Source organism: Actinacidiphila sp. bgisy167, from assembly GCF_057707665.1.
On record NZ_JBYIQP010000006.1, the window covers coordinates 1 to 55,560 of the forward strand.

At 73.3% G+C, this 55,560-nt stretch carries 56 protein-coding genes (1 of these 56 only partly in view); 41 read left to right on the forward strand and 15 right to left on the reverse strand.

Annotated features, from left to right (window positions below; genetic code table 11):
- Positions 1-9: 9 nt before the first annotated feature.
- Positions 10-462, forward strand: coding sequence for a GNAT family N-acetyltransferase (locus AC3ET4_RS03580; RefSeq protein WP_431946026.1), 453 nt, complete (start codon positions 10-12; stop codon positions 460-462).
- Here the strand turns inward: AC3ET4_RS03580 and AC3ET4_RS03585 are convergent.
- A complete protein-coding gene (locus tag AC3ET4_RS03585) occupies positions 446-1,129 on the reverse strand; it encodes a gamma-glutamyl-gamma-aminobutyrate hydrolase family protein (RefSeq protein ID WP_431945753.1) in 684 nt (227 codons plus the stop codon). The genes AC3ET4_RS03580 and AC3ET4_RS03585 overlap by 17 nt on opposite strands.
- Positions 1,130-1,234: 105 nt before the next feature.
- On the opposite strand from AC3ET4_RS03585, the gene AC3ET4_RS03590 reads away from it, so the two are divergent.
- The 4 genes from AC3ET4_RS03590 to AC3ET4_RS03605 are packed head-to-tail and all read left to right on the forward strand — an operon-like array spanning position 1,235 to position 5,821.
- The gene (locus AC3ET4_RS03590) at positions 1,235-2,623 is read left to right on the forward strand and encodes a glutamine synthetase family protein (RefSeq protein ID WP_431945755.1); all 1,389 of its coding nucleotides are present in this window, start codon (positions 1,235-1,237) and stop codon (positions 2,621-2,623) included.
- Between the two features lie 8 nt (positions 2,624-2,631).
- Positions 2,632-4,020 (forward strand): aldehyde dehydrogenase family protein, encoded by a 1,389-nt coding sequence (locus tag AC3ET4_RS03595; RefSeq protein ID WP_431945757.1) that lies wholly within the window; start codon positions 2,632-2,634, stop codon positions 4,018-4,020.
- An 8-nt stretch (positions 4,021-4,028) separates the two neighbouring features.
- Positions 4,029-4,829 carry a 3-oxoacyl-ACP reductase gene (locus tag AC3ET4_RS03600; protein WP_431945759.1) on the forward strand — a complete coding sequence of 267 codons (801 nt, stop codon included), beginning with the start codon at positions 4,029-4,031 and terminating at the stop codon, positions 4,827-4,829.
- A 41-nt stretch (positions 4,830-4,870) separates the two neighbouring features.
- Entirely contained in the window at positions 4,871-5,821 is a 951-nt protein-coding gene (locus AC3ET4_RS03605; protein WP_431946028.1) for a DUF2510 domain-containing protein, read from the forward strand.
- Positions 5,822-5,878: 57 nt separating this feature from the next.
- On the opposite strand, the gene AC3ET4_RS03610 is transcribed toward AC3ET4_RS03605, so the two are convergent.
- Positions 5,879-7,081, reverse strand: coding sequence for an amino acid deaminase/aldolase (locus AC3ET4_RS03610; RefSeq protein WP_431945761.1), 1,203 nt, complete (start codon positions 7,079-7,081; stop codon positions 5,879-5,881).
- Positions 7,082-7,227: 146 nt separating this feature from the next.
- Here AC3ET4_RS03610 and AC3ET4_RS03615 point away from each other — a divergent pair, with 146 nt between their 5' ends.
- The 3 genes from AC3ET4_RS03615 to AC3ET4_RS03625 all read left to right on the forward strand — a co-directional run bounded on the left by AC3ET4_RS03615 (position 7,228) and on the right by AC3ET4_RS03625 (position 10,675).
- Complete coding sequence (locus tag AC3ET4_RS03615) at positions 7,228-8,418, forward strand: hypothetical protein (protein WP_431945763.1); 1,191 nt, start codon at positions 7,228-7,230, stop codon at positions 8,416-8,418.
- Positions 8,415-9,608 (forward strand): type VII secretion-associated serine protease mycosin, encoded by a 1,194-nt coding sequence (gene mycP / locus AC3ET4_RS03620; RefSeq protein WP_431945765.1) that lies wholly within the window; start codon positions 8,415-8,417, stop codon positions 9,606-9,608. The genes AC3ET4_RS03615 and mycP overlap by 4 nt, the downstream gene beginning before the upstream one ends.
- A 332-nt stretch (positions 9,609-9,940) precedes the next feature.
- Entirely contained in the window at positions 9,941-10,675 is a 735-nt protein-coding gene (locus AC3ET4_RS03625; protein ID WP_431945767.1) for an SseB family protein, read from the forward strand.
- Positions 10,676-10,766: 91 nt separating this feature from the next.
- Here the strand turns inward: AC3ET4_RS03625 and AC3ET4_RS03630 are convergent, their stop codons facing one another.
- Positions 10,767-11,144, reverse strand: a complete 378-nt coding sequence (locus AC3ET4_RS03630) for a DUF1844 domain-containing protein (RefSeq protein WP_431945769.1) — start codon at positions 11,142-11,144, stop codon at positions 10,767-10,769.
- Positions 11,145-11,474: 330 nt separating this feature from the next.
- On the opposite strand from AC3ET4_RS03630, the gene infC reads away from it, so the two are divergent.
- The 9 genes from infC (at position 11,475) to AC3ET4_RS03675 (ending at position 20,620) form a co-directional block, all read left to right on the forward strand.
- Positions 11,475-12,152 (forward strand): translation initiation factor IF-3, encoded by a 678-nt coding sequence (gene infC / locus AC3ET4_RS03635; protein WP_431946030.1) that lies wholly within the window; start codon positions 11,475-11,477, stop codon positions 12,150-12,152.
- 119 nt (positions 12,153-12,271) lie between these two features.
- Positions 12,272-12,466, forward strand: coding sequence for a 50S ribosomal protein L35 (gene rpmI / locus AC3ET4_RS03640; protein WP_018564306.1), 195 nt, complete (start codon positions 12,272-12,274; stop codon positions 12,464-12,466).
- Between the two features lie 100 nt (positions 12,467-12,566).
- Positions 12,567-12,950, forward strand: a complete 384-nt coding sequence (gene rplT, locus AC3ET4_RS03645; protein ID WP_018564305.1) for a 50S ribosomal protein L20 — start codon at positions 12,567-12,569, stop codon at positions 12,948-12,950.
- 109 nt (positions 12,951-13,059) lie between these two features.
- Positions 13,060-13,893: a TrmH family RNA methyltransferase gene (locus AC3ET4_RS03650; protein WP_431946032.1), complete on the forward strand. Its 834-nt coding sequence runs from the start codon at positions 13,060-13,062 to the stop codon at positions 13,891-13,893.
- Between the two features lie 92 nt (positions 13,894-13,985).
- Entirely contained in the window at positions 13,986-15,062 is a 1,077-nt protein-coding gene (locus AC3ET4_RS03655) for a sensor histidine kinase (RefSeq protein WP_431945771.1), read from the forward strand.
- 135 nt (positions 15,063-15,197) lie between these two features.
- Positions 15,198-16,331, forward strand: coding sequence for a phenylalanine--tRNA ligase subunit alpha (gene pheS, locus AC3ET4_RS03660; protein WP_431945773.1), 1,134 nt, complete (start codon positions 15,198-15,200; stop codon positions 16,329-16,331).
- Entirely contained in the window at positions 16,331-18,832 is a 2,502-nt protein-coding gene (pheT, locus tag AC3ET4_RS03665) for a phenylalanine--tRNA ligase subunit beta (RefSeq protein WP_431945775.1), read from the forward strand. The genes pheS and pheT overlap by 1 nt, the downstream gene beginning before the upstream one ends.
- 216 nt (positions 18,833-19,048) lie before the next feature.
- Positions 19,049-20,248 carry a PP2C family protein-serine/threonine phosphatase gene (locus AC3ET4_RS03670; protein ID WP_431945777.1) on the forward strand — a complete coding sequence of 400 codons (1,200 nt, stop codon included), beginning with the start codon at positions 19,049-19,051 and terminating at the stop codon, positions 20,246-20,248.
- Positions 20,249-20,326: 78 nt separating this feature from the next.
- Complete coding sequence (locus tag AC3ET4_RS03675) at positions 20,327-20,620, forward strand: hypothetical protein (RefSeq protein ID WP_431945779.1); 294 nt, start codon at positions 20,327-20,329, stop codon at positions 20,618-20,620.
- 172 nt (positions 20,621-20,792) lie between these two features.
- On the opposite strand, the gene AC3ET4_RS03680 is transcribed toward AC3ET4_RS03675, so the two are convergent.
- Positions 20,793-21,644 (reverse strand): 3-hydroxybutyryl-CoA dehydrogenase, encoded by an 852-nt coding sequence (locus AC3ET4_RS03680; protein WP_431945781.1) that lies wholly within the window; start codon positions 21,642-21,644, stop codon positions 20,793-20,795.
- A gap of 557 nt (positions 21,645-22,201) precedes the next feature.
- Here AC3ET4_RS03680 and AC3ET4_RS03685 point away from each other — a divergent pair.
- The gene (locus AC3ET4_RS03685; RefSeq protein WP_431945783.1) at positions 22,202-23,515 is read left to right on the forward strand and encodes a glycoside hydrolase family 10-like protein; all 1,314 of its coding nucleotides are present in this window, start codon (positions 22,202-22,204) and stop codon (positions 23,513-23,515) included.
- Between the two features lie 66 nt (positions 23,516-23,581).
- On the opposite strand, the gene AC3ET4_RS03690 is transcribed toward AC3ET4_RS03685, so the two are convergent.
- The 3 genes from AC3ET4_RS03690 to AC3ET4_RS03700 all read right to left on the reverse strand — a co-directional run bounded on the left by AC3ET4_RS03690 (position 23,582) and on the right by AC3ET4_RS03700 (position 25,466).
- A complete protein-coding gene (locus tag AC3ET4_RS03690; RefSeq protein WP_431945785.1) occupies positions 23,582-23,788 on the reverse strand; it encodes a DUF1918 domain-containing protein in 207 nt (68 codons plus the stop codon).
- A gap of 93 nt (positions 23,789-23,881) precedes the next feature.
- A complete protein-coding gene (locus tag AC3ET4_RS03695) occupies positions 23,882-24,625 on the reverse strand; it encodes a nucleotidyltransferase domain-containing protein (RefSeq protein WP_431945787.1) in 744 nt (247 codons plus the stop codon).
- 445 nt (positions 24,626-25,070) lie between these two features.
- Entirely contained in the window at positions 25,071-25,466 is a 396-nt protein-coding gene (locus AC3ET4_RS03700) for a DUF5997 family protein (protein WP_431945789.1), read from the reverse strand.
- A 59-nt stretch (positions 25,467-25,525) separates the two neighbouring features.
- Between AC3ET4_RS03700 and AC3ET4_RS03705 the strand changes: the two genes are divergently transcribed.
- Complete coding sequence (locus AC3ET4_RS03705) at positions 25,526-26,290, forward strand: LysR family substrate-binding domain-containing protein (protein ID WP_431945791.1); 765 nt, start codon at positions 25,526-25,528, stop codon at positions 26,288-26,290.
- A 128-nt stretch (positions 26,291-26,418) separates the two neighbouring features.
- On the opposite strand, the gene AC3ET4_RS03710 is transcribed toward AC3ET4_RS03705, so the two are convergent.
- Positions 26,419-27,162 (reverse strand): 3-oxoacyl-ACP reductase family protein, encoded by a 744-nt coding sequence (locus AC3ET4_RS03710; protein ID WP_431945793.1) that lies wholly within the window; start codon positions 27,160-27,162, stop codon positions 26,419-26,421.
- Between the two features lie 364 nt (positions 27,163-27,526).
- Here AC3ET4_RS03710 and argC point away from each other — a divergent pair, with 364 nt between their 5' ends.
- Genes argC through AC3ET4_RS03740 form a run of 6 tightly spaced genes read left to right on the forward strand, consistent with a single transcriptional unit; the run spans position 27,527 to position 32,590 of the window.
- Complete coding sequence (gene argC / locus AC3ET4_RS03715) at positions 27,527-28,555, forward strand: N-acetyl-gamma-glutamyl-phosphate reductase (RefSeq protein WP_431945795.1); 1,029 nt, start codon at positions 27,527-27,529, stop codon at positions 28,553-28,555.
- A complete protein-coding gene (locus AC3ET4_RS03720; protein ID WP_431945796.1) occupies positions 28,552-28,740 on the forward strand; it encodes a hypothetical protein in 189 nt (62 codons plus the stop codon). Before argC ends, AC3ET4_RS03720 begins: the two co-directional genes overlap by 4 nt.
- Complete coding sequence (gene argJ, locus AC3ET4_RS03725) at positions 28,737-29,888, forward strand: bifunctional glutamate N-acetyltransferase/amino-acid acetyltransferase ArgJ (protein WP_431945798.1); 1,152 nt, start codon at positions 28,737-28,739, stop codon at positions 29,886-29,888. The genes AC3ET4_RS03720 and argJ overlap by 4 nt, the downstream gene beginning before the upstream one ends.
- Positions 29,885-30,832 carry an acetylglutamate kinase gene (gene argB, locus AC3ET4_RS03730; RefSeq protein WP_431945800.1) on the forward strand — a complete coding sequence of 316 codons (948 nt, stop codon included), beginning with the start codon at positions 29,885-29,887 and terminating at the stop codon, positions 30,830-30,832. Before argJ ends, argB begins: the two co-directional genes overlap by 4 nt.
- Positions 30,829-32,046 carry an acetylornithine transaminase gene (locus AC3ET4_RS03735; protein WP_431945802.1) on the forward strand — a complete coding sequence of 406 codons (1,218 nt, stop codon included), beginning with the start codon at positions 30,829-30,831 and terminating at the stop codon, positions 32,044-32,046. The genes argB and AC3ET4_RS03735 overlap by 4 nt, the downstream gene beginning before the upstream one ends.
- A gap of 7 nt (positions 32,047-32,053) precedes the next feature.
- A complete protein-coding gene (locus AC3ET4_RS03740) occupies positions 32,054-32,590 on the forward strand; it encodes an arginine repressor (RefSeq protein ID WP_431945804.1) in 537 nt (178 codons plus the stop codon).
- Between the two features lie 166 nt (positions 32,591-32,756).
- On the opposite strand, the gene AC3ET4_RS03745 is transcribed toward AC3ET4_RS03740, so the two are convergent.
- The gene (locus tag AC3ET4_RS03745) at positions 32,757-33,536 is read right to left on the reverse strand and encodes an SDR family oxidoreductase (protein WP_431945806.1); all 780 of its coding nucleotides are present in this window, start codon (positions 33,534-33,536) and stop codon (positions 32,757-32,759) included.
- Between the two features lie 136 nt (positions 33,537-33,672).
- On the opposite strand from AC3ET4_RS03745, the gene AC3ET4_RS03750 reads away from it, so the two are divergent.
- From AC3ET4_RS03750 to AC3ET4_RS03770, 5 genes are all read left to right on the forward strand, one after another.
- On the forward strand, positions 33,673-34,116 hold the full coding sequence (locus AC3ET4_RS03750) for a hypothetical protein (protein ID WP_431945808.1): 444 nt from the start codon (positions 33,673-33,675) through the stop codon (positions 34,114-34,116).
- A gap of 233 nt (positions 34,117-34,349) precedes the next feature.
- Complete coding sequence (locus tag AC3ET4_RS03755) at positions 34,350-35,543, forward strand: argininosuccinate synthase (protein ID WP_431945810.1); 1,194 nt, start codon at positions 34,350-34,352, stop codon at positions 35,541-35,543.
- Between the two features lie 87 nt (positions 35,544-35,630).
- Positions 35,631-37,058 (forward strand): argininosuccinate lyase, encoded by a 1,428-nt coding sequence (gene argH, locus AC3ET4_RS03760; RefSeq protein ID WP_431945812.1) that lies wholly within the window; start codon positions 35,631-35,633, stop codon positions 37,056-37,058.
- A gap of 130 nt (positions 37,059-37,188) precedes the next feature.
- Positions 37,189-37,746: a TetR/AcrR family transcriptional regulator gene (locus tag AC3ET4_RS03765; RefSeq protein ID WP_431945814.1), complete on the forward strand. Its 558-nt coding sequence runs from the start codon at positions 37,189-37,191 to the stop codon at positions 37,744-37,746.
- Positions 37,743-39,191: an MFS transporter gene (locus AC3ET4_RS03770; protein WP_431945816.1), complete on the forward strand. Its 1,449-nt coding sequence runs from the start codon at positions 37,743-37,745 to the stop codon at positions 39,189-39,191. Before AC3ET4_RS03765 ends, AC3ET4_RS03770 begins: the two co-directional genes overlap by 4 nt.
- A gap of 65 nt (positions 39,192-39,256) precedes the next feature.
- Here AC3ET4_RS03770 and AC3ET4_RS03775 read toward each other — a convergent pair whose 3' ends face one another.
- A complete protein-coding gene (locus tag AC3ET4_RS03775) occupies positions 39,257-39,976 on the reverse strand; it encodes a hypothetical protein (protein WP_431945818.1) in 720 nt (239 codons plus the stop codon).
- Between the two features lie 189 nt (positions 39,977-40,165).
- Here AC3ET4_RS03775 and AC3ET4_RS03780 point away from each other — a divergent pair, with 189 nt between their 5' ends.
- The gene (locus tag AC3ET4_RS03780) at positions 40,166-40,816 is read left to right on the forward strand and encodes a hypothetical protein (RefSeq protein ID WP_431945820.1); all 651 of its coding nucleotides are present in this window, start codon (positions 40,166-40,168) and stop codon (positions 40,814-40,816) included.
- 57 nt (positions 40,817-40,873) lie between these two features.
- Here the strand turns inward: AC3ET4_RS03780 and AC3ET4_RS03785 are convergent, their stop codons facing one another.
- On the reverse strand, positions 40,874-41,530 hold the full coding sequence (locus AC3ET4_RS03785; protein WP_431946034.1) for a lysophospholipid acyltransferase family protein: 657 nt from the start codon (positions 41,528-41,530) through the stop codon (positions 40,874-40,876).
- Between the two features lie 301 nt (positions 41,531-41,831).
- Here AC3ET4_RS03785 and AC3ET4_RS03790 point away from each other — a divergent pair, with 301 nt between their 5' ends.
- From AC3ET4_RS03790 to AC3ET4_RS03800, 3 genes are all read left to right on the forward strand, one after another.
- Entirely contained in the window at positions 41,832-43,013 is a 1,182-nt protein-coding gene (locus tag AC3ET4_RS03790; protein ID WP_431945822.1) for a glycerophosphodiester phosphodiesterase, read from the forward strand.
- Positions 43,014-43,146: 133 nt separating this feature from the next.
- Positions 43,147-43,686 carry a sigma-70 RNA polymerase sigma factor region 4 domain-containing protein gene (locus AC3ET4_RS03795; RefSeq protein ID WP_431945824.1) on the forward strand — a complete coding sequence of 180 codons (540 nt, stop codon included), beginning with the start codon at positions 43,147-43,149 and terminating at the stop codon, positions 43,684-43,686.
- Positions 43,687-43,810: 124 nt separating this feature from the next.
- A complete protein-coding gene (locus tag AC3ET4_RS03800) occupies positions 43,811-44,320 on the forward strand; it encodes a GNAT family N-acetyltransferase (protein WP_431945826.1) in 510 nt (169 codons plus the stop codon).
- A 7-nt stretch (positions 44,321-44,327) separates the two neighbouring features.
- On the opposite strand, the gene AC3ET4_RS03805 is transcribed toward AC3ET4_RS03800, so the two are convergent.
- The gene (locus AC3ET4_RS03805) at positions 44,328-44,804 is read right to left on the reverse strand and encodes a hypothetical protein (protein ID WP_431945828.1); all 477 of its coding nucleotides are present in this window, start codon (positions 44,802-44,804) and stop codon (positions 44,328-44,330) included.
- Positions 44,797-45,165 carry a hypothetical protein gene (locus AC3ET4_RS03810; protein WP_431945830.1) on the reverse strand — a complete coding sequence of 123 codons (369 nt, stop codon included), beginning with the start codon at positions 45,163-45,165 and terminating at the stop codon, positions 44,797-44,799. The genes AC3ET4_RS03805 and AC3ET4_RS03810 overlap by 8 nt, the downstream gene beginning before the upstream one ends.
- A 453-nt stretch (positions 45,166-45,618) precedes the next feature.
- Between AC3ET4_RS03810 and AC3ET4_RS03815 the strand changes: the two genes are divergently transcribed.
- The 3 genes from AC3ET4_RS03815 to AC3ET4_RS03825 are packed head-to-tail and all read left to right on the forward strand — an operon-like array spanning position 45,619 to position 48,239.
- Complete coding sequence (locus AC3ET4_RS03815) at positions 45,619-46,656, forward strand: methionine ABC transporter ATP-binding protein (protein WP_431945832.1); 1,038 nt, start codon at positions 45,619-45,621, stop codon at positions 46,654-46,656.
- The gene (locus AC3ET4_RS03820) at positions 46,653-47,372 is read left to right on the forward strand and encodes a methionine ABC transporter permease (protein ID WP_431945834.1); all 720 of its coding nucleotides are present in this window, start codon (positions 46,653-46,655) and stop codon (positions 47,370-47,372) included. Before AC3ET4_RS03815 ends, AC3ET4_RS03820 begins: the two co-directional genes overlap by 4 nt.
- Before the next feature lie 36 nt (positions 47,373-47,408).
- Positions 47,409-48,239 carry a MetQ/NlpA family ABC transporter substrate-binding protein gene (locus AC3ET4_RS03825; protein ID WP_431945836.1) on the forward strand — a complete coding sequence of 277 codons (831 nt, stop codon included), beginning with the start codon at positions 47,409-47,411 and terminating at the stop codon, positions 48,237-48,239.
- 31 nt (positions 48,240-48,270) lie between these two features.
- On the opposite strand, the gene AC3ET4_RS03830 is transcribed toward AC3ET4_RS03825, so the two are convergent.
- Together AC3ET4_RS03830 and AC3ET4_RS03835 are read right to left on the reverse strand one after the other, a co-directional pair.
- A complete protein-coding gene (locus AC3ET4_RS03830; protein ID WP_431945838.1) occupies positions 48,271-48,657 on the reverse strand; it encodes an MmcQ/YjbR family DNA-binding protein in 387 nt (128 codons plus the stop codon).
- Positions 48,658-48,695: 38 nt separating this feature from the next.
- Positions 48,696-49,463, reverse strand: a complete 768-nt coding sequence (locus AC3ET4_RS03835) for a class I SAM-dependent methyltransferase (RefSeq protein ID WP_431945840.1) — start codon at positions 49,461-49,463, stop codon at positions 48,696-48,698.
- 215 nt (positions 49,464-49,678) lie between these two features.
- Between AC3ET4_RS03835 and AC3ET4_RS03840 the strand changes: the two genes are divergently transcribed.
- The 4 genes from AC3ET4_RS03840 to cobA all read left to right on the forward strand — a co-directional run.
- Positions 49,679-50,323, forward strand: a complete 645-nt coding sequence (locus AC3ET4_RS03840) for a GNAT family N-acetyltransferase (RefSeq protein WP_431945842.1) — start codon at positions 49,679-49,681, stop codon at positions 50,321-50,323.
- A gap of 102 nt (positions 50,324-50,425) precedes the next feature.
- Positions 50,426-51,634 (forward strand): precorrin-6y C5,15-methyltransferase (decarboxylating) subunit CbiE, encoded by a 1,209-nt coding sequence (gene cbiE, locus AC3ET4_RS03845; RefSeq protein ID WP_431945844.1) that lies wholly within the window; start codon positions 50,426-50,428, stop codon positions 51,632-51,634.
- Between the two features lie 251 nt (positions 51,635-51,885).
- On the forward strand, positions 51,886-55,053 hold the full coding sequence (cobT, locus tag AC3ET4_RS03850; protein ID WP_431945846.1) for a nicotinate-nucleotide--dimethylbenzimidazole phosphoribosyltransferase: 3,168 nt from the start codon (positions 51,886-51,888) through the stop codon (positions 55,051-55,053).
- Positions 55,054-55,235: 182 nt separating this feature from the next.
- Positions 55,236-55,560, forward strand: partial view of a uroporphyrinogen-III C-methyltransferase gene (gene cobA, locus AC3ET4_RS03855; protein WP_431945848.1) — the beginning only. 923 nt of this gene lie beyond the right edge of the window; 325 of the gene's 1,248 nt are visible here — the first part of the coding sequence; its start codon is at positions 55,236-55,238; its stop codon lies beyond the right edge, outside the window.

Genomic DNA, 55,560 nt, shown 5'->3' on the forward strand with positions numbered 1-55,560 from the left:
GCTGCGGGCATGAGCGACCTTCGATTCCGCCCCGTGACCCGTGACGACATTCCCGCCGTCGTGGCGATGTTCGCCGACGACGGCCTCGGGCGGGGCCGGGAGACCCCGGACGACCTGGAGCCCTACTATGCGGCGTACGAGCGCGTCGCCGCCGACCCCGGGCAGCACGTGGTCGTCGCGGAGCGGGACGGCGCGCTCGTCGGGGTGCTGCAGTTGTCCGTGATACCGGGGCTGTCGCGGCGCGGCGCCACACGGTCGGTCATCGAGGCGGTACGGGTGCACAGGGACGCCCGCGGCGGCGGCCTGGGGACGCGGATGATCGAGTGGGCGGTCGAGGAGTCCCGCCGTCTGGGGTGCACGCTGGTGCAGCTCACCTCGGACCGGGCCCGGGCCGACGCGCACCGCTTCTACGAGCGCCTCGGCTTCACCGCCTCGCACGTGGGCTTCAAGATGCAGCTCTGATCAAAGCCCGCATCACCCGCTCGTCCTCGTCCATCTCCGGGTGCCACTGCACCCCCAGCGCGAAGCGGTCGCCCGGAAGTTCCACGGCCTCGGGCGTGCCGTCCTCCGCGTGGGCGCTCGCCAGCAGACCGCGGCCGAGGACGTCCACCGCCTGGTGGTGGTACGTGGGCACCGTCACGGCCTCCGGCACCGCCTCGGCGTAGCGCGTACCGGGGACCGGCTTGACGGTGTGGCTGCCGAACACGCCCGCGGCCGGGCCGCGGTGGCCCTCGATGTGCTGGGCGAGGGTGCCGCCGAGGGCGACGTTGAGCAGCTGCATCCCCCTGCAGATGCCCAGCAGGGGCACCCCGGCGGCGAGGGCGGCCTCGACGAGGGCGAGCTCCCAGGCGTCGCGCTCCCGAGCGGGCGGGTCGGTGCGCGGGTCGGGCTCGGCGCCGTAGCGCGCGGGCTCGACGTCCGGGCCGCCGGAGACCACCAGCCCGTCCAGCCGGGCCACGGCCTCCGCGGCGTAGGCCGGGTCGTCGGGCGGGAGCAGCGTGGCGAGGCCGCCGGACCGCCGGACGAGCAGGGGGTATCCGGCCGGCAGCAGGGCGGCGGGCAGCTCCCAGCCGCCCCAGCGGGCCGACTCGACCCAGTAGGTGCTGACACCGATCAGCGGACGGGTCACACGAGCCTCCCTGCGACGCGCGGATTTCTCCTCGCACCGTACCCAACCGGGCCCCCGGCCCGTACTTTTGGATCACCTGTCGGCCGGTAGGAGAGGTGATCCTTCGTGGTCCACCGAACAGCCCCGCTCAGCACCGACGACCTTCGACGACATGTCGACTCCGGAGAGATCGACACGGTCGTCGTCGCCTTCACCGACATGCAGGGGCGCCTCCAGGGCAAGCGCTTCGCCGCCCGGCACTTCCTGGACGACGTACTCGAGCACGGCACCGAGGGCTGCAACTACCTGCTCGCCGTCGACGCGGACATGAACACCGTGGACGGCTACGCCCTGTCCTCCTGGGACCGGGGCTACGGCGACTTCGCGATGCACCCCGACCTCGGCACCCTGCGGATCACCCCCTGGGACCCCGCCACCGCGCTGGTCATCGCGGACCTGCGGCTGCCCGGCCACGACCGCGCACCGGTCGCCCCCTCGCCCCGGCAGATCCTGCGCCGCCAGACCGAGCGGCTCGCCGAGCGCGGCTGGACCGCCTACGCGGGCACCGAGCTGGAGTTCATCGTCTTCCGGGACACCTACGAGCAGGCCTGGTCGAACGGCTACCGCGGCCTGACCCCCGCCAATCAGTACAACGTCGACTACTCCCTGCTGGGCACCGGCCGCGTCGAGCCGTTGCTGCGCCGCATCCGCAACGAGATGGGCGCCGCCGGGATGCGTGTGGAGTCCGCCAAGGGCGAGTGCAACCTCGGGCAGCACGAGATCGCCTTCCGCTTCGACGAGGCCCTGGTCACCTGCGACCAGCACAGCGTCTACAAGACCGGCGCCAAGTCGATCGCCGCGCAGGAGGGCTACGCGCTGACGTTCATGGCGAAGTACGACGAGCGCGAGGGCAACTCCTGCCACATCCACCTCTCGCTGCGCGACGAGGACGGGCGACCGGTCTTCGCGGGCGAAGAGGCGGGCGACGAGCCCGGCGGCATGTCGGAGACGATGCGGCACTTCCTGGCCGGGCAGCTCGCCGCGCTGCGCGACTTCGCCCTGCTGTACGCACCCAACATCAACTCGTACAAGCGGTTCCGGCCCGGCTCCTTCGCCCCCACCGCCGTCGCCTGGGGTCCGGACAACCGCACCTGCGCGCTGCGGGTGGTCGGGCACTCGCCGTCGGCGCTGCGCCTGGAGAACCGGGTGCCGGGAGGCGACGTCAACCCCTACCTCGCCGTAGCCGGGATGATCGCCGCCGGGCTGCACGGCGTCGAGCAGAAGCTCACCCTCCCCGAGCCCGTCACCGGCAACGCCTACGTCAGCGCCGGCGTGCCGCGCGTTCCGGCCACGCTGCGCGAGGCCGCGGAACTGTGGGAGGCGAGCCCCCTCGCCCGCGACGCCTTCGGCGACGAGGTCGTCGAGCACTACCTGAACATGGCCCGCGTCGAACAGGACGCCTACGACACCGCCGTGACCGACTGGGAGCGCTTCCGCTCCTTCGAACGCATGTGAGGCAGCGCGTGCCCGACACACCACACGAACCACGCGAAGCACTGGACGTGCTCGACCCGGCCACCGAGGAGGTCATCGCCACCGTCCCCGCGGCGCGCCGGGAGGACGTCGACGCCGCCGTCGCCCGCGCGGCCCGCGCCCAGAGCGCCTGGGCGGCCCTGGCCCCGGCCGACCGGGCGCGGCTGCTGCGCCGCTTCGCGTCCACCGTGGACGCCCACGCCGAGGAACTGGCCGCCCTGGAGGTGCGCGAGGCCGGGCACACCGCGGCCAACGCCCGCTGGGAGGCCGGCAACGTCCGCGACCTGCTCGACTACGCGGCGGGCGGCGTCGAACGGCTCAGCGGCCGGCAGATCCCGGTGCCCGGCGGCATCGACGTCACCTTCCTCGAACCGCTCGGCGTCGTCGGCGTCGTCGCGCCCTGGAACTTCCCCATGCCCATCGCCGCGTGGGGAGCCGCCCCGGCGCTCGCGGCGGGCAACGCGGTGGTCCTCAAGCCCGCCGAGGCCACTCCGCTGACCGCGCTGCGCCTGGCGGACCTGGCGCTGGAGGCGGGTCTGCCCGAGCACCTCTTCCAGGTGCTGCCGGGCGAGGGCCCCGTCGCGGGGGCGGCCCTGGTCGAGCACCCGGGCGTCGCCAAGATCGTCTTCACCGGCTCGACCCGGGTCGGCAAGCAGATCATGGCCGCCTGCGCCCGCACCCTCAAGCGGGTCACCCTCGAACTCGGCGGCAAGTCGCCCAACATCGTTTTCGCCGACGCCGATCTCGAACGCGCCGCGGCCACCGCCCCGATGGCCTTCCTCGACAACGCGGGGCAGGACTGCTGCGCCCGTACCCGCGTCCTGGTGCAGCGCCAGGCGTACGACCGCTTCATGGAACTGCTGGAGCCCGCCGTCCTGGCCGTCGGGGTCGGCGACCCCGCCGACCCCGCGACCGACATGGGCCCGCTGATCTCCGCGGCGCAGCGCGACCGCGTCCGCTCCTACGTGGGCCCCGACGCGCCGGTCGCGATCCGCGGCACGGCCCCGGAGGGCAAGGGCTTCTGGTATCCGCCGACCGTGCTGACCCCGGCGGACCCGGCCGAACGCGTCGCGGTCGAAGAGGTGTTCGGCCCGGTCGCCGTCGTGCTCCCCTTCGAGGACGAGGCCGACGCGCTGCGCCTGGCCAACGCCACCGCGTACGGCCTGTCCGGCTCGATCTGGACCCGGGACGTCGGCCGCGCCCTGCGGCTGGCCCGGGGCACCGCCGCCGGCAACCTGTCGCTCAACTCCCACAGTTCGGTGCGCTACTGGACACCCTTCGGCGGGTTCAAGCAGTCCGGGATCGGCCGCGAACTCGGCCCGGACGCGCTGGCCGCCTTCACCGAGACCAAGAACGTCTTCATCAGCACGGAGGAGTGATCCCGGCAATGACGCAAGCAGAATCAGTGGTGTGCCGCCGCCTGGTGGGCCGCACGGCGGTGGTCACCGGCGCGGGCAGCGGCATCGGGCTCGCCTCGGCGCGCCGGCTCGCCTCCGAGGGCGCGCACGTCGTGTGCGCCGACATCGACCAGGCCGCGGGCAAGGCGGCGGCCGAGGAGACCGGCGGGCTGTTCGTCGAGGCCGACGTGACCGACGCCGATCAGGTGGAGGCGCTGTTCCAGGCGGCGTACGACACCTACGGCTCGGTGGACGTCGCCTTCAACAACGCGGGCATCTCTCCCCCGGACGACGACTCGATCCTCACCACCGGCATCGACGCCTGGCGCCGTGTCCAGGAGGTCAACCTCACGTCGGTCTACCTGTGCTGCAAGGCGGCCTTGCCCTACATGCGCCGCCAGGGCAAGGGCTCGATCATCAACACCGCGAGCTTCGTGGCCGTCATGGGCGCGGCGACCTCGCAGATCTCGTACACCGCGTCCAAGGGCGGCGTGCTGGCGATGTCGCGCGAGCTGGGCGTGCAGTTCGCCAGGGAGGGCATCCGGGTCAACGCGCTGTGCCCCGGGCCGGTCAACACCCCGCTGCTGCGGGAGCTGTTCGCCAAGGACCCGGAGCGCGCCGCGCGCCGCCTGGTGCACATCCCGGTGGGCCGCTTCGCGGAGGCCGAGGAGATCGCCGCGGCCGTGGCCTTCCTCGCCAGTGACGACGCGTCCTTCATCACGGGAGCGGAGTTCCTGGTGGACGGGGGTATCGCGGGGGCGTACGTGACCCCGCTCGGACCGGCCGACTGACGGGATTCTTAAGGTTCGGGCCTTAGGGTGACGCCGTGACCATGACGACCCCGCCCGGCTGGTACCCAGAACCCGGGCAGACAGGCAGCGGGCCCGCTCTCGAGCGCTGGTGGGACGGGACCGAATGGACCGAGTACACCCGCTCCTCCCAGCCCCCCGCCGCGGAAGCGCCCGGCACCCCGGGCGCTTCCCCGTACCCCGCCGACGTCTTGTCCGGCGGGGGCGGCCGTCGGCGCGGGGCGGTGATCGCCGCAGCCGTCGTCGCCGCGCTCGTGGTGGGGGGCGCGGTGATCGGCGGCGTGGTCGCCCTCAACCGCGGCGGCGACGCGCCGGCGGCCGCCCCCGGGCCCTCGGCGTCCGCGCCCCGCCCCGACTCGGGCGGCGGTCCGGAGGACGGTCCCGGCGGCATGCCCGGTATGCCGGACATGCCGGGCGGTCCCTCCCTCGCGCCGGACAGCGAGCCGGGCTATGCCGTGGACCTCCTCGACGGCATCAGCGTCCCCGTGCCGGACGGCTGGAAGGGGCAGACGGACCGCTACGGCCGCGCCGCCCTGACCGTGGGCCCCTACCCGTGCCCCGGCGACACCTCCCGCACCTGCGTGCGCGGCGGCGTCACCACGGAGCCGGCCGTCGGCGCGGGCATCGAGGCGACCACCCCCAAGGCGGCCGCGACCGAGGACATCGCGCGGAACGCCGCGGAGTCCTACGGGGACGACATCTACGGCGGCATCACCTCGCACGAGGTCACCGGCTCCGGCGCGGTCACCGTCGCCGGGCAGAAGGGCTACTACGTCCGCTGGAAGGTCGTGACGAAGAACGGCGACGACGGCCATGTGCAGTCGCTGGTCTTCCCCTCGCCCTGGGAGCCCGACCGGCTCGTGCTGGTCCGCTACGGCTTCGACAGCAACCCCAAGGCGCCGGGCCTCGCCGTGATGGACGAGATCACCAAGGGCATCAAGGCCGCGGGTTCCGGCGGCGGCACCGACGCCTGACCCCGCCCCCGCGCGCGGGCGCCCCGGTCCGGTCCTCCCGGCCGGGGCGTGCGCATGTCAGAGGAACGTCCGGCCCTCGCCGCGGTACGTCGGCACCGTCCGCACCACCCGGTCGCCCTCGACGAGCCGCAGCGCGTCGAAGCGCTCGCACAACTCGCCCGCCTTGGCGTGCCGGAACCACACCTTGTCGCCGATCAGCAGGTCGTCGGCGGCCGTCCCGAGCAGCGGCGTCTGCACCTCGCCCGGCCCCTCCTGCGGGTCGTAGCGCAGCCCTTCCGGAAGATAGGGGACGGGCAGCCGGTCACGGCCCGCCGCCCCCGAGGCCGGGTAGCCGCCGCCGAGGACGGTGACCACGCCCACGCCCGGACGCCGCACCACGGGCTGCGCGAACAGCGCCGCCGGGCGGCCCCGGAAGGAGGTGTAGTCGTCGAACAGCCGCGGCACGTACAGCCCCGACCCGGCGGCGACCTCCGTCACCGCGTCCTCGGCGGCCGTGCTCTGCACACTGCCCGTGCCGCCGCCGTTGACGAACTCCAGCCCGGGCGCCACCTCCCGCACCGCCCGCACGACCTCCGCGCGCCGCGCCGCCAACTCCCGGCGCGCCGCCGCCTGCATCAGCCGCACGGCCCGCGAGCGCAGCGGCCGGCCGGTGACCGCGTCGCCGACACCGGCCACATGGCCCTCGTACGCCATGATCCCCACCAGCCTGAAGCCCGGCCGCCGGGACACCCCGCGGGCCAGCTCCGCCATCTGCTCCGGCTGGTGGAGCGGGGAGCGCAGCGCCCCGACGCGCACGCGGCCGCGCAGCATCCGCAGCGAGGTGTCCATCTCCAGGCAGACCCGGACGATCTCCGAGCCGCCCGACCGCGAGGAGTCGATGAGGTCGAGCTGCGCCGCGTCGTCGACCATGACGGTCACCGCGCCCGCCAGCTTCGGGTCCGCGGCCAGCTCCGCGTAGCCGGAGCGGTCCGCCGACGGGTACGCCAGCAGGACGTCGCGGAAGCCCGAGCGCGCCAGCCACAGCGATTCGGCGAGGGTGAACGACATGACCCCCGCGAAGCCGTCCCGCTCCAGCACCCGCTCCAACAGCGCGCGGCAGCGCACCGACTTGGACGCCACCCGGATCGGCTTGCCGCCCGCCCTGCGGACCAGGTCGTCCGCGTTGGCGTCGAACGCCTCCAGGTCCACGATCGCCAGCGGCGCGTCGAGGTGGGCGGTGGCCCGGTCGTACCGGGCGCGAGCTGCTCCACGATCAGACATGCGCGCAGCTTGCCAGAACGCCCCTACCGCGCGGTAGGGGCATGTCTCCCGCACTGACGCGTCGTGAGGTGGCCGGGCCCAGTAGAGTGACGCCGCAGTCATCGTGTGAACAGGCCGTCCGCCGTGCGGCCGTGAGGGGGCACCGGGTGAGCGCCGGTTTCGAGAGCGGGGGAGCCACCCCCCGGCCGAGCTGGTCCCCTCCGTCCCCTATACCGCCGCCTCAGGACTCCGCACCGCACACCTCCACCTCGGCCCACGTCTCCGCCCCGGCGCACTGGGCCGCCACCGCCGCCACCGGCGAGCCGGAGCGCGGGCTGCCCCGGGAGGTGTACGGCACGGCGCCCCCGCCCCCGTACCAGCGCCCGTCGGGCGAGCGGGGCCCCTCCGGCTCCGCCCAGCCGGCCGGGTCCGTAGCGCCCCCGCCGGCCACGGGCGGGCGCGGCGTGCCCCCCGCGCCCGCGCCCCCTCCGGCCGCGGCCTGGTCCTCGCCCCTACCGCCCGCCGCGCCGCCGCCGTACCCCCCCGGCCCGCCGCAGGGCCCCGGGCACGCCGAGCGGTCGCGGACCCGGACGGCAGCCGCCGCCCTGTGCCTGGTGCTGGGCCTGGGCCTGCTCGGGGGCGCGGGCGCCGGGATGTGGATCGATCGCGAGCCGGTCGCGCCCGAACCCACGGCGGCGGAGGCGAGCCGACGTGACTTCGCCCTCGCCCGCGGCCTGTGGCACAGCACGCCCGTCGACACGCTCTTCCCGCCCACCCTGCACGGCAAGGGCCTCGGCCCGGGCGGCGCCGACCGCACCTGGACGCGGATCGGCGTGGCGCCGGCCGGTGACTGCCAGGAGGCCTTCGACCCGCTGCTGGCGAAGGTGCTGCGCCCCGCGGGCTGCGTGAAGCTGCTGCGCGCCACCTATACCGACGCCACCTCGAGCGCCGTGACCACGGTCGGACTGCTCGTCACCAAGGCCGACGCGCCCACGATGCGTGGGCTGCACGACCGCTGGAGCTCCGAACGGCTCGGCGCGCGAAGGGACCTGATGCCGCGTCCGGTCGCCTTCCCCGGCACCGTCTCGGAGGGCTTCGGCGACCGCCAGCGCGCCAGCTGGACGGTCGCGGTCGCCGCCGATCTGCCTGTCGTCGTGTACGCGGTGAGCGGTTTCGCCGACGGCCGCGAGATCGCCCTTCCGCAGCCCGCCGCCGCGGCCGTCGCCGAGGGCGCCACCGCAGCGCCCGCCCAGGCCGGACTGGGCCACGAGGCCGACGCGCTGGCCGACGCCGTCGACCGCCGGGCCCGCCGTGCCGCGCGCTCGCTGACGGCCACTCCCCCGGGGGGTTCCCGATGAGGCGACTGGCCGCCGCGGCGGCCGCAGCGGCCCTCGCCCTGCTGCCCGCCGTCCCGGCCCACGCCGACGCCGTACGCGACGCGGACTGGGCGCTGGACGCTCTGCACGCGCGGGACGCCTGGAAGCGGACCAGGGGCGCGGGCGTCACCGTCGCCGTCCTCGACACGGGCGTGGACGGCACTCACCCGGACCTGGCCGGGCAGGTCCTCGAGGGCAAGGACATGGTCGGCTTCGGGGCGCGCCGCGGCGACCCCACCTGGGCCAAGCACGGCACCGGCATGGCAGGGATCATCGCCGGGCGCGGCCACGGCCCCGGCCGCTCCGAAGGGGTGCTGGGCATCGCACCCGAGGCCAGGATCCTGCCGGTGCGGGTGATCCTGGAGGAGAAGGACCCGCAGCGCAAGAAGGCCCGCACCCAGCGAGGCAGCGCGCTCGCCGAGGGCATCCGCTGGGCCGCCGACCACGGCGCCGACGTCATCAACCTCTCCCTGGGCGACGACAGCCGCACCGCCCACCCCGAGGCGCAGGAGGACGAAGCGGTCCAGTACGCCCTGCGCAAGGGCGTGGTCGTCGTCGCCTCCGCCGGCAACGGCGGCGAGGAGGGCAACCGGGTCTCCTACCCCGCGGCGTACCCGGGTGTCATCGCGGTGACCGCCGTGGACCGCTACGGCTTCCGCGCCGCCTTCTCCACCCGCCGCTGGTACGCCACCGTCGCCGCGCCCGGCGTCGACGTCGTCGTCGCCGACCCCAACAGGCGCTATTACGAGGGATGGGGCACCAGCACCGCCTCCGCGTACGTATCGGGCGTGGCCGCGCTGGTCCGCTCCGCCTACCCGCGGCTGAGCCCCGCACAGGTGAGGCGACTGCTGGCGGACACCGCCCGGAACACCCCGGCGGGCGGCCGTGACGATGCCGTCGGCCACGGGATGGTGGACCCGGCGGCCGCGCTGAAGGCGGCGGCGAAACTGGAGCCCGAGGCCCCCGTGCCGAGCGCCGCCCCTCACCCGCGCGAGTACTTCGGGGCCGGACCCGACGCCGCGCGGCCGGCCGCGGCCGACGACGGCAAGACGGCGGGCGATGGGATCGCCCTGGTCTGCGCGGCGGCAGGGGCCGTACTGCTCGTGGCGGCGACGCTGCTGCGGATGCGGCCCCGGCGCACTGCCGTCCCCGACGGCCGCCGCTACGGCTGAACGCGGCACCGGTACGCAGTCGTGGGGCGGCTGCCGTCGCACGTCCGTCGGACCGGTGCATCCTGTGCCGTCGCTGTTCCCGCCGCGGCGGCGTCGGCCGCCCCATGCGCGCGGGCCCGGACGCCGCCGTCCCCGACGGCCGCGGGCAGGGCTGGACGCGGCACCGGCGCCCGAGCGGCCGTGGTACGGCTGCGGTCGTGCCGGCTGCCCCTGCCTGCGCTGTACCGCCGTGGGGCGGCTGCCACCGGCTTGTCCGCCGGACCGGGGCATCCTGTGCCGCCGCGGCGGGGGCGTGGGCGGACGGCTTCCGGCGCCCCCGCTACCCTCGGGTGGTGGCTCTGAAGAACATCCCCGACCCCGGCTTCTCCGACGACGACGGCACCGCCGATCCCCGGCTCGCGGCGGCCCTCGCCGCCTACGACGCCGATCCGTCGGCCGAACCCGAGGTGCTGGCGGCGCTCGCGGGCGCCCGTCTCCTCGTGCCGGTGGTGGCGCTGCTCGGCGAGGTCGAGGAGGGCCCGGACGGGCTGCGCCGTGAGAAGACCAGCGACATGGCGGTGCCCACCATCCAGGCGCCCGACGGGCGCAGGGCGCTCCCGGCGTTCACCTCCACGCAGGCCCTCGCGCGCTGGCGGCCCGACGCGCGGCCGGTGGCCGTACCGCTGGGGCAGGCGCTGCAGGCGCTCGCCCACGAGAAGGCGGACACCCTGCTGATCGACATGGCGGGACCGGTGCCGTACGCGCTGACCGGCGCGGCTCTGCGCGCCGTCGCCTCGGGCCGGGCGGGCACGGACCCGCTGGCCGACCCCGCCGTCCACGAGGCCCTGCGGGCCGCGGTGGGGACGGCGCCGGACGTGGCGCGCGCGCACCTCATCCCCTCGTCCTCCGCCGACGGCACGCTCGGGCTGGTCCTGGACCGGGGAGCCGACGTGCGCCAGGTCGCGGAGCGCGTCTCCGCGGCGCTGGCGGCGGACGAGGTGCTGCGCGGCGCGCTGGTGCGCGGCATCGAGCTGGCACTGCTGCCGGCCGACACATCGCTGCCCGGCGAACCCCTCTTCACACGCTGAGGACGCGCCGACGGCGCCGCCCCACCGGGGCGACGCCGTCGCGAGGGAACCGGACCCGGGCCACGCCCGGCCCCTGTCCCCGAGGCAGGTCCTAGCCGTGGACGGGGCCGGTGAACTTCTCGCCGGGGCCCTCGCCGGGAGCGTCGGGGATGACGGACTCCTCGCGGAAGGCGAGCTGCAGCGACTTCAGGCCGTCCCGCAGCGGGGCGGCGTGGTAGGAGCCGATCTCGGTCGCGCCGGCGGTGACCAGGCCGGCCAGCGCGGTGATCAGCTTGCGCGCCTCGTCGAGGTCCTTGTGCTGGTCGCCGTCCTCCGCGAGGCCGAGGTTCACCGCCGCCGCACTCATCAGGTGCACCGCGACCGTGGTGATCACCTCGACGGCCGGGACGTCCGCGATGTCGCGGGTCAGCTCGTCGAAGTCGGGGCGGTCCGCGGAAGGGGACTCGTGCTGGGGGCTGGCGTCACTCATGTCTCACACGATAGGGCCACGCCGCCCGATTACGGTCTGCGCCCGGAGACTGGTATGCTTGACGATCGACCGGCTGGACACCCCGTGGACGTCATGGAAACGGAGCGCTCCAGCCCACAAGTGGAGGCTCCGATCTCCCACCTTGCCGGCCTCGAGGGCGGCGGGTCACCGGTCAGGCGCCGTGTCCCCGGACGAGGACCCAGCGCCCGATGCGCCCCGCGGGAATGCCGCGGCGGTGCTCCCGGTTGTGAGGAGCATCCGCCTGTGACCCGTACGGGGCGTTTTTCACGCCTCCTTACGGGCCGGACCACGTTTTTCAACGTTACGCGCCTGGCAGTCGAGTCAGTCGCGTGGTGCTACCGAGGAGGCCCCATCAGCGCCGAGCCCCGCATCAACGACCGGATTCGCGTCCCCGAGGTGCGACTCGTCGGTCCCAGTGGCGAGCAGGTCGGCATCGTGCCGCTTGCCAAGGCACTGGAGCTTGCGCAGGAGTACGACCTCGACCTGGTCGAGGTGGCGGCGACCGCACGTCCGCCGGTCTGCAAGCTCATGGACTACGGCAAGTTCAAGTACGAGTCGGCCATGAAGGCCCGTGAGGCGCGCAAGAACCAGGCGCACACGGTCATCAAGGAGATGAAGCTCCGGCCGAAGATCGACCCGCACGACTATGACACCAAGAAGGGTCATGTCGTCCGGTTCCTCAAGCAGGGCGACAAGGTCAAGATCACGATCATGTTCCGCGGTCGTGAGCAGTCGCGCCCCGAGCTGGGCTTCCGACTGCTGCAGCGGCTCGCCGACGACGTCCAGGACCTGGGCTTCGTGGAGTCCTCGCCGAAGCAGGACGGCCGCAACATGATCATGGTCCTCGGTCCGCACAAGAAGAAGACCGAGGCGATGGCCGAGGCCCGCGAGGCGCAGGCCGCCCGCAAGGCCGGTCGCCTGCCGAAGGACGACGACGGGCAGGAGCAGGAGCAGGCCGAGCAGGACGCTCCCGCCGACGCCAGCTGACGCCGTCCGACGGCGTCGCCAGGACCCGGAGCCCGCTCCGGGCAATGCAATGAAGGACTGACGCTCTCCGTCCGCCCCCAGGGCGGACGGGAGGGCCAGCGACGAGGAGACTACGGCGCATGCCGAAGAACAAGACCCACAGCGGTGCGAGCAAGCGATTCAAGATCACCGGCTCCGGCAAGGTGATCCGCGAGCGCGCCGGCAAGCGCCACCTGCTTGAGCACAAGCCGTCGACGAAGACCCGTGCCCTGACCGGCACTGTCGTCCTGGCCAAGCCCGACGCCAAGAAGATCAAGAAGCTTCTCGGCAAGTGACGGCACGCCCCCTTCGACCAGGGGGCGCGATGCTGGACCGGGACCCATTCGTTTTCGGGCCGTGTGAGCACCACCACGGTCCCTTAGAAGGAGTTATCTAGTGGCACGCGTCAAGCGGGCAGTCAACGCCCAGAAGAAGCGCCGGGCGATCCTCGAGCAGGCCAGCGGCTACCGCGGCCAGCGTTCCCGCCTGTACCGCAAGGCGAAGGAGCAGGTCACCCACTCCCTCGTCTACAACTACAACGACCGCAAGAAGCGCAAGGGCGACTTCCGTCAGCTGTGGATCCAGCGCATCAACGCCGCTGCCCGCGCCAACGGCATCACCTACAACCGCTTCATCCAGGGTCTGAAGGCCGCCAACGTCGAGGTGGACCGCAAGATCCTCGCCGAGCTGGCCGTGAACGACGCCAACGCGTTCGCCGCGCTGGTCGAGGTGGCCCAGAAGGCCCTGCCGAGCGACGTCAACGCCCCCAAGGCGGCCTGACCCAGGCTCTCCCGGACCCGCAGGCCCTGTGCCTGCGGGTCCGTGCTGTGTTCCCGGAGCGCCGCGCCGCGCCTCCGGGCGGACCCCGACCGAAGTGAGTGCAACCGTCATGCCCGGCCCCGAGCTGACCTCCCTGCGATCCCCCCGCGTCGTCGCCGCGCGTCGCCTGGCCAAGCGCAGCTTCCGCGGCAAGGAGCGGCGCTTCCTCGCCGAGGGACCGCAGGCCGTGCGCGAGGCCATGGCCCACCTGGTCGAGGTCTACGTCACCCCCGAGGCCGCCGCCCGGCACGAGGGGATCCTCGCCGCCGCGCGCGCCGCCCGGGTACCCGTGCTCACCGCGACCGACGAGGTCGTCGCCGAGATGTCGGACACCGTCACCCCGCAGGGCGTCATCGGCCTCTGTCGCTTCCTGGACACCCCGTTCGAGGAGGTGCTGCGCGCCCGGCCGAAACTCGTCGCCGTCCTCGCCCATGTGCGCGACCCCGGCAACGCCGGCACTGTGCTGCGCTGCGCGGACGCGGCCGGTGCGGAGGCGGTCGTCCTCACCGACGCCTCCGTGGACCTGTATAACCCCAAGGCCGTACGCGCCTCCGTGGGCAGCCTCTTCCACCTCCCGGTCAGCGTCGGAGTCCCCATGCGGACCGTGGTCGACGGTCTGCGCGGGGCCGGCGTGCGGCTGCTCGCCGCCGACGGCGCGGGGGAGCGCGACCTGGACGCCGAACTCGACGAGGGCACGATGGGCGGCCCCACCGCCTGGATCTTCGGCAACGAGGCCTGGGGCCTGCCGGAGGAGACCCGCGCACTCGCGGACGAGGTGGTGCGCGTTCCCATCCACGGGCGCGCGGAGAGCCTGAACCTCGCCACGGCGGCCGCCGTGTGCCTCTATGCGTCCGCCCGCGCGCAGCGTGCTCCCGGAGGGTGCCGCTCAGTGACGGTGAGCTAGTAAGGTGACGCCTTCGGGGACCGCCCTGAGAGGGGGTTACGGGGATGGACGTCCAGATGACCGGCGGCAGGCCGTCGCACGCGCCGGAGAGAATGCCGCCTGTCCTGACCGACTGCGGCATCACCCCTGACGAGCTCCCCGACGGCCTCGTCGTCGCCGACGAGCACGGCCTCGTGCGCTGCTTCAACGCCGCCGCCGCCCGGATCACCGCGCTCGACCCCGCGGACGTCCTCGGCCGCCCCATCGAGCAGGCCCTGCCCCTGGAGGACCTGGACGGACGCCGCTGGTGGCAGCTGACCGACCCGTACCAGGGCCTGGCCACCAGGACGGGGCAGCCCGAGCGCAATCTGCTGCTCCCCGGCGGCCGCGAGGTGCTCGTGTGCGCGAGGTACGTCCGCGACCACCCCACCGGCCCGGTGCGCCGGCTGGTGGTCGCGCTGCGCGGCACCGAGGCACGGCGGCGCACCGAGCGCAGCCACGCCGAGCTGATCGCCACCGTCGCGCACGAGCTGCGCTCCCCGCTCATCTCCGTCAAAGGCTTCACCGCCACCCTGCTGGCGAAGTGGGAACGCTTCACCGAGGACCAGAAGAAACTCATGCTGGAGACCGTGCACGCCGACGCGGGCCGCGTCACCCGGCTGATCGCCGAGCTGCTCGACATCTCCCGCATCGACTCCGGCCGCCTGGAGGTGCGCCGCCAGCCGGTCGACATCGCCGCGGCCGTGCGCCGGCACGTGGAAGCGCTCGTGGCCGCCGGACAGCCCGCGGACCGCTTCGCCGTGCGGGTCGCGGGGGCGCTGCCGTCCCTGTGGGCCGACCCCGACAAGGTCGACCAGATCCTGGGGAACCTGCTGGAAAACGCCGTGCGCCACGGCGAGGGAACTGTCACCATTGATGTGGCGCCCTCGTCGTCGCCGCGCGAGCGCGGATGGTCCGGAACAGCGGTGACCGTGAGTGACGAGGGGCCCGGCATCCCGGAGGAGTCCATGAACCGCGTATTCACCCGCTTCTGGCGGGGCAGCAAGCGCGGTGGCACGGGCCTGGGGCTCTATATCGTCAAGGGCATCGTCGAGGCCCACGGCGGCACCATCACGGTGGGCCGCGCGCCCGGCAAGGGCGCCCAGTTCCGATTTATCCTGCCCGTCGGGGCGCCGGCCTTCACGGCCTGAGCATCGCGTGGTGATCCACCGGCCCCGACGGGCGTGACCAGGCTTTCCCCGTGGCCCCGATAGACTCGACCCTTGGCATTCAGCGGTCGGGCAGGCAGGTCGGCCACGCCATCACCCACATCGGAACGGGAAGAAATGTCGGCACCGAACAAGTCGTACGACCCTGTCGAGGTCGAGGCACTGAAACCGGAAGAGATCGAGCGCCGGCGCGACGAGGCGCTCGCCGCGATCGCCGAGGCCGCCGACCTCGACGCGCTGCGCGAGGTCAAGGTGGCCCACACCGGGGACCGCTCGCCGCTCGCCCTCGCCAACCGTGAGATCGGCGCGCTGCCGCCGCACGCGAAGGCGGAGGCCGGCAAGCGGGTCGGCCAGGCCCGCGGCGCGGTCAACCAGGCGCTCAAGGCCCGGCAGGAGGTGCTGGAGAACGAGCGGGACGAGCGGGTGCTGGTCGAGGAGGCGGTGGACGTCACCCTGCCGTACGACCGGACCCCGCGCGGCGCCCGGCACCCGCTGACCACGCTGTCCGAGCGCATCGAGGACATCTTCGTGGCCATGGGCTACGAGGTGGCCGAGGGCCCCGAGGTCGAGGCCGAGTGGTTCAACTTCGACGCCCTCAACATCTGGGCGGACCACCCGGCCCGCACCATGCAGGACACCTTCTTCGTCGAGGGCGACCGGCCCGCCGGCTCCGGCGCGGAGGAGAGCGGCGTCGTGCTGCGCACGCACACCTCCCCGGTGCAGATCCGCTCCCTGCTCGACCGCGAGCCGCCGGTGTACGTGATCTGCCCCGGCCGGGTCTACCGCTCGGACGAGCTGGACGCCACCCACACCCCGGTCTTCAACCAGGTCGAGCTGCTCGCCGTCGACGAGGGCCTGACCATGGCGGACCTCAAGGGCACCCTGGACCACATGGTCCAGTCGCTCTTCGGCGAGGACATCACCACCCGGCTCCGCCCGAACTACTTCCCCTTCACCGAGCCGTCGGCCGAGATGGACATGGTCTGCTACGTCTGCCGCGGCGAGTCCGTCGGCAACCCGGACCGTCCCTGCCGCACCTGCGGCAGCGAGGGCTGGATCGAGCTGGGCGGCTGCGGCATGGTCAACCCCCGGGTGCTGACCGCCTGCGGCGTCGACCCGGAGAAGTACAGCGGTTTCGCCTTCGGCTTCGGCATCGAGCGCATGCTGATGTTCCGTCACAACGTCGAGGACATGCGAGACATCGTCGAGGGTGACGTGCGGTTCACCCTTCCGTTCGGGATGGAGATCTGATGCGGGTCCCGCTTTCTTGGCTGCGGGAGTACGTCGACCTGCCTGCCGGCGAGTCCGGCCGCGACGTCCAGGCCAAGCTCATTTCCGCCGGGCTCGAGGTCGAGACCGTCGAGCAGCTCGGCGCCGGCCTCAAGGGCCCGCTGGTGGTCGGCAAGGTGCTCACCATCGAGGAGCTGACCGGGTTCAAGAAGCCCATCCGCTTCTGCACCGTCGACGTCGGCACCGCCAACGGCACCGGCGAGCCGCAGGAGATCGTCTGCGGCGCGACCAACTTCGCCGTCGGCGACAAGGTCGTCGTCATCCTCCCCGGCGGCGTCCTGCCCGGGAACTTCGAGATCTCGGCGCGCAAGACCTACGGCCGCAACTCGCACGGCATGATCTGCTCCGCCCGCGAGCTCGGCATGGGCGACGACCACGACGGCATCATCGTCCTGCCGCCGGAGCACGAGGCCGGCACCGACGCCATCGAGCTGCTGGAGCTCGTCGACGAGGTGCTCGACATCGCGGTCACCCCCGACCGCGGCTACTGCCTGTCGATGCGCGGTGTCGCCCGCGAGACGGCCATCGCCTACGGTCTGCCACTGCGCGACCCGGCGCTGCTCGACGTCCCCGGCCCGAACTCCTACGGGTACGAGGTGCAGGTCGCCGACCCGGTCGGCTGCGACCGCTTCACCGCGCGCACCGTCACCGGCCTGGACCCGGAGGCGCGCTCCCCGATCTGGCTGCAGCGCAGGCTGCAGAAGGCCGGCATGCGCCCGATCTCGCTCGCCGTGGACGTCACCAACTACGTGATGCTCGAGCTGGGCCAGCCCCTGCACGCCTACGACCGGCACCGCATCGAGGGCGCCATCGGCGTCCGCCGGGCCCAGCCGGGCGAGAAGCTGACCACGCTCGACGGCCAGGTCCGCGTCCTCGACCCGGAGGACCTGGTGATCACCGACAACCACGGCCCGATCGGCCTGGCCGGTGTCATGGGCGGCGCCACCACCGAGATCGACGACACCGGCGCGTCCACGACCGACGTCGTCATCGAGGCCGCGCACTTCGACCCGGTCGCCATCGCCCGCACCGCGCGCCGCCACAAGCTCTCCTCCGAGGCGTCCAAGCGCTTCGAGCGCGGTGTGGACCCGCAGGCCGCCGCAGCCGCCGCGCAGCGCACCGTCGACCTGCTGGTGCTGCTCGCGGGCGGCACCGCCGAGGCCGGTGTCACCGAGGTCATCGCGCCCTCCGCGCCGCACACCATCACCATTCCCGCGGACCACCCGGACAAGGTGGCGGGCATGGCGTACGGCCGTGAGACCGTGGTGCGGCGCCTGCAGCAGGTCGGCTGCGACGTCTACGGCGCCGACGAGCTCATCGTCACCGTGCCGTCCTGGCGGCCCGACCTGCGCGACCCCAACGACCTCGCCGAGGAGGTCATCCGCCTGGAGGGCTACGAGAACCTGCCCTCCACCCTGCCGAAGCCGCCCTCGGGACGCGGTCTGACGGAGTCGCAGAAGCTGCGCCGCCGTGTCGGCCGGGCGCTGGCGGGCGCCGGCTACGTCGAGGTGCAGAACTACCCGTTCCTCGGCGAGGCCGTCTTCGACCAGCTCGGCCTCGACGCGGACGACCCGCGCCGCGTCACCGCCACGCTGGCCAACCCGCTCTCGGACGAGGAGCCCGCACTCCGTACCACGCTGCTCCCCGGCCTGCTCGGCGCTCTGCGCCGCAACATCGGCCGCGGCGCGCACGACCTCGCGCTCTTCGAGACCGGCCTGGTCTTCCGTCCCAGCGGCGAGGAGAGCGCGCCGCCGCGGCTGCCCGTCGACCGGCGCCCGACCGACGCCGAGATCGCCGCGCTCGACGCCGCCCTTCCGCCGCAGCCGCGGCACGTCGCGGTCGTCCTGACCGGCGCCCGTGAGCAGGCGGGCTGGTGGGGCACGGGCCGTCCCGCGCAGTGGGCCGACGCCATCGAGGCCGGGCGGGTCGTCGCCGCCGAGGCCGGGGTTGAGCTGATCGTCCGCCAGGACCAGCAGGCCCCTTTCCACCCCGGCCGCTGCGCCGCGCTGTGTGCGGTCGTCGACGGTGAGGAGGTGCTCGTCGGTGCCGCGGGCGAACTGCACCCGCGGGTGATCAAGGCGATGCACCTGCCGGAGCGCACCTCCGCCCTGGAGCTCGACCTCGGCGGCCTGGAGCGCGCCTCCGGCGGCCCCGTCGTCGCGCCCCGGGTGTCCGCCTTCCCGGTGGCCACCCAGGACGTCGCCCTGGTCGTGGACGACTCCGTCCCGGCCGCCGAGGTGGAGGGTGCCCTGCGCTCCGGTGCCGGAGAACTGCTCGAGTCCCTGCGCCTGTTCGACATCTTCACCGGTGAGCAGATCGGCACGGGCAGGAAGTCGCTGGCCTACAGCCTGCGTTTCCGGGCCCCGGACCGCACGCTCACCGCGGAGGAGGCCTCCGCGGCCCGTGACGCGGCCGTCTCCGCCGCGGCGGAGCGCACGGGAGCCGTGCTGCGCGGCGCCTGACCCCGCGATGTCGCGCTCCCGTGGGGCGCCCCCGGTCCGCCGGGGGCGCCCCACGGGCGTTCCCGCCGGTCACGTAGCCCGATCGGGTGAAATGCCTTCGTTCGATATCCGGTTCCTCGTGCCCAGTCGCCACAATCGATCGGAACCAGGGCCCACTCGACGCGGGGGCTGTGTCGTCGTCAGCCGCGTCAACGGCTGCAGGGGGAGCCCCGAGGCATGATCCGACCCAGGCCGGCGAGCCGCCGGAGCGGCACCAGGGCGCGGGGGCTGGTGATCCTGTCGCTTCCCGGAGTGTGGGTGGCCGCGGTCCTGGGTCTGGTGTACACGGTGCCGGGGGGAGCCCAGTGGGCGCCCGCCGCGGTCGCCGCCCCCGCGCTCGCCTGCGCCGGCACGGGCCGCCGCCGCTGCGTGCTGGTCGGCGGCGGGCTCGCCGTGGCCGCCGTCGCGGTCCCCGACACCGGGCAGCGGCTGGGCACCGAGGTCGCCGTCGTCGCCGTCCTGCTCGTCTGCCTCTGGCTCGCCGACCGCAGAGCGCGCCTCACCGCCGAACTCGACCGCACCCAGGAGATCGCCCTCGCCGCCCAGCAGGCGCTGCTGCCCCCGCTGCCGCACCGTGTGAGCGGCCTCGCGGTGGCCGGCTACCACCTCTCGGCCAGCCGCGGCGCCCGCGTCGGAGGCGACCTCTACGAAGTCCTCGCCACGCCCTACGGGGTGCGCGCGGTCATCGGGGACGTGCGCGGCCACGGCCTCGAGGCCGTCGGCACCGTCGCGGCATTGCTCGGCAGCTTCCGTGAGGCCGCGCACGAGGAGCCGGAACTCGGTGGCGTGCTCCGCCGCCTGGACCGCGCGCTCCACCGGCACCTGCGGGAACGCCCGTACGCGGCCGAGGAGTTCGTGACGCTGATACTGCTCGAACTCGACGACGACTGCGGTGTCCAGGTCGTCAACTGCGGCCACCCGCAGCCGTACCGGCTCTGCCCCGGCCGCGCGGGGCCGCCGAGCGCCCGACCGCTGGACGCCGGTGAACCGCTGCCGCCGCTCGGCCTGTTCGACCCCGCTCGCGGCGCGAAGGCCGTCCCCTGTGGGGAACTCCTGCCCGGCCAGGCGCTCTTCCTGCACACCGACGGCGTGACGGACGCCCGGGACACCGCGGGAGAGTTCTTCGCGCTGTCACCGGTCCTGGAGAGGGCCGCTCAGGAGGCCGGCCACGGAGCCGTGTTGTCCGCGGGGGCCCTGGTCGAGACGGTGCGGGCCGCGTTCCTCCAGCACACCCGCGGGCGACTCACCGACGACATGGCGTTGCTCGTGCTCCACCGGGACGTCCCGCGCGTGCCCACGCAGGCGGGTGCTCACGGGGCGCCCACGCCCGCACCACGACGGAAGTTCCCGGAGTGCCGTGCCCTTGATTCCGGCTGATCCTTGGTAAACCTGGGTCGAAACCGAGCAGAACACCCCGAGCTCGTGTCACCGGCCAGAATGAGGAGAGGGGCAGGCATGGCAACCCCCACCGTCGCCGGAGCCGATCTGTCCACGCCCACGGGAGAACTGATCGCCGTGGTCGGTCCGCCCGGGCCGCAGCGGTCCGCTCTGCAACTCGCCCTCAACAACGCACCCTGGAGCCGGGGTCCTTCCGTCACGACGACCGTGATCAGCCGCGGCGCGTGGAGCGAACTGCGGCGCGTGGCGGCAGCGGGGATCACGGTCGTCGCCGCGTGCGACAGGGTGGTTGCGGCCGATGCGGGGGCGCACCGCGTGGTGCTGATGCCGCACCCCGACGGCGCGGGGTGAGACCGCGCGTCGTGCGCCGTGTGCGGAGGTCGCGGACGATGCGGAGGGTGCGAGTCGTACGGGCCGGGCGCAACTCACCGCCGGTGAGCGTAAGAACGCGCTGACGACGCCGGCCGCCGCGGAGCGCGCTCTGCGGCGGCCGGACGGTGCGGAGGTGCGACTACAGGTAGTCCTAGAAGCCGTGGCCGCTCTTGCGGCCCAGCCGGCCGGCGTCGACCATGCGCTGCAGCAGCGGGGGAGCGGCGTACAGCGGCTCCTTGAACTCCTCGTACATCGACTCCGCGACCGAGGCCACGGTGTCCAGCCCGATCAGGTCGGAGAGCTTGAGCGGGCCCATCGGGTGGGCGCAGCCCATCTCCATGCCGTTGTCGATGTCCTCCCGGCTGGCGATGCCGGCCTCGAACATCCGGATCGACGACAGCAGATACGGGATGAGCAGCGCGTTGACCACGAAGCCCGCACGGTCCTGGGCGCGGATCGGGTGCTTGCCCAGCACGTCGGTGACGAGCTTCTCGGCGCGCACCAGCGTCTGGTCGTCCGTGGTGAGGGCGGGGATGAGCTCGACCAGCTTCTGCACCGGCGCCGGGTTGAAGAAGTGGATGCCGATCACCTGCTCCGGGCGGGAGGTCGCCACCGCCAGCTTCACCAGCGGGATGGAGGAGGTGTTCGAGGCCAGGATCGCGTCGCGGCGGGTCACCACCTGGTCGAGCACATGGAAGATCTCGGTCTTGACCTGCTCGTTCTCGACGACGGCCTCGATGACCAGGTCGCGGTCGGCGAAGTCGCCCAGATCGGTGGTGAAGGTGAGGCGCTCCAGCGCGGCGTCGCGCTCCTCCACGGTGATCTTGCCGCGCTCCGCCGCCTTGCGGAGCGAGTTCGTCAGCCGGGTCCGGCCCAGTTCCAGGGCCTCGCCGGTGGTCTCCGCCACCCGGACGTCCAGTCCGGCCCGGGCGCACACCTCGGCGATACCCGCGCCCATCTGGCCGCAGCCCACCACACCGACACAACGGATGTCGTCGTTCAACGCCCCGCCTCTCCCTGATCGCGAGATGGAGACCCGGACCGTTCGTGGGGCCCGGACCAGCCCGCTCGACATTACACCCGGCCGGCCCACCGGTCCGGGTTCCCGCAAGGGCTGCCCGGCCGGGGAGCGACGCCGCCCCGGCGGCCGGTGTTCGCGCGGTCGCCGGGGCGCCGCACCGGACGCGACGACGGGGCCACGTGCCGTCCGGGAACGGACGGGGCCTGCCCGGACGGCACGACCGCCGCGACGGGACAGCCGCGACCCGACGGAACCATTGCGGGTGTGCGGGATGTGCGGGATGTGCGGGACGTCGGGTCCATGCTGGTCTCCCGGTTCCGGCGGCACAGCCCGATGCCACATCTCGAGTCCGGTCAGGCCGTCGGCGGCCGAGACGACGCGGTAGCCGTAGCGTTCCAGCACCTTGGTGACCGACCGCTGGACGGGACCCAAGGGGTCCCGAGCGCCCCGACCCGTCCGGCTCCGGGCAGGTTGCCGGACGGACCGATCCGCCCCAGTATCAGCGCCATACGGAAGTGACGGGGAATCAGGGGACACTCATGCGCCCACTCTCACGCAGGACCTTCGCCGCGGGCGCCGCCGGGGCCGTCGGCGCCGTTCTCGCCGCGGGCCCGGCAGCGGGCGCGAGGGGCACGGACGGGACGGTCGTGGCCGGCGGCCCCTCGGGAGCGAGGGAACCCTCCGGGACGGCCGGAGCAGTGGGCGCGGCGGCCGGGCAGTTCCGCGGGATGTGGCTGGCGACGGTCGCCAACCGCGACTGGCCCTCCGCCCGAGGGCTCCCGGCGAGCCGGCAGCGCGACGAACTCCTCCGCTACCTCGACCTCGCCGTCGAGCGGCGCCTCAACGCGGTCGTCATGCAGGTCCGGCCGACCGCCGACGCGCTGTGGCCGTCCCCGTACGAGCCCTGGTCGCAGTACCTGACCGGGGTCCAGGGACGCGACCCCGGCTGGGACCCGCTCGGCACAGCCGTTGCGGAGGCGCACGCCCGGGGACTGGAACTGCACGCCTGGTTCAACCCCTTCCGGGTCGCCACCCACACCGACCCGCGGCGGCTGGCCCCGGACCACCCGGCACGCGTCCATCCGGACTGGATCGTCACGTACGGCGGCAAGCTGTACTACAACCCCGGGATTCCGCGGGTGCGCCGCTTCGTGCAGGAGGCCATGCTCGACGCCGTTCGCCGCTACCCCGTCGACGGCGTGCACTGGGACGACTACTTCTACCCCTATCCGGTCGCCGGCCGGTCCTTCGCCGACGAGGATGCCTTCGCCCGCTACGGCGCGGGCTTCGACGACCGCGCCTCCTGGCGGCGCGGCAACATCGACCTGCTCGTCAGCGAGACCGCGGCCCGCGTCAAGGCGCTGCGTCCCACCACCCGCTTCGGCGTGAGCCCCTTCGCGGTCTGGCGCAACCAGCGCACGGACCCGCGCGGCTCCGCCACCCGCGGCGGGGTGCAGACGTACGACGACCTCTACGCCGACACCCGCGGCTGGGTGCGCGAGGGCTGGATCGACTACATCGTGCCGCAGGTGTACTGGAACATCGGCTTCGACGTCGCCGACTACGCCACGCTCGTGGCCTGGTGGGCCGACGTCGTCGACGGCACCGGCGTCCACCTCTACATCGGGGAGGCGCTGTACCGCGCGGGCTCCGCCGGGGAGGCGGCGGCCTGGCAGGACCCGGCCGAACTCTCCCGCCACCTCGAGCTCGCCCGCAGGCACCCCCAGGTGCGCGGCCATGTCTTCTTCTCCGCCAAGGAGGTCGCCGCCGACCCCATCGGCGCGATGTCCCGGGTCGTCGCCGACCACTATCCGACGCGGGTCCGCACGCCCGCCAGGGGATCGTCGGCGTAGCGGCACACCGGAAGCCGCGGCCGTGTCGTACGACGGCCGCGGTCCGCGTGGCCCGGTGGGGGCGGCTCAGCCGGTGGGGGGCGGCTTGCCCCGTCCGCTCTCCACCGTCGAGTCCGGTCCGGGGGACAGGATGCACTCGTGCCCGTCGTCGTACCGGACGCGGTACGGAGGTTCGCCGCCCGGCCCCATCACTTCGACGATCTCGGCCACCTTGTCGTGCTGGCCGACGACCCGCCCGTGCTGCCTGACCCGGTCACCCTTGTTCGCGTGCATCGGTAGACCTCCTGAGAACTCGGCGGTCCGCAGCTTTGCCCCTCCAGTCTAGATTCGGGCGTCCGCTCCGCACCCCCGGGCACGGACCGGGGCTCAGTCCGGTCGCAGGCCGAGTTCCGCCAGCATGCGCGGGTCGGGGGTGCGCCGGTAGCCCGACCACAGGGGGCCGCCGCAGGCGTGCAGCACCGCGTCGACCGCCGCTGCGAAGGGCTCGCGCGAGCCGCCGCGGACGAGGTCGCGGTAGCCGCCGAGGAGCAGCCCGGCGAGTTCCGGTTCGGCCTCGCGCAACCGGCGGGGCAGCCACTTGCCGCCACCGCGCCAATGTCCCCGGGTGCCGAGCAGGAGCTCGGCGGCACGGTCCAGGAGGGTGGCGGCGACGGCGAGGAGCTCGTCCTCGTCCCGTGCGCCGAGCAGGTCGTCGCGCAGGTCGGTGACGTGGTAGCGACGGTGGTCGCGTACCGCGTCCGCGACCGGGGGCGGCCCGGCGGCGAGGATGCGTTCCGCGGAATCGCGCAGCCGGGCGGCGGTTCCGTCGCGGTCGAGCAGGATGGCGCCGCGCGCGCACATGAACGCCAGCGTGCCGCTGCCGCGGTCGCGGTCCCAGCCCATGAAGGCGTGCGCCGACTCGGGGGTGTGCACGAAGAGCTCGACCGGCCAGGAGCCCCAGGTGAGCGATTCCGCGCGGCACGCGGCGGGCGGGCCGAGGACGACGACCACGTCCAGGTCGGAGGTCGCCGTCCCCTCGCCGCGGGCGGTCGACCCGCCGAGGAACCCGGCCAGAGCGTCGGGGAAGCGTTCGGCGAGGAGGGCGCGGGCCGCGCCGAGCGGATCGTCCATGCGGGGACCCTACGCGCTCGGCTGCCGATGGGGGCGGCACATGGCGGAGGACCTCGCGGGCCGCCGAGGCGGCCATGGCGGAGCCGTGCAAGCCGTCGAACGGCGCTCGGCCCGCCGCCCCGGGGTCGGCGCGGCGGGCTGTGCGACGAGTGCCTGAAGGCCGTGCGCGACGACGACGTCCAGGGGCGCCTGGTGACAGGGAACCCCGCGGCCTGGCTGCCAGAGTGCACCATGCGGCGAGGCCGGCGCGCCTGGCCGCCACCTGGAATCCGGCCCCTGTCGCCTGGGGCGAGGGGAGTGGCAAGGCACCCGCCGCGCATGGCCAGGGCCCCCATGGCCCGACCCGCCACGACCCGGCCCGTCATGAGGGCCCTCGGCTGTCGCGAGGTGCAGACCTCAGCCGCAGCTCCTCGGCGCGCGGACAGGCTCCCGGCGCCGGGAGGCGTCAGGCGCCGGCGGCGCGGGAGCGCTCGGCGTCGCGCTCCTTCAGACGGGCGGCCTCCTTGCGGACCTCGGCCTGGGTGGCGCGCTCCTTCTCCAGCCACTCGGGGGCTTCCTGCTTCAGCGCCTCGATCTGCTCCGTCGTGAGCGCCTCGGTGACCCCGCCGCGGGCGAGACCGGAGATGGAGACCCCCAGCTTCGCCGCCACGACCGGGCGCGGGTGCGGGCCGTTGCGGCGCAGGTCCTGCAGCCACTGCGGCGGGTCGGCCTGGAGCGCGTTCAGCTCGTCGCGCGACACGACGCCCTCCCGGAACTCGGCGGGGGTGGCCTCGAGGTACACACCCAGCTTCTTGGCCGCCGTGGCGGGCTTCATGGTCTGGGTGGAGTGGTGCGACGTCATGCCCCCAGGATATCGATCGCGGGCACAGCCCCCGACCAGTGCCGGGGTAGCCTGGCCGGATGACCGGCTCGGAAGCTCCCCCCTCGTTCCGCCTCGCCTACGTACCGGGCGTGATCCCCGCCAAATGGGTGCGGATATGGCAGGAGCGGCTGCCGGACGTCCCCCTGGACCTGGTCATGGTCCCGGCCGCCGAGGCTCCCGGGATGCTGCGCGGCCTCGACGCGGACGCCGGCTTCGTCCGGCTGCCGATCGACCGGACGGACCTCAGCGCCATCCCCCTCTACACGGAGGCGACGGTCGTCGTCGTCCCCAAGGACCACCTGGTGGCCGCCGCCGACGAGGTGTCCCTGGCGGACCTGGCCGACGACGTGGTGTTCCACCCCCTCGACGACACCCTGGACTGGGAGGCGCCGCCCGGGCGGCCCGCGATCGAGCGCCCGGCCACGACCGCGGACGCGATCGAGCTCGTCGCGGCGGGCGTGGGGCTGCTGGTCGTGCCGATGTCGCTGGCGCGGCTGCACCACCGGCGGGACCTCACCTACAGGCCGGTCACCGACGCCCCGCAGTCACGGGTGGCGCTGTCGTGGCGCGAGGACACCACGACCGACCGCGTCGAGGACTTCATCGGCATCGTGCGCGGGCGTACCGTCAACAGCACGCGCGGCCGGACCCAGGGCCAGGCGGAGCCGAACAAGAAGGCCGACCAGGGCGCCGCCCGCCGCAAGCCCGCCACCGGGAAGCCCGCGTCAGGCAGGTCCGCCGGCCGGACGTCCGCGAAGACCCCCCGCTCCGCGAAGCGGGGCAAGCCCCGCCGCCGGTCGTAGACCGAGTCGTCCCGCGAGACGCCAGGGCTCCGGGGATCACGCGGGACGACGCCTCTGTGACGGACGCGGCGTTCGAGGGCCCGCGACGGCTGCCGGGTGACCGGGCCGCGCGCTCGTCAAAGCGGCGGTCAGAGGGCGTGGCCTCCGTCGATCTTCCAGCTCGCGCCGTTGACGAACCAGGCCTCGGGACTGGCGAGGTAGGCCACCGCACTTGCGATGTCCGAGGGCTGGGCGTATTTCCCGACCGGGATCATCGCCGTCACGGTCTCCGCGTAGGGGCCGGACTCCGAGTTGGCGTCGGTGTTCGTCGGGCCGGGCTGGATGTTGTTCACGGTGATGCCCCGCGGCCCGAGTTCGAAGGCAGCCGCTCGCGTGAGGCCCTTCACCGCCGACTTGACCATGGCGAAGGGGACGAGCCCGGTCATCTGGATGCGGTCACCGGTGACGCTGCCGATGTTGATGATCCGTCCGCCTCGGCCGAGGTGGGGGATGGCCGCCTGGATGGCGGTGAAGACAGCGGTGACGTTGACCGCCAGCATCCAGTCGTAGTGCTCCTGCGCGAAGCCGTCCAGGGGCGCCACATGAGCGCCCCCGGCGTTGTTCACCAGGATGTCGAGACCTCCCAATGAGGCGACGGCGGTCTCCACGGACGCGCGGACCGCCGCCCGGTCGGCGCTGTCGGCCTGGAGGGCCAGGGCGCGGCCACCGGAAGCCTCCACCTCCGCGACGAGGGCCTCGGCCTTGTCCTGGGACTTGTGATAGGTGAAGGCCACCCGCGCGCCTTCGCTCGCCAGCCGGCGCACGATGCCGGCTCCGATCCCCCGCGAGGCCCCGGTGACCAGAGCGTTCTTGCCTGACAGTCGCCGCGCCATGCGTGCTCTCCTCTCGGCGGACCACACAGGAACCGCCTGGCATTTTTGTTGCTGCGTCAAACAATAACCGAGGGGTTGTCAGTCCCCGCGAAAGGCGCTGCTGTTGGTGGCGCACCTCACCCACGAGGTGCGCCGGCCCGCCGAGGGCCCCTGTCGGGACATGCTCACCGGTCCGGCGGTGTCGCGTCCTTCTTGATCTTCTGGCGCCACATGCCATCTCCGGACGGGGCCAAGGTCTGCCAGCCGGCAGGCTCCATGGGTCGACTGCATGTCTCCGTCGCAACCGCGGCGGCTGGAAACCGGCGGGCGATTTTGCATAAAAGTTCCGTGCACCGTATAGTCATGCCATCGACGAGGAGGGTCCATGGCATTCCGTGCAGCGGTGGCGGGAGCGAGCGGGTACGCGGGCGGGGAGATCCTGCGCCTGCTGCTGAACCACCCCGAGATCGAGATCGGCGCGCTCACCGGGAACAGCAACGCCGGGCAGCGCCTTGGCGGCCTTCAGCCGCATCTGCTGCCGCTGGCGGACCGCGTGCTGGAGGCGACGAGCGCGCAGGCGCTGTCCGGGCACGACGTCGTCTTCCTCGCCCTGCCGCACGGGCAGTCGGCCGCCGTCGCCGAGCAGCTCGGCGACATGGCGCTCGTCGTGGACTGCGGAGCCGACTTCCGCCTGTCGGACGCCGCGGACTGGGAGCGGTTCTACGGCTCCCCGCACGCCGGAACCTGGCCGTACGGCCTCCCGGAACTGCCGGGTGCCCGCGCCGCGCTGGAGGGGTCCAAGCGCATCGCGGTGCCCGGTTGCTACCCCACCGCGGTCACGCTGGCGCTCTTCCCCGCCTACGCGGCGGGCCTGGTCGAGCCCGAGGCCGTGGTCGTCGCCGCGTCCGGCACCTCCGGTGCCGGCAAGGCGGCCAAACCGCACCTGCTGGGCAGCGAGGTCATGGGCAACATGACCCCCTACGGGGTCGGCGGCACGCACCGGCACACCCCCGAGATGATCCAGAACCTCTCCGCCGTGGCCGGCGAGCGGGTGAGCGTGTCCTTCACCCCGACGCTGGCGCCGATGCCGCGCGGCATCCTCGCCACCTGCAGCGCGAGGGCCAGGCCCGGGACCACCGCCGAGGCCGTCCGGGGCGCCTACGAGAAAGCGCTGGCCGACGAGCCGTTCGCGCACCTGCTCCCGGAGGGCCAGTGGCCCGCCACCGCCGCCGTGTACGGCTCGAACGCCGCGTTGGTCCAGGTGGCGTACGACGAGGCCGCCGACCGGGTCGTGGCCGTCGGCGCCATCGACAACCTCACCAAGGGGACCGCCGGCGGCGCCGTGCAGAGCATGAACATCGCCCTCGGCCTCCCCGAGGGGCTCGGTCTGAGCACCGCGGGGGTCGCGCCATGACCCGCCGCCCCGCCGCCCGCGCCCGCCGCGCCGTCGCCGTACTGCTCACCCGGGCCGCGCCCTGTGACACGGGCGCGGACGCGGGCGGCACGGCCCCGGTGCCCGGGCCGCGCACCGACACCATGGCGACGACCGCGCCCCTGCGGTGCGTCGGCCCATACGCGGACAAGGAGACGACACAGTGAGCGTCACGGCAGCACAAGGATTCACGGCGGCGGGCATCGCCGCCGGGATCAAGGAGAACGGCAACCCGGACCTCGCCCTCGTGGTGAACAACGGCCCGCGGCTCGCCGCGGCCGGCGTCTTCACCTCCAACCGGGTCAAGGCCGCCCCCGTCCTGTGGTCCGAGCAGGTCCTCAAGGGCGGACAGGTCTCCGCTGTCGTCCTCAACTCCGGCGGCGCCAACGCGTGTACGGGCCCGCTCGGCTTCCAGGACACCCACGCCACCGCCGAGGCCGTCGCCGAGGCCCTCGGGCAGAGCGCGGGGGAGGTCGCCGTCTGCTCCACCGGGCTGATCGGCGTACGGCTGCCCATGGACAAGCTGCTGCCGGGCGTCGCCAAGGCGGCGGCCGAGCTCTCCCCGCACGGCGGTGAGAAGGCGGCCATCGCCATCAAGACCACCGACACCGTCCACAAGACCGCCGTGCACGAGGGCCCGGGCTGGACCCTCGGCGGCATGGCCAAGGGCGCGGGGATGCTCGCCCCTGGCCTGGCCACCATGCTGGTCGTCCTCACCACCGACGCCGACGTGGACTCCGCCGCCCTCGACACGGCACTGCGCGCCGCCACCCGCACCACCTTCGACCGGACCGACTCCGACGGCTGCATGTCGACCAACGACACGGTGCTGCTGCTCGCCTCCGGGGCCTCGGGCATCACGCCCGACGCGGAGGCCTTCGCCGCCGCCGTCGAGCAGGTCTGCGCCGACCTGGCCCGTCAGCTGATCCGCGACGCCGAGGGCGCCTCCAAGGACATCAAGATCGAGGTGATCAACGCCGCGACCGAGGACGACGCCGTCGAGGTGGGCCGCTCCATCGCCCGCAACAACCTCCTCAAGTGCGCCATCCACGGCGAGGACCCCAACTGGGGCCGGGTGCTGTCGGCGATCGGCACCACCTCCGCGGCCTTCGAACCCGACCGCCTCAATGTGGCGATCAACGGGGTGTGGGTCTGCAAGTCCGGTTCCGTCGGCGAGGACCGCGAGCTGGTCGACATGCGCTACCGCGAGGTCCGCATCACCGCCGACCTCGCCGCCGGCACCGAGTGCGCGACCATCTGGACCAACGACCTGACCGCCGAGTACGTCCACGAGAACAGCGCCTACAGCTCATGAGCACCCGCAAGCACACCGCCCTGCCGAAGGCGCAGATCTTGATCGAGGCCCTGCCGTGGCTGACCCGGCACCACGGCAGGACCGTCGTCGTCAAGTTCGGCGGCAACGCCATGGTGGACGAGGAACTGAAGGCGGCCTTCGCGCAGGACGTCGTCTTCCTGCGGCACGCCGGCCTCAAGCCGGTCGTGGTGCACGGCGGCGGCCCGCAGATCAGCGCGCAGCTCGACAAGCAGGGCCTGGTGAGCGAGTTCAAGGCCGGCCTGCGGGTCACCACCCCGGAGGCCATGGACGTCGTCCGCATGGTGCTCGCCGGGCAGGTGCAGCGTGAGCTGGTCAATCTGCTCAACCAGCACGGCCCGCTCGCCGTGGGCCTGACGGGTGAGGACGCCCACACCATCAGCGCCACCCGGCACCGCCCGGTGATCGACGGCGAGGCCGTCGACATCGGCCAGGTCGGGCAGATCACCGGGATCGACACCGGCGCCATCCAGGCGCTGCTGGACGACGGCCGCATCCCGGTCGTCTCCTCCATCGCCCGCAGCGCCGACCCCGCCGACGCGACAGGCGTCTACAACGTCAACGCCGACACCGCCGCCGCCGCTCTCGCGGCCGCGCTCGGCGCGGAGACGCTGATGGTCCTCACCGACGTCGAGGGACTCTACGAGGACTGGCCCCACAGTGACGAGGTGATCAGCCGGCTCACCGCCAGCGAGCTGGAGAAGCTGCTGCCCGAGCTGTCCAGCGGCATGGTGCCGAAGATGGAGGGGTGTCTGTACGCCGTGCGCAACGGGGTCCGGACCGCCCGGGTCATCGACGGGAGGGTCCAGCACTCGATCCTGCTGGAGATCTTCACTGACGAGGGAATCGGCACCATGGTGGTGCCTGACGGCGATGGCGCGGCGGGCGACGGGACCACATCGCGGAACGAAGGGGAACGGGCATGACCGGCACCGACGGCCAGGGGAACGAGGCGCTCACCAAGCGCTGGCAGGGCTCCCTGATGGACAACTACGGCACCCCGCGGCTGCCCCTGGTCCGCGGCGAGGGCGCGCGCTACTGGGACGCCGACGGCAACGAGTACCTGGACTTCCTCGGCGGCATCGCCGTCAACGCCCTCGGCACCGCCCACCCCGCGGTCGTCCAGGCCGTATCGGAGCAGATCGCCACCCTCGGCCACGTCTCCAACTTCTTCATCTCCGAGCCCACGGTCGCCCTCGCCGAGCGGCTGCTCGAGCTGTCGGGCCGCCCCGGGCGCGTGCTGTTCTGCAACTCCGGCGCCGAGGCCAACGAAGCCGCCTTCAAGATCGGCCGGCTGACGGGCCGCACCCATATGGTGGCGACCGACGGCGGCTTCCACGGCCGCACCATGGGCGCGCTCGCGCTCACCGGGCAGCCCAAGAAGCAGGAGTCCTTCCGCCCGCTGCCCGGGGACGTCACCCATGTGCCGTACGGTGACGCCGACGCCTTGCGCGCCGCCGTCACCGAGGAGACCGCGCTCGTCGTGATCGAGCCGATCCAGGGCGAGAACGGCGTCATCGTGCCGCCCGCCGGGTACCTCGCCGCCGCGCGGGAGATCACCCGCGCCACCGGCACCCTGCTCGTGATGGACGAGGTGCAGACGGGCATCGGCCGCACCGGCCACTGGTTCGAGCACCAGGCGCAGGGCGTCGAGCCGGACGTCGTGACCCTCGCCAAGGCGCTCGGCGGCGGACTGCCCATCGGCGCCACCCTCGCCTTCGGCCCCGCCGCGGACCTGATGACCCCCGGCCAGCACGGCACCACCTTCGGCGGCAACCCGGTGGCCTGTGCCGCGGCGCTCGCCGTCCTGGACACCATCGCCGGAGACGGCGTGCTGGAGAACGTCAAGCGCCAGGGAGAGAGGCTGCGCCAGGGCGTCGAGGCGCTGGGCCATCCTCTGGTCGATCATGTACGCGGTGCGGGGCTCCTGCTGGGTATCGTGCTCACCGAGCCGCTGTCCGCGCAGGTGCAGAAGGCGGCTCAGGACGCCGGACTCCTGGTGAACGCCGCCGTACCCGACACGGTGCGGCTCGCCCCGCCGCTGATCCTCGGTGACGCCGAGGTGGACGCGTTCCTGGGGGCGCTGCCAGGTGTCCTCGACGCCGCACACGCCGCAAGGGAACCGCGATCCGGAGAATGACACAGCGATGAGCGAGGCGCAGCAGCAGGCCGGCGGGGGAACCGCCGCCGTACCGCAGACCCGGATGGCACGCCACCGGCGGATCGTGGACATCCTGAACCGACAGCCGGTGCGGTCCCAGAGCCAGCTCGCCAAGCTGCTCTCCGACGACGGGCTGAGCGTCACCCAGGCGACGCTCTCCCGCGACCTCGACGAACTGGGCGCGGTGAAGATCCGCACCAACAACGGCGAGCTCATCTACGCCGTGCCCAGCGAGGGAGGTTTCCGCACCCCCATGGCGCCGCTCGGCGAGTCGGTGAAGGAGGAGCGGATGCGCCGCCTCGCCGGTGAGCTATTGATCTCCGCGGAGGCCTCGGCCAACCTCGTGGTCGTCCGCACGCCGCCCGGCGCCGCGCAGTTCTTCGCCTCCGCGATCGACCAGGCCGAGGTGTACGACATCCTCGGCACGATCGCGGGCGACGACACGGTCATGCTGATCAGCCGCGACCCGGCCGGCGGGCAGGCGGTCGCCGACCACCTGCTGCGCCTGGCCGCGGGCAGTTAGGCCTGTCGGCCCCCGGCTGCCGCAGGGAGCGCGCCGCCGCTTCTCCAGCTCGCTCGCGGTGAGCCGGCTGATCACCTCGTCACTGTGCAGCCAGTCCTCGCCCCCGAGATCGAGATCGGCGCGCTCACCGGGGACAGCAACGCCACGAGGCCGGCCGCGGGGCCGGTCAGACGACGGGGCTCAGGCCGCCGTCGAGGTTGATGCCCGCGCCGGTCACATAGGCGGCCCGGTCGGACAGCAGGAAGGCCACCAGGTCCGCGAACTCCTCGGCGCGGCCCACCCGGCCCAGGGGGATGCCCGAGTCGCGGCCCATCGTGGCGTAGAGCTCCTCGACGGCGATCCCGCGCTCGGCGGCCAGCCGGACCCACTGGCCGCTCTCCACCAGGCCCACGAGAACGGCGTTGACCCGGATGTTGTCGGGCCCGAGCTCCTTGGACAGCGCCTTGGTCAGCGCGAGGCCGGCCGCCCGGGAGACCGACGTGGGGATGCTCCCCGCGCCGGGGGCCTTGGCCGACACCGCCAGGGTGTTGACGACGGCGCCGCCGCCCGCCGCGCGCAGACGGGGCAGGGCCAGCCGGGTCAGCCGTACCGCGGCGTGCAGTTTCAGCTGCAGGTCCTCCTCCCACACCGCGTCGTCCTGGCTCTCGAGGAGCCCGGCCGCACTGCGGCCCGCGTTGTTGACCACGGCGTCGATCCGTCCCCATCGCTCGTCGGCGGCGGCGACGAAGCGCTCGAGGTCCTCCGGACGGGTCACGTCGGCGGGCAGGCCCAGTACGTCGGCGCCAAAGGCTCCGGCCTCCTTCACCACGTGCTCGATGCGCTCGGGGTTCCGTCCGCACAGCGCCACCCTGGCGCCCTCGGCGGCCAGCCGCCGGACCAGGGCGGCGCCGAGGCCGTCGGACCCTCCGGTGACCAGCACGACCTTGCCGTTCAGTTGCAGATCCATGCGACGCATTCTCGCCGGTGGGGACAGCCGACCGTCAAGCGCTCAACTTCGCGGGAGGCGCCCCGCCCTGGCGTCCACGGACGCGCGCCCGCCTCGCGTACCGTGCGGGCAACCGCAGGGAAGGCAGGGTGACGACATGGCGGAGCACGACGACATGGCGGAGCAGGGCGCGGCATTCGCCCGGGACGGCCGCCCGGTGTGCGGCGTCTGCCCCTCCCTGCGCCTGCCCGGCGGCGGGTTCGACGTCGTCGCGCGCCCCTCGAGGGACTGCCCCTTCGATCCGGTCACCGGCCACCGGTTCACCGCGGTCGGTGTGCCGGTGTGCGTCCATCCCGAGCGGGTCGGGCTCCCCGTCGCCCCGTACGCCAGCGGCGGGCAGCCGCTGCCGTGGGAGACCCCGCCGCCCGTGGGCGCCGACAGAGTCCCCGCCTGGGTGCGCGCCGTGCTCGAGGCCGCGCCCCCGGAGGCCTGCGACGAGGTGATCGGCCAGGCCGCCCGGATCCTGCGCGCAGCCGACCCCGGCATCGACGTCACCGCGGTGCTGCGCGCGGCCCTGCGCCCCGGGGGAGCGGGGGACTGACACCACGGGCGGCGTCGGGGCCCGGAGAACGGCCCTGCGGCCCTGCCGCGGGCGGCCGGATCGGATGCCGCGGCCCTCACGCGGCACCGCGAGAATCCGTCGACTTGTCGCTGACCTGCGATGACGGGCTTGGATTGACGAAGCATGCAGTGGAGTGCATACTTATACCCATCAGCGTATGCATCCTCACCGCCGCCATACGCATCCGACCTCGCGCACCAAAGGAGAGACCCGTGACCGAGCGCGTCGTACTCGCCTACTCGGGCGGACTGGACACCTCCGTCGCCATCGGCTGGATCGCCGAGGAGACCGGCGCCGAGGTCATCGCGGTGGCCGTGGACGTCGGCCAGGGCGGCGAGGACCTGGACGTCATCCGCAAGCGGGCGCTCGCCTGCGGCGCGGTGGAGGCCGAGGTCGCCGACGCCAAGGAGGAGTTCGCCGACGAGTACTGCCTGCCGGCGATCAAGGCCAACGCCCTCTACATGGACCGCTACCCGCTGGTCTCCGCGCTCTCCCGGCCGACCATCGTCAAGCACCTGGTGGCCGCCGCCAAGAAGCACGGCGCCTCGACCGTCGCCCACGGCTGCACCGGCAAGGGCAACGACCAGGTCCGCTTCGAGGCCGGCATCTCCTCCCTCGCCCCCGAGCTGACCTGCATCGCGCCGGTCCGCGACTACGCGATGACCCGGGACAAGGCGATCGCGTTCTGCGAGGAGAAGAACCTCCCCATCGCCACCACCAAGAAGTCCCCCTACTCGATCGACCAGAACGTCTTCGGCCGCGCCGTCGAGACCGGCTTCCTCGAGGACATCTGGAACGCCCCGATCGAGGACGTCTACGAGTACACCCAGAACCCGGCCGCGCCCCGCGAGGCCGACGAGGTGGTCATCACCTTCAAGCAGGGCGTCCCCGTCGCCCTCGACGGCAAGCCGGTCACCGTGCTGCAGGCCATCCAGCAGCTCAACGAGCGCGCCGGCGCCCAGGGCGTCGGCCGGATCGACATGGTCGAGGACCGCCTGGTCGGCATCAAGTCCCGCGAGGTGTACGAGGCCCCGGGCGCGATCGCCCTGATCACTGCCCACCAGGAGCTGGAGAACGTCACCGTCGAGCGCGAACTCGCCCGCTACAAGCGGCAGGTCGAGCAGCGCTGGGGCGAGCTGGTCTACGACGGCCTGTGGTTCTCCCCGCTCAAGCGGGCCCTGGACGGCTTCATCGAGGAGGCCAACCAGCACGTCACCGGCGACATCCGGATGACCCTGCACGGCGGCCGTGCCGTCGTCACCGGCCGCAAGTCCAGCGAGTCGCTGTACGACTTCAACCTGGCGACCTACGACACCGGCGACACGTTCGACCAGTCCCTCTCGAAGGGATTCATCGAGATCTTCGGCATGTCGTCGAAGATCGCGGCCAAGCGCGACCTGGCCTAGTCAGTAGCCTCGACCACGGCAGCCCGCCTCCCCGCCGCCGGCGGGGAGGCGGCCGCACATCCACCCCCGAGGGAAGCGAGCAGAGCAGTGAGCACCAACAGCGGCGACGTCCGGCTCTGGGGCGGCCGTTTTGCCGACGGTCCCGCGGAGGCGCTGGCCAAACTCTCCGCGTCCGTCCACTTCGACTGGCGGCTCGCGCCGTACGACATCGCGGGCTCCCGCGCCCACGCGCGGGTGCTGCACAAGGCGGGCCTGCTGAGCGACGTCGAGCTGACCCGTATGCTCGCGGGCCTCGACCAGCTGGAGTCCGACGTCGCCGACGGCTCCTTCACCGGCACCATCGCCGACGAGGACGTCCACACCGCCCTGGAGCGCGGCCTCCTGGAGCGGCTCGGCCCCGATCTCGGCGGCAAGCTGCGCGCCGGGCGGTCGCGCAACGACCAGGTCGCCACGCTCTTCCGGATGTACCTGCGCGACCACGCCCGGACCATCGGCGGCCTGATCGCCGAGCTGCAGCACGCCCTGGTCCGGCTCGCCGAGACGCACATCGACGTCGCCATGCCGGGCCGCACCCACCTGCAGCACGCCCAGCCGGTGCTCTTCGCCCACCATGTACTCGCCCACGTCCAGGCGTTGTCGCGGGACGCCGAGCGGCTGCGGCAGTGGGACGCGCGCACCGCCGTCTCGCCGTACGGCTCCGGCGCGCTGGCCGGGTCCTCGCTCGGGCTCGACCCGGAGGCCGTCGCCAAGGACCTCGGTTTTGAGCACGGCTCGGTGGCCAACTCCATCGACGGCACCGCCTCGCGCGACTTCGTCGCCGAGTTCGCCTTCATCACCGCCATGATCGGCATCGACCTCTCGCGGATCGCGGAGGAGGTCATCATCTGGGCCACGAAGGAGTTCTCCTTCGTCACCCTCCACGACGCCTTCTCCACCGGATCGTCGATCATGCCGCAGAAGAAGAACCCGGACATCGCCGAACTCGCCCGGGGCAAGTCCGGACGGCTCATCGGCAACCTGACGGGGCTGCTCGCCACGCTGAAGGCGCTGCCGCTGGCGTACAACCGCGACCTGCAGGAGGACAAGGAGCCGGTCTTCGACTCCTGCGACACCCTCGAGGTCCTCCTGCCCGCCTTCACGGGCATGATGGCCACGCTCACCGTGAACCGGGAGCGTATGCAGGAGCTCGCCCCGGCCGGCTTCTCGCTCGCCACCGACATCGCCGAGTGGCTGGTGAAGCAGGGAGTGCCCTTCCGCGTGGCCCACGAGGTCGCGGGGGAGTGCGTCAAGGTCTGCGAGGCCGAGGGGATCGAACTGGACCAGCTCACCGACGAGCAGTTCGCGAAGATCTCCCCCCACCTCACCCCCGAGGTGCGCGCGGTGCTGGACGTCCCGGGCGCGCTCGCCTCTCGCGACGGCCGCGGCGGCACCGCGCCGTCTGCGGTAATCGTCCAGCTGGCCGAGGTGAAGCGGGACCTCGCCGTGCAGCTGGCGTGGGCCCAGGCCAAGGGCTGATCCGCACAAGGCTGTCGCGCCCGCACAAGGCCCGGCCGGGTCTGTTCACCCGACCGGGCTCGTTCACTCGACCGGGTGTCATCTGGTCTCGTCTGAGACGTCGGCGTCTCATTCGATATACCGTTGTCTCATGAGGTTCGATCGTGAGCAGATCCTGCGGGACGCCGCCGACCTGCTGTCGCGGCGCGCCACCGCCTCCATGGACGAGATCGCCAAGGCCGCCGGCGTCAGCCGGGCCACCCTCCACCGGTACTACCCCGGCCGGGACACCCTCGTCCGGGCCCTCGGTCTGCTCGGCATCGAGCAGACCGAGCAGTGCCTGGACGCCGCGCGCATCGAGGAGGGCGACCCCGTCGAGGCCGTCCGCCGGCTCATCGCCGAGGCGGTTCCGGTCTCCGGCTTCCTCGCCTTCCTCTACGGCGAGAACCAGCTCTACGACATCGCCGAGATCAACGACGGCTGGGCGCGCGTCGACGCCCGGGTCGCCGCCCTCTTCCGGCGCGGCCAGGAAGCCGGCGCCTTCCGCTACGACCTGACGCCCGCCTGGCTCGTCGAGGCGCTCTACGCGCTCATCGCCGCCTCCGCCTGGTCCGTCCAGGACGGTCGCATGGCCCGCCTCGACCCCGCCCGCATGGTCACCGAGCTGCTGCTCGGCGGCATGCTGCGCGAACCTCGGAGCGCCGCATGAGCACCGCCGCGCCCGTGGCCGCCCGGCCGCACGCCGACCGCGGTCACCCCGCCCGCTGGCCGGCCCTGGGCATCCTCACGCTCGCCCTGCTGCTCATCGCCGTCGACGCCACCGTGCTCGGGCTCGCCGTGCCCTTCCTCAGCGCCGACCTGCGGCCCACCTCCACCCAGCTGCTGTGGATCGGCGACGTCTACTCCTTCGTCATCGCCGGACTGCTCGTCTCGATGGGCGGCCTCGGCGACCGCGTCGGCCGCAAGCGGCTGCTGCTGACGGGCACCGCCGCCTTCGGCGCGCTCTCCGTGCTCGCCGCGTATGCCACGAGCCCGGGCATGCTCATCACCGCGCGCGCCCTCATGGGCGTAGCGGGCGCCACCCTCATGCCGTCCACGCTCGCCCTCATCCGCACCCTCTTCCCCGACCCGCGCGAACGGAGCTTCGCCATCGGCGTCTGGGGCGCCGTCTCGACGGCGGGCGCGGCCCTCGGCCCGATCGCCGGCGGCATCCTCCTCGAGCACTTCTGGTGGGGCTCCGTCTTCCTCGTCAACGTGCCCGTGATGGCCGCGCTGCTCGCCGTCGGCGCCCGGCTGCTGCCCGAGTCCCGCGACCCTGCGCCCGGTCCGTGGGACCCGCCCAGCGTGCTGCTCTCGCTGATCGGAATGATCGGCGTCGTCTACGCCGTCAAGCAGCTCGCCGTCCACGGTCCCGGCCCCGGCGCCGCGGCCGTCGGCCTGCTCGGCGCCGCCTGCCTGTACGCCTTCGTCCGCAGGCAGCTCGTGCTGCCCAAACCGCTGCTGGACCTGCGGCTCTTCCGGCACAGGGGCTTCTCCGGCGCGGTGCTGGCGGACCTGCTCACCGTGCTCGGGCTCGCCGGAAGCGTCTTCTTCCTCTCCCAGTTCCTCCAGCTCGTCCAGGGCCGCTCCCCGCTCCAGGCGGGCCTGTGCGAACTCCCTGCGACCTTCGGCGGCGCCGCCACCGGCCTCGCCGCGGGCGCCGCCGCGCGCCGCTGGTCGGTCCGAGCAGCCGTCGCGGGCGGCCTCGGCGCCACCGGAATCGCCCTGCTCGCGCTGCTGGCCCTGAGCCCCGGCACGGGATACCTCTTCCTCGGCGCCGCCCTGCTGGTCGTCGGCGCCGGGGTCGGGCTGTCGTTCACCGTCACGGCCGACGTCATCCTCTCCAGCGTCCCGCCGCAGCAGGCCGGTGCCGCCTCCGGCGTCTCGGAGACCGCGTACGAACTCGGCGCCGCCCTCGGCATCGCACTCCTCGGCTCCGTCGTCACCGGCATCGCCGGCGGGCCCGCCTCAGCCGCCCCCGCCGCCTTCACCGACGGTCTGCGCGCCGCGTCCGGGGCCGGGGGCGCCGTCCTCCTGCTGGCCGCCACCGCCGCCTGGCATCTGCTGCGCGACCAGCGGCTCGCCGGGAACGGGGTCTCGTCGGCGGCTCGCTGACGGGCCGTCGGATCGCGCCGGGGGTTCGCGGTGTCCCGGCGTGCGGCGTCCCGGTTCCCGGCGTCTCATGCGGCGCCGGGCTCGTCGAGGGTGAAGACCGTCAGCCACTGCGCGCCGGCCGGCCGGTAGCCCAGGTCCATCAGCGCCGTGGTCACCGCCCGCATGTGCGCGGCGCCGTAGAGGACCCCGGCCGTGAACGGCTCGTGACGGCCGGCGCGGGCGTGATGCAGACGGGTCACGGCATCGATCAGCAGCCGGTCGCGTCGGTGCAGCACGAGGTCGTCGGTGCCCGCCCAGAACTCCGCGTCCTCCTCGTCGTCACCAGGCAGATCCTCCAACTGCAGGTGCCGGGCGAGGAAGCGCCGCGTGCCGAGCAGCCGCATGCCCGCGACGTAGGCGGGGACCAGCACGGCCAGCGTCGCCCGTTCCCTGAGCGGCACGCGCCGCCACCGCTCGTCGAACTCCGCCCCGGTCATGTCCGGGCACACCACCGGTACGCCCAGCGTGGCGAAGTCGATGTCCTGGACGACCAGTCCGAGGCGCTCGTGGCCGGCGAGGCTGTGGTACGAGCGGGTGAGGGCGCGAGCCGCCGTACTGCCCTCGACGCCCTCAACTATCACCAGGTCGCACGAGGCCCGCAGACGGGCCGTCACCTCCGCGTAGAACGACGGTTCCGCCAGATGGATCATCGGGTACAGCTCGAAGGTGAGCGCCGTCCCGCGGCAGCGGAAGCGTAGGAGCGCCGACCGTACTCCCGCCAGCTCCGTGACCTCTATGTACTGCACGCGTCCCCCCGCCCCCGGCGGATCCGTCGACGGTGAAGACGCTGCACGGGGGCCGAGGGGTTGCACGCCGAACGCCGCCCGGGGCGCAGGCGCGTTCGCGCGGGGCGGCCCCCGGCGCCAACTGCGGCCGCACTGCCGGGCTGTGCGGTCCGTATGCTGCCGTCACCGGCCATGGGGGAAGGAGCGCCGATGAGCACGGACGCGCAGTACGGTCAGGACACCGACACCGACACCGACGTGGGTGGCCGGTACGACGAGGCGCTCGCCGCCGTGACACGTGCCGGGGAGCTCGACCCCTGCGACACCTCCCGGACCGCGATCCGGCTGGCCGAGCGGGAGCCGGAACCGCACTTCGTGGCCGGTGTCGTGGAGCAGCGTCTGGGCACGCAGACCGTCGACGTCCGGCTGAAGCTGCTCCATCGGCGCCGGGCCCGCGGCTTCCTGACCCGGTGCCGCCGCCTCGACCCGGCGCACCAGGAGGCGGAGCGGGCGCTGCGGCTGCTGGAGGAGGACGTCCGGGCCGCCCGGGGGAGCCGGCTGAGCAGTGCGGTCCTGGTGCTGGTGGCGACCGCCGTCCTCGCCGCGGCGTGGGTGGACTTCCTGTGGAAGCACCATGTCACCGCAGTGATGCTCACGACGTTGACGCCGGTACTGGCCGGGCTCGTCGCCGTCGGGTTCCTGCTGCCGGTGCTGACCCGGCTCAAGCTGCCCGGCGGGATGGAGGCCGACCTGACCGCGAGCATCGGCCAGATCTCCCGCGGCCCACGCGGCGAGGTCGTGCCGGCCGCGGCGCGGACACCCGCGGGGAACGGACCGGTGGGCCGGACGCCGAGGCGGTGAAGGCGTGCGCGGCGCGGGCGGGGTGCGGGCGGGGCGGGGTGCGTAACGGGCGGCGCCTCAGGCCGCCGTCGCGTGCTCCGCGGACTTGGACGCCTTCGCCTTGGTGGCGTAGATGTCCACGTACTCCTGGCCGGACAGCCGCATCACATGGCTCATCACCTCGTCGGTGACGGCGCGCAGCACGTAGCGGTCGCGGTCCATCCCCTCGTAGCGGGAGAACTCCAGCGGCTTGCCGAAGCGGACGGTGAAGCGGTGCACCCGGGGGACTCCGGCGCCGCCGGGCTGGATGCGGTCGGTGCCGACCATCGCGAACGGGACGACCGGGGCACCGGTCATCAGGGCCAGCCGTGACACGCCTGTGCGGCCGCGGTAGAGGCGGCCGTCGGGGGAGCGGGTCCCCTCGGGGTAGATGCCGAAGACCTGGCCTTCGTCCAGGACACGACGGCCCGTCATGAGCGCCGCCACGCCGCCGTGGCCCCCGTCGCGGTCCACGGGGATCATGCCGACGGAGGTGAAGAAGGCCGCCATCAGCCGGCCCTTGATCCCGGGGGTGGTGACGTACTCGTCCTTGCCGATGAAGAAGACCTGACGCTTCACGACCAGCGACAGGAACATCGAGTCGATGAAGGTGACGTGGTTGCCGGCGAGGATCACGGGGCCGTCGCCCGGGATGTGCTCCGCGCCCTCGACCCGGGGGCGGAACAGTACGCGCATCAGTACTCCGAGCAGTGCCTTGAGGATGATGCGGAACAACGGGTCCTCCGGTCGCGGTCGGCGGGAGTCCGGCCGGACTCCCGCGGAAGGTGGCTCCACCAGTGTGCGCCTTCCCGGTGACGACGATACTTCCGCCACGTCGCGACACGCACACCGGGTTCACACGACCGGAACGCATTGTTGACGTGCGTTTCCGTCGTGTTCCGCCGTTCGCCGCCCCACGGTGGCGCGGGCGCGCCTACGATGCGCCCGTCGCTTGACAGGTACCGGACGAATGTTCGGCCGACGTGAGGGAGCGCGCATGACGCACGAGCAGCACAGCGACCACGAGCGGGGCAGGGGACCCGGGCGCCGGGCACTGATCGGAGCGGCGGCGCTCGGGGCGGGCGTCACCGTGCTCGGCGGCGCGGGCCCCGCCGCGGCCGGCGAGCACGGCCCCGGCTCCGGACACGTCCCCGTCCACCCCCTGCCCGTCCCGACCGTCGTCGGCCACCGCGGCGCGAGCGGCTACCGCCCCGAGCACACCCTGGGCTCCTACCAGCTCGCCCTGGACCTGGGCGCCGACGTCATCGAGCAGGACGTCGTCCCCACCAGGGACGGGCACCTCGTCTGCCGGCACGAGCCGGAGATCGGCGGTACCACGGACGTCGCCGACCACCCCGAGTTCGCCTCCCGCAGGACTACCAAGACCATCGACGGGGTCGCCACCACCGGCTGGTTCACCGAGGACTTCACCCTCGCCGAGCTCAAGACCCTGCGCGCGGTGGAGCGCCTGCCAGCACAACGCCAGCACAACACCGTCTACAACGGCCACTGGGAGGTGCCCACCTTCGAGGAGGTGCTGCGCTGGGCGGACGAGCAGGGCCGCCGGCGTGGCAAGGCGGTGTGGCTGCACGTCGAGACCAAGCACCCCACCTACTTCCGCGGCATCGGCCTCGGCCTGGAGGAGCGGCTTGCCGTACTGCTGCGCCGTTTCGGTCGCGACAAGCGCGACTCCCCGCTGTTCCTCCAGTCCTTCGAGCCCGGCAGCCTCCAGCGGCTCGGCGCGCTCGGCCTTCGCAACCCCAAGGTCTTCCTGCTGGACGCGGCCGGAACCCGCCCGTACGACCTCGCCGTCGCCGGGGACCCGCGCACCGTCGCCGACCTGGTCACCCCGGCCGGCCTGAGGTGGATCGCCGGTTTCGCGCAGGGCATCGGCCCCACCCTGAACCTGATCATTCCGCGTGACGCGGACGGCAGGCTCGGCGAGCCCACCAGCCTCGTGCGCGACGCCCACAAGGCCGGGCTGATACTGCACCCCTTCACGATGCGCAACGAGAACAGCTTCCTGCCCGCCGACTTCCGGGTCGGCACGGACCCCAACGCCTACGGCGACGCCTTCGGCGCCTTCAGGGTCTACTTCGAGCAGGGCGTCGACGGCATCTTCTCGGACAACTGCGACACCGCGCTGCTGGCCCGCGCGGAGTTCCTCGGCCGGAAGTGATCGTCAACGCCAGGTGATCCCTCCCGCGCACGGGTGGTTCCCCCGCCAGAGGGCAACCGTCCGGCGCGGCAGGGGTGTCCCGGCGGGCATGACCCCGTGCGAACCCCATGAAGAGCCGACCGCGGAAGCGACCGTGCGACCGACCGCGGAACCGACCGCACACCTGCCCGCGCGACTTACCGCGATCCGACCGCTGCTGGCCGCCGAGGCCGCGGCCGAGTCCGTCCCCGCCTGCGTCGAGGCGGCCGACCTCGAGCAGTCCGTGTGGCTGCGCCTGCTGGAGCTCGGCGAGCCGCCCGCCGACCCCGCCCGCTGGCTGCGCCGGGCGGTGCGGGCCGAGGTGCGCCTCGCTGTGCGCCGGGCCCGGCGGGAGACCCCGTACGGTCCCGGCCCCCACCTTCCCACCGAGGTCGTGCCGAGCACCGAGGCGCAGGTGCTCGCCGCCGAGCAGCGGCGCGCCCTGCTGGCGGCAGCGCGCCGGCTGCCCGGGCGCTGCCCGCAACTGGTGTCCGCCCTGATCTCCCGGTCCGACCCCACCTACCGGGAGATCTCACGGGAGTTGGGAATCTCACAGGGCAGCCTCGGCCCGATGCGCTCCCGCTGCCTCAGCTGCCTGCGTACGATCCTCGCAACCGGGGTTGCATCGCCCGTACGACGGGGTAATGCACCGTAGAACAGTCGGCGTACGGACGCTTGTGCACGGCCGCGCCGCCTTCCGGGGACTATTCAGGGCAACGTTCCGCGCCGCACCCTCACCCCCCGCGGCCCGGGCGAACATGAAGGAGAGGCCAGCGCACATGGGCATGAGCGTGACCATCTCTGCGGCTACCGGCGACGACGCCGAGAAGATCCTCAAACTGCAGTACCTCTGCTACCAGGACGAAGCCGCTTTGTACGGGGACTACGGCATAGAACCGCTGACCCAGACCCTCGAGGCGCTGCGCGCCGAACTCGAGGGCGGGATCGTGCTGGTGGCCCGGCTGGGCGAGGAGGTGGTGGGTTCGGTCCGCGGCTGCGTGGACGAGGACGGCACCGCGCGGATCGCCAAGCTGATCGTCCACCCGCGCATGCAGCGGCACGGACTCGGCGGCCGGCTGCTGCGGGCCATCGAGGAGCGGCTGGCAGCGGAGAGCGAGGCCAAGCGGTACCGGCTCTTCACCGGGCACCGCAGCGAGTTCAACCTGCGGCTGTACCGCAAACTCGGCTACGCGCAGATCGGCAACGTCGAACCGGTCACCGGCCGGCTGAGCCTGGTGCACATGGAGAAGCCGGCCGTCCGGCCCGAGACCTACGCCGCGAGCGCCTGAGGTAGCGTCAGGAGACCGGGTCCTGCTGGGGCCGCGCCTGGCGGCGCAGCCACAGCAGGCCGGTCACCGGCACGACGACGGGCAGGAACAGATAGCCCATGCCGTAGTCCGACCACACGGTCTGGTCCGGGAACGCGTCCGGGTCCAGCAGGGTCAGCGTGCCCACCGTCAGCACGCCGACCAGCTCGAGGGTGCAGCTGACCAGCGCCACCTTGCGCGCGCCCTCACCGCCCCGCCACAGGGCCACCGTGATCACCGCGTAGACGATGCCCGCGAGCAGGGAGAGCAGATAGGCCAGCGGCGCCTCGTGGTACTGCATGCTGATCTGCACGATCGCGCGGGAGAGCGCGGCGACGGTGAAGACGCCGTACAGCGACAGGAGCAGCCGGCCCGGTCCACGGCCGATGCCGCGGCCTGCGGCGTCCGGAACGGCGGAGTCCTTGCCCGCGGCACCCGCGGCGGCGTCCTTCGTGGTCTCAGGCACTGACGCCTCCCCAGATGTCGTAGAGCCGCACTTCCAGCACGGCCAGGACCACCCCGCCCGCGGCCACGATCGCCGAGCCCCAGCGGGTGCGCTCGGTCAACGACATGAAGCCCGCCGCGGGGACGGTGCAGGCCGCGCCGAGCAGATACGCCACAAAGATCGTCGTGCCGTCCAGCGGCTTCTCGCCGCCTGCGAGCTTGACCACACCGATCACCAGCTGGACCAGCGCCAGCACCGCCACCAGAGCCATGCCGATGAAGTGCCAGTCCTTGGTCGGCTGGTCGCGGAAGGCCGCCAGGCCGCACCAGGCGGCCAGGAGCAGCGCCGTGGCCGAGACCGCGATCGTGAGGGCGTCGAGCATGGCGCGACTCTATTACGGCCGGGAACGGCCCGGTTCCCGCCCCCTGGGCTGTCCATATAGCGGACAAGTAGTCCGGATTTTGGTACGCCTCAGGGGCGTCTGCTTTACTGGTGCCCATGACCACGACGAACCGCCGCTGCCGCGCGACCGAGGCTATGACGCCCGGTGTTCGTCGCATGTGTCGAATGTGTGCACGCTGAGGGCCCACGCCATCTGAGTCTCGCGCCCCGAAGCGAGACCCGCCCCTCCTGCGACACGGACCGCACACCTCCCCCGCACAGGGAACCCCAGCAGACTCTCCGCCCCTGCCTTCCGGCGCACCGCGCCCGGCGGCCCGGCACCCCCTGCTGAACCCCCTCCACGCCCACGCGGGGCGCAGCCATGCCATGTCGCGGTCCATACACCCCGTGTGCGGCCTTTGTCCGCCGCGCACTCGACAGTGACGGAAAACCAGTGATCACCACAACGGGCCTGACCAAGGTCTACCGTTCCCGTGACCGGGAGACGGTGGCCCTCGACGGCGTCGACCTGCACGTCCGCGAGGGCGAGGTGTACGGCGTCGTCGGGCGCAGCGGCGCGGGCAAGAGCACGCTCATCCGCTGCGTCAACCTGCTGGAACGACCCACCTCGGGCACCGTCGAGGTGGGCGGTCGCGACCTGACCGCGCTCGCCGGCCGCTCCGACCGTGCGGGGTCCGCCCTGCGGACCGCCCGCACCGGCATCGGCATGGTCTTCCAGCACTTCAACCTGCTGTCCTCGCGCACCGTCCGGGACAACGTCGAACTGCCCCTGGAGATCCTCGGGGTCTCCGGCCGGGAGCGCCGCCACAAGGCCCTCGAACTGCTCGACCTGGTGGGCCTGGCCGACAAGGCCCGCGCCTACCCGGCGCAGCTGTCCGGCGGCCAGAAGCAGCGCGTGGGCATCGCCCGCGCCCTGGCCGGCGACCCCAAGGTGCTGCTCTCCGACGAGGCCACCTCGGCGCTCGACCCCGAGACCACCCGCTCGATCCTGCAGCTGCTGCGCGACCTCAACCGGCAGCTCGGCCTGACCATCCTGCTCATCACGCACGAGATGGACGTGGTCAAGGCCATCTGCGACTCCGCCGCGCTGATGAAGGCAGGCCGCATCGTGGAATCTGGCAAGGTCACCGATCTGCTCGCCACACCCGGCTCCGAACTGGCCCACGAACTCTTCCCGGTCGGCGGGGAACCGTCCGGCGAGGGCCGCACCGTGGTCGACCTCACCTTCCACGGCGAGGCCGCCACCGAGCCCGTCATCTCCCAGCTCTCCCGCACCTACAACATCGACATCTCCGTGCTCGGCGCCGCCCTGGAGACCGTCGCCGGCCGCCAGGTCGGCCGGATGCGGATCGAGCTGCCCGGCGCCTTCGAGGACAACGTCGTGCCGATCGGCTTCCTCCGCGAGAAGGGCCTGCAGGTCGACATCGCCCCGGTCGCCGGTGACGCGCTGGTGAAGGAGGGCGCGAAGTGAGCTGGTCGCAGATGCAGCCGCTGCTGTCGCAGGCGTGTGGGGAGACCCTGATCATGGTCGGCTGGTCCACCCTGATCGCGGTGGCCGGGGGACTGCCGCTCGGCGTCCTGCTCGTGCTGACCGACCGCGGCGGACTGCTGCGCAACGCCGCGGTCAACAAAGCCGTCGGGGTGGTCGTGAACCTCGGCCGCTCGCTGCCCTTCCTCATCCTGATGATCTCCGTGCTGCCCTTCACCCGCTGGGTGATCGGCACCACCATCGGCGCCGAGGCCATGGTCGTCCCGCTCTCCATGGGCGCCATCCCGTTCCTCGCGCGCCTGGCGGAGACTGCCGTCCGTGAGGTGGACGGCGGACTCGTGGAGGCCGTCCAGGCCATGGGCGGCAGCACCTGGACCGTCGTCCGCAAGGCCCTGCTGCCCGAGGCGCTGCCCTCCCTGATCGCCGGCCTCACCACCACCGTGATCGCGCTCATCGGCTACTCCGCCATGGCCGGCACCATCGGCGGCGGCGGCCTCGGTGACCTCGCCATCCGCTACGGCTACCAGCGGTTCGAGACCTCGCTGATGCTCGTCACGATCGGCGTGCTGGTCGTCATCGTGACGCTCGTCCAGCTCACCGGCGACCTCGCCGCCCGCGCCGCCTCGCACCGTGGCCGCACCTCCACCGCGCCCCGGATGCGCCTGCTGCGCCCGGCCGCGACCCCCGAAGCCTCCTGACACCGCAAGCAACACCCCTGAAGAAAGGCACTTTTCGTGCGTACCCCTGCAAAGATCACGACCGCTGTCCTCGCCGCCGCCGGCCTCACCCTCGGCCTCGCCGCCTGCGGCGCGGACTCGGGCGACACGAAGGACAGCGCGAGCGACCCGCTCGTCGTCGCCGCGAGCCCTGTCCCGCACGCGGAGATCCTGGACTACGTCAAGGAGCACCTGGCGGCGAAGGCCGGGCTCAAGCTCGAGGTCAAGGAGTTCAGCGACTACGTGACGCCGAACACCGCGACCGAGGACGGCTCCGTCGACGCGAACTACTTCCAGAACCAGCCCTACCTGGACGACTTCAACAAGAAGAAGGGCACCCACATCGTGCCCGTCGTCACCGTGCACCTGGAGCCGCTGGGCCTGTACTCCGACAAGCTGAAGTCCGTCGAAGGGATCAAGAGCGGCGCCACGATAGCCGTCGCCAATGACGCGGTGAACGAGGCCCGCGGCCTGAAACTGCTTGCGTCGGGCGGCCTGATCACCCTCAAGGAGGGCGTCGGCAACGAGGCCACCCCCGCCGACATCACCGGCAACCCCAAGAACCTGAAGATCAAGGAGCTGGAGGCCGCCCAGCTGCCGCGCGCCCTGCAGGATGTCGACGCCGCCGTCATCAACGGCAACTACGCGATCTCCGCGGGCCTCAAGCCCGCCCAGGACGCCCTGGTGCTGGAGTCCGCCGAGAACAACCCCTACGGCAACTTCCTCGCCGTCAAGGAGGGCCACGACAAGGACCCGCGGGTGCTGAAGCTCAAGAAGCTGCTCACCTCGCCCGAGGTGAAGAAGTTCATCGAGGACACATACGCAGGCTCCGTCATCCCCTCCTTCTGACCCACCCCGCGGCGGGGGACGGGCCGCGCGCTCACCGCGCGTCGTCCCCCGCCGACCCCGGCCAGTCCAGCCGCAGCCGCTCCGCCCGCGGCAGCCGGGCCACCACCAGGTCGTAGGAGTCCTCGACCAGTTCGCGCACCATGGCGTCGGGCAGCGAGCCGTCCAGCGTCACCGTGTTCCAGTGCCGCTTGTTCAGGTGCCATCCCGGCACGATCGCCGCGTGCTCGCCCCGCAGCCGCACCGCTAGCTCCGGCTCGCACTTCAGGCTCACCTTCAGCGGCGCGCCCTCCAGCGCGCTGATGGCGGAGATCTTCCCGCCGACCTTGAAGACGGTGACCTCCACGTCGCGCGGGAACGGCCTGTCCTCCACGGCGCCGTTGAAACCGAGGCACAGCTCCCTGAGCCGATCTGCGTCCATCCGCCCATCCAACAGCCTCCGCGGCCGGGCGTGTGACCTCAGCCGCGCCGTACCCAGTACACGTCCGTGGTGTACGGCATCTCCACGGCGTCCCTGCCGCGCGTGGCGTCGTGCCCGGCCAGCACCGCCTCCACCTCGGACCGCACCCGCTCCTGCTCGGCGGGGTCCATCACCGCGATGTGACTCGAGGAGGTCATCCGTTCCACGACGTCCGAGACCGTCGTCGAGTGCGGGTTGGGCCAGTGCCGCTCGTGCACCCGCGACCAGCCCGCGCGGTCGGTGAAGGCCTTGCGCCAGCCGCCGTCCAGCGGGCTCGGCAGATCGCGCGGCGCCAGGCGGAAGACGATGTCCTGGTAGTCCCGCACCCACGGCACGGAGGTGTCGTAGGTGTTCCACACCAGCGCCAGCGAACCGCCCGGCCGCAGCAGGCGCTCGACCTCCGCCAGGGCCTCCTCCTCCCGGAACCAGTGCCAGGACTGCGCCGCCACCACCGCGTCCGCGCACCCGTCCGGCAGGCCCGTGGCCTCGGCCGTCCCCGCCGTCACCCGCACCCCCGGAAGCAACTGCGCGAGCCGCTCCCGCATCTCCGCCACCGGCTCGACGGCGATCACCTCCGCGCCCGTCAGGGCCAGCAGCCGGGTGAACTTGCCGGTGCCGGCGCCCAGGTCGACCACCGTACGGCCCGCCTCGAGGGGCAGCGCGTCCGCCAACTCGGCCAGGGCCGCCATGGGGTACGAGGGCCGCGACCGCTCGTACACACCCGCGGCCCGCTGATATCCGACTCCTGCTGCGTGGTGCACCGTCACGCGGGCAGACGGTAGCAGGACCCTATGGCCACAGGAGGAGCGGACCTGCGGAAAAGCCGGAGAACAGCGCACCAACTGCTCCCGTCGCCGGAAGGGTTGCACGTACCCTGGGGACGACGGCCGCGCAGCCCCTGGCGGCGGACCCGGTCCCGCGGGTGAACCGGTGGATGCTGCATGCTGTGCACTTCACCCATGCCCTGGCTACGGAGCGTCGAATGACCAGCTTCCCGGAGATCTCCATCAGTACGGAGCGGCTGGTGCTGCGCCTGTTCGAGGAGTCCGACATCCCCGCCCTGGCGGAGATGATGAACGACGAGGCCGTGGTCGCGTGGACCTCCGTGCCGCATCCGTACACGGCGGCGGACGCCCGCGCGTTCATCACCGAGCTCGCCCCCTCCGAGCGGGCGGCGGGGCACGGCATCGTGCTCGCCGTCACCGAGTTCCTCACCCAGCGCCTGGTCGGCATCGTCCACCTGCAGCGCACCGACTGGCGCCTGCGCAGCAGCGAGGTCGGGTACACCATCGCCCCCTGGGCGCGCGGCGAGGGCTACGCCGCGGAGGCCGTCCACGCCGTCGCCCAGTGGCTCTTCGACGACCAGAAGTTCGAGCGCCTGGAACTGCGCACCGCGGCGGACAACGCGGCCTCCCAGCAGGTCGCGCAGAAGATCGGCTGCATCAGCGAGGGCGTGCTGCGCAGCGCGGGCCTGGTCCGCACCCGGCCGCACGGGGAGCCCGGCGGCCGCTGGGAGCACGTCCGCACGGACCTGATCGTGTGGAGCCTGCTCCCGGAGGACCTCGACGGCCTCGCCGAGGAGTCCGCCGACGGCTCCGACTACGCGGCCTACGCCGACTGGCGGTGAGCACCCGGCGGCGCGGCAACCCGGCCGGGGTACTGTGCACACCCCGGGAACACCGCACCCCCGGGGAACCACACCGCGACGCGCCTTGGAGGCAGGACGACGATGGCAGACCGTGTCACCGTGATCGGGTGGGACGGATCACCACCGGGCGAGGCAGCGCGTTCCGCGCTGTCGGCCGCCACCCTGGTGGCCGGGACCCGGCACCATCTGGCACTGCCCTTCGTGCCGCAGGAAGCCGAGCGGATCGTGCTGGGCAGCATCGAGTTGGCCGCCCGCCGCATCGCGCGGCACCGCGGCACCGCGGTCGTCCTCGCCGACGGCGACCCCGGCTTCTTCGGTGTCGTCCGCGCCCTGCGTGCCCCCGAGTACGGGCTGGAGGTCGAGGTCGTCCCCGGCGTCTCCTCGGTCGCCCAGGCCTTCGCCCGGGCGGGCATGCCCTGGGACGACGCCCGTGTGGTCGTCGCGCACACCCGCACCCTGCGGCGGGCCGTCAACGTCTGCCGCGCCCACCCGAAGGTCGCCGTGCTGACCGCGCCCGGGGCCGGACCGACAGAACTCGCCCTGCTGCTCGGCGACGAGCACCGCACCTTCGTGATCTGCGAGGCGCTCGGCACCGAGCACGAACAGGTCACCGTGCTCACCTCCGACAAGGTGGCCGACCACACCTGGCGGGACCCCAACGTCGTCCTCGTCGTCGGCGCCGCCCCGGCCGCCGCCCCCGTGCCCGCCCCCGCGCAGTCCGGCTGGCTGGCCGGCGGGGACCCCGCCGCGGCCGACCGGGTACGGGGCTGGGCCCTGCCCACCGAGCGGTACACGCCCGAGGACGGCCCGGCGCAACTGCGTGCCCTGCAACTGGCCCGGCTCGGGCCGCGGGCGGGCGACCTGCTGTGGGACATCGGCGCCGGCGGCGGCGCCGTCGCCGTGGAGGCGGCGCGGTTCGGCGCGGCCGTCATCGCGGTGGAGGCCGACGCCGCGGCGTGCGACCGGATCGAGGGAACCGCACGGGACTTCGGGGTGCGGGTGCGGGTCGTCCGGGGCCGTGCGCCGCACGTGCTGGAAGACCTTCCGGAACCGGACATCGTGCGCATCGGAGGCGGCGGACCGGAGGTCGTCGCGGCCTGCGCCGCGCGCCGGCCGGAGCGAATCGCCGCGAGCGCCGCGAACCGGGACGAGGCAGAAGCCGTCAGCCGCGCCCTCGACGAGGGCGGATACACGGTGGAGCGTGCGTTGTTGCAGGCAGTCGAGCTGAATGACGAGTGGCGCGAGCGGGAGCGGGCCGTGGTGTTCGCGCTCCTCGGACACCGCAGGTGAGCCGGTGGGTTGCGCCCGTATTGGCACCGGTTTGAGGTGAACCCCCCTGCGCACGCGCGGGCACACGCGCGGTAGGCTGACGGACCGCTGCGCCGTCGTCGCGCATTGACGTCGCGTGAGGGCTGATCAGGATTGGTCAGGCCCGGTCGATCGCAGTCGTCGTGCCGGTTGCCGCCCGCGCTCGTTCTCTGAGTGGGCAGTGTGCTCGGCGCAGCGATGGAAGGAGCGAAACCGATGGGCGAGGGGCACGCATGACTGACACCGGCCAGGTCCCGGGTGAGGGACTGCCGGAGAACGCAGGCGAAGAAGCGGTTCTGCAGCCGCACGCCGACCTGCCCGGCAGCGGCGCGCAGCAGCAGTCCGTCCCTTTGTGGGACGTCGATCCGCTCACCGCGCCGGTTCCTCCCGGGTACCACTACCTCGACCAGCCGTCCGGCCCCGCGCCGGTCGAGGAGGACGAGGAGATCCTGCTGATGCCCGGTCTGCAGGGGTCCTGGGCCGATCCGCAGCCCGTGCCCCCGCAGCCCGTTCCGGCGCCCGCCGTTCCGCCGCAGCCCGTTCCGGCGCCCGCTCCCGTGACGCCGCCCGCGCCGTTCCCCGCGCAGGCAACCGCCCCCGCCCTGCCGGTCGAGCACTTCCCGCACGGCGTCCCCGGCGCACCCGAGGGCATCGAGCGCGGCGCCCACGAGAGCGGCGGCCGTGACTCGGTCTCCCTCGACTACTCCGCGGTCCGCACCGACACTCCGGTCGCCCCGGGGATGCCGGTCCCGGAGCAGCCCGCGCCCGCCGAGGACGCGGTGCAGGGTCAGGAGCCCGAGCCCGAGCCGCGACCCCATGTGCCGGCCCAGGCCCAGGTGCAGGAGGCCGCCCAGAGCGCCCCCGTACCGCCGCGGCGGCCGCTCCACATGGGCCCCCCGATCCCGGACCCCTCCAACGGCGGCGGCATCGTGCGCTCCCTGGCCGACCGCGGTCCGGCCACCCCGGCGCCCGCCCCGGCGCCCATGCGGCAGTCAGGGCCGCCCACCACGGGACCGGAGTACCTGGACGTCCTCCGCGACGAGGCCCCGGCCGGGGCTGCGACGCCGGCGCCCGAGGCCGTCGTGGCCGCTCCTGAGCCGGCGGCCGCGTCCGAGCCCGGGAACGAGCCGGTGGCCGTGCCCGTGCCGTCGCTGGAGACCCCGGACGAGCCGCTGCCGTTCGGCATGGAGCCGGCTGCCGGGGTGCCCGTGGCGCCGGTCGTCCAGGAGACGCCGGAGTTCGTGGTGGTGCCGGAGCCGGCCGCGGTGCCGGAGCCGGCCGCGGTGGAGGGACCGGCGGCCGCCGAGGCCGTGGCGGAGCCCGCGCCGGTCGTGGAGCCGAAGCCCGCGCCCGAGTCCGCGGCGCCCGTCGCCGAGCCCGTGTCCGCCCCCGCCGCGGCCGCGCCGGAGGAGACCCCGGTCGCCGCCGTCGAGACGCAGCCGGAAGCCGAGACGCACCCGGCGCCCGAGGCGCCCGCGGAGCCCGAGGCATCCGCGGAGCCCGAGGCATCCGCGGAGCCCGAAGCGCCCGCGGAGCCCGAAGCGCCCGCGGAGCCCGAAGCGCCCGCGGCGTCCGAGAATTCCGAGGTGCCCGTGGACCCGGAGGCATCCGTGGACCCGGAGGCGCCGTCGGCTAAGGACGAGGCGGAGCAGCAACTGCCGCCGGCGCCCGCCGCCGAGGGGTACGACCCGGCCGTGCGGGACGCGGTGCACCGCGTCATCCGCGAGCGCCGGGACATCCGCAACGGCTTCCGCAAGGACCCGATCCCGCACGAGGTGCTGATCCGCGTGCTGGAGGCGGCGCACACCGCGCCGAGCGTCGGCCACTCGCAGCCGTGGGACTTCGTCGTCATCCGCTCCGCCAAGACCCGCGAGCGCATGCACGAACTCGCCATGCGGCAGCGCGAGGCGTACGCCAAGTCGCTGCCCAAGGGCCGCGCCAAGCAGTTCCGCGAGCTGAAGATCGAGGCGATCCTCGACACCCCGGTCAACATCGTCGTCACCGCCGACCCCACCCGCGGCGGCCGCCACACGCTGGGCCGCTACACCCAGCCGCAGATGGCCCCGTACTCGTCGGCGCTCGCCGTGGAGAACCTCTGGCTCGCCGCACGCGCCGAAGGCCTCGGCGTCGGCTGGGTCAGCTTCTTCGACGAGCGCGAGATGGTCCGCGAACTCGGGCTGCCCGAGCACCTCGAGGTCGTCGCGTACCTCTGCGTCGGCTACGTCGACGAGTTCCCCGAGGACCCCGAACTGGTGCAGTCCGGCTGGTCCAAGCGGCGCCCCCTGTCCTGGGTCGTCCACGAGGAGGAGTACGGCAACCGGGCGCTGCCCGGCGAGGAGCCGCACAACCTCCTGGAGGAGACCCTGCGCGGCATCCGTCCGCTGGACGCCAAGGCACTCGGCGAGGCCTGGGAGCGGCAGAAGCGGATGACCAAGCCGGCCGGCGCGCTCGGCATGCTGGAGATCATCTCGGCGCAGCTCAGCGGGCTGTCCCGGCAGTGCCCGCCGCCGATCCCGGAGCCCGCGGCCGTCGCGATCTTCGCCGGGGACCACGGGGTGCACGCCCAGGGCGTCACCGCCTGGCCCCAGGAGGTCACCGGCCAGATGGTCGCCAACTTCCTCGGCGGCGGGGCGGTGTGCAACGCCTTCGCCAACCAGGTGGGCGCCGAGGTGTGCGTGGTGGACGTCGGCGTGGCCTCCGAGCTGCCCAGCACTCCGGGTCTGCTGCCCCGCAAGGTCCGTCCGGGCACCGCCGACATGACCGCCGGGCCCGCCATGTCGCGCGAGGAGGCCCTGCGCGCGATCGAGGTCGGCATCGAGACCGCACGCGACCTCGTGGCCGCGGGCAACAAGGCGCTGCTGACAGGGGAGATGGGGGTCGCCAACACCACTGTCTCGGCGGCCCTGATCTCCGTCTACACCGGCGTCGACCCGGCGGAGGTCACCGGGCGCGGCACCGGCATCAACGACGAGATGCACGCCCGCAAGATCGACGTCGTGCGGCGCGCCCTGGAACTCCACCAGCCCGACCCGTCCGACCCGATCGAGGTCCTCGCGGCGATCGGCGGCCTCGAGCACGCGGCCATGGTGGGCCTGCTGCTCGGCGCGGCCTCTCTGCGGACGCCGGTGATCCTCGACGGCGTCAGCGCGGGCGCGGCCGCGCTGGTGGCCCGCGCCATCGCCCCCGAGGTCCTCGCGGCCTGCATCGCCGGCCACCGCAGCGCGGAGCCCGGCCACCGCGCGGCGCTGACCAAGCTGGGGCTGCGGCCGCTGGTCGAACTCGACCTGCGGCTGGGCGAGGGCACCGGCGCGCTGCTGGCGCTGCCGCTGGTGCAGAGCGCCGCGCGGGCGATGCGCGAGGTGGCGACCTTCGACTCCGCGGGGGTCACGGAGAAGTCCTGACGCGGGCGGTCCTCGAGGTGGGGCGGGGTGACGCCCCGCACCCGGCGGCCCACCGCGGGCGCGCCGCAGGTGTGATCTTGGGCGCTGCGGCGCGGTCGCCCCGCACCGTAGGGTTGGGGCGGGGCAGGGTCGCCCCCGCAACCCCGTCACGCCGCGAGGCACACCCGAGGAGCCGCATCGCCATGACCGCCGCCGAGGACCGCAACGACCCGCCCGCCTACCCCGTCGGACTGCGCCTCGCGGGCCGGCGCGTAGTGGTCGTCGGCGGCGGCCAGGTCGCGCAGCGCCGGTTGCCGCCGCTGGTGGCGGCCGGGGCCGACGTCGTCCTCGTCTCCCCGTCCGCGACGCCGTCGGTCGACGCGATGGCCGCCGCGGGCGAGATCCGCTGGGAGCGCCGTCGCTACCGGCCCGGCGACCTCGACGGCGCCTGGTACGCGCTGATCGCCACCACCGACCCCGAGGCGAACGCAGCGGCCTCCGCGGAGGCGGAGGATCGCCGGGTGTGGT

Bases quoted from the DNA above. Each gene is read 5' to 3' on its own strand.
- AC3ET4_RS03720 (WP_431945796.1), top strand. From the start codon at position 28,552: ATGACCCGCCGCCCCGCCGCCCGCGCCCGCCGCGCCGTCGCCGTACTG.
- AC3ET4_RS03710 (WP_431945793.1), bottom strand. From the start codon at position 27,162: ATGGCGCGGCGACTGTCAGGCAAGAACGCTCTGGTCACCGGGGCCTCG.
- AC3ET4_RS03785 (WP_431946034.1), bottom strand. From the start codon at position 41,530: ATGCGCGTACTGTTCCGCCCCCGGGTCGAGGGCGCGGAGCACATCCCG.
- AC3ET4_RS03790 (WP_431945822.1), top strand. From the start codon at position 41,832: ATGACGCACGAGCAGCACAGCGACCACGAGCGGGGCAGGGGACCCGGG.
- argC (WP_431945795.1), top strand. From the start codon at position 27,527: ATGGCATTCCGTGCAGCGGTGGCGGGAGCGAGCGGGTACGCGGGCGGG.
- AC3ET4_RS03740 (WP_431945804.1), top strand. From the start codon at position 32,054: ATGAGCGAGGCGCAGCAGCAGGCCGGCGGGGGAACCGCCGCCGTACCG.
- mycP (WP_431945765.1), top strand. From the start codon at position 8,415: ATGAGGCGACTGGCCGCCGCGGCGGCCGCAGCGGCCCTCGCCCTGCTG.
- AC3ET4_RS03745 (WP_431945806.1), bottom strand. From the start codon at position 33,536: ATGGATCTGCAACTGAACGGCAAGGTCGTGCTGGTCACCGGAGGGTCC.
- pheT (WP_431945775.1), top strand. From the start codon at position 16,331: ATGCGGGTCCCGCTTTCTTGGCTGCGGGAGTACGTCGACCTGCCTGCC.
- AC3ET4_RS03610 (WP_431945761.1), bottom strand. From the start codon at position 7,081: ATGTCTGATCGTGGAGCAGCTCGCGCCCGGTACGACCGGGCCACCGCC.
- AC3ET4_RS03605 (WP_431946028.1), top strand. From the start codon at position 4,871: ATGACGACCCCGCCCGGCTGGTACCCAGAACCCGGGCAGACAGGCAGC.
- rpmI (WP_018564306.1), top strand. From the start codon at position 12,272: ATGCCGAAGAACAAGACCCACAGCGGTGCGAGCAAGCGATTCAAGATC.
- cbiE (WP_431945844.1), top strand. From the start codon at position 50,426: ATGGCAGACCGTGTCACCGTGATCGGGTGGGACGGATCACCACCGGGC.
- pheS (WP_431945773.1), top strand. From the start codon at position 15,198: ATGTCGGCACCGAACAAGTCGTACGACCCTGTCGAGGTCGAGGCACTG.
- AC3ET4_RS03770 (WP_431945816.1), top strand. From the start codon at position 37,743: ATGAGCACCGCCGCGCCCGTGGCCGCCCGGCCGCACGCCGACCGCGGT.
- AC3ET4_RS03695 (WP_431945787.1), bottom strand. From the start codon at position 24,625: ATGGACGATCCGCTCGGCGCGGCCCGCGCCCTCCTCGCCGAACGCTTC.
- AC3ET4_RS03735 (WP_431945802.1), top strand. From the start codon at position 30,829: ATGACCGGCACCGACGGCCAGGGGAACGAGGCGCTCACCAAGCGCTGG.
- AC3ET4_RS03670 (WP_431945777.1), top strand. From the start codon at position 19,049: ATGATCCGACCCAGGCCGGCGAGCCGCCGGAGCGGCACCAGGGCGCGG.
- AC3ET4_RS03750 (WP_431945808.1), top strand. From the start codon at position 33,673: ATGGCGGAGCACGACGACATGGCGGAGCAGGGCGCGGCATTCGCCCGG.
- AC3ET4_RS03840 (WP_431945842.1), top strand. From the start codon at position 49,679: ATGACCAGCTTCCCGGAGATCTCCATCAGTACGGAGCGGCTGGTGCTG.
- AC3ET4_RS03655 (WP_431945771.1), top strand. From the start codon at position 13,986: ATGCCGCCTGTCCTGACCGACTGCGGCATCACCCCTGACGAGCTCCCC.
- AC3ET4_RS03630 (WP_431945769.1), bottom strand. From the start codon at position 11,144: ATGAGTGACGCCAGCCCCCAGCACGAGTCCCCTTCCGCGGACCGCCCC.
- AC3ET4_RS03690 (WP_431945785.1), bottom strand. From the start codon at position 23,788: ATGCACGCGAACAAGGGTGACCGGGTCAGGCAGCACGGGCGGGTCGTC.
- cobT (WP_431945846.1), top strand. From the start codon at position 51,886: ATGACTGACACCGGCCAGGTCCCGGGTGAGGGACTGCCGGAGAACGCA.
- AC3ET4_RS03600 (WP_431945759.1), top strand. From the start codon at position 4,029: ATGACGCAAGCAGAATCAGTGGTGTGCCGCCGCCTGGTGGGCCGCACG.
- AC3ET4_RS03650 (WP_431946032.1), top strand. From the start codon at position 13,060: ATGCCCGGCCCCGAGCTGACCTCCCTGCGATCCCCCCGCGTCGTCGCC.
- AC3ET4_RS03685 (WP_431945783.1), top strand. From the start codon at position 22,202: ATGCGCCCACTCTCACGCAGGACCTTCGCCGCGGGCGCCGCCGGGGCC.
- argB (WP_431945800.1), top strand. From the start codon at position 29,885: ATGAGCACCCGCAAGCACACCGCCCTGCCGAAGGCGCAGATCTTGATC.
- AC3ET4_RS03810 (WP_431945830.1), bottom strand. From the start codon at position 45,165: ATGCTCGACGCCCTCACGATCGCGGTCTCGGCCACGGCGCTGCTCCTG.
- AC3ET4_RS03830 (WP_431945838.1), bottom strand. From the start codon at position 48,657: ATGGACGCAGATCGGCTCAGGGAGCTGTGCCTCGGTTTCAACGGCGCC.
- AC3ET4_RS03705 (WP_431945791.1), top strand. From the start codon at position 25,526: ATGACCGGCTCGGAAGCTCCCCCCTCGTTCCGCCTCGCCTACGTACCG.
- AC3ET4_RS03800 (WP_431945826.1), top strand. From the start codon at position 43,811: ATGGGCATGAGCGTGACCATCTCTGCGGCTACCGGCGACGACGCCGAG.
- AC3ET4_RS03580 (WP_431946026.1), top strand. From the start codon at position 10: ATGAGCGACCTTCGATTCCGCCCCGTGACCCGTGACGACATTCCCGCC.
- AC3ET4_RS03675 (WP_431945779.1), top strand. From the start codon at position 20,327: ATGGCAACCCCCACCGTCGCCGGAGCCGATCTGTCCACGCCCACGGGA.
- AC3ET4_RS03780 (WP_431945820.1), top strand. From the start codon at position 40,166: ATGAGCACGGACGCGCAGTACGGTCAGGACACCGACACCGACACCGAC.
- AC3ET4_RS03700 (WP_431945789.1), bottom strand. From the start codon at position 25,466: ATGACGTCGCACCACTCCACCCAGACCATGAAGCCCGCCACGGCGGCC.
- AC3ET4_RS03765 (WP_431945814.1), top strand. From the start codon at position 37,189: ATGAGGTTCGATCGTGAGCAGATCCTGCGGGACGCCGCCGACCTGCTG.